The organism is Bacteroides sp. 2_2_4 (assembly GCF_000157055.1).
Classification (GTDB): Bacteria; Bacteroidota; Bacteroidia; order Bacteroidales; family Bacteroidaceae; genus Bacteroides; species Bacteroides ovatus.
Map to the genome: position 1 here is coordinate 406,554 of NZ_EQ973357.1, position 57,671 is coordinate 464,224.

Sequence of the window (57,671 nt, forward strand, 5' to 3'; positions counted from 1 at the left end):
GAATTCCGTGCAAATCAGTTTCTTTGTTACACCATATTTATCGCGGATAATACGGAAATCATCTTCCGCCTGGTTGATTTTCAATGCGTGAACGTGTAAGTCGAGCCCTACAACATTAGGATTGTTATTAACCACAGAGACTACCGCAGGTACCGTTTCGCTCTTCGGCAATTCGGATACACGGTTCAATGCTCCGGCATAAATATCAAATGTCCATCCATTAGCCTGTTTCCAGGCAGTCAGCCGATTGGCAAACTCATTCAGAAATGCCCGATAATCCTCACCGTCCGCATGACAAAGATCGGTATCCAATGCATTCTCCCATTCCGGTTCGTTACCCATGACAAGTATTTCAATATTCTTCGCCATATCATAGGTTTTCAGTAATACTTCAGTTGCCTGAAATATGTACTCCATCTCCTTAGTTCCTACTTTGGGAACCGTGTCGGTATATAATTCAAAAGGTATTTTCAGGCTCAATATAAATTTCACACGGTCGCCCAAGGCTTTCTTGGCCTGAATAAATTTCAGTGTAGGAATATGTGTCCTGATGGCATTTTCTTTCACACCAACAATCTTCCCGTTTTCATTCTGAAGAAACAGATTGGGGATATTGACAAATCCTCTCACCCAAGTCACTTTCGACTGTTTCAACATCTCTATTTCCGTAATCGGGTAATCTATATTTTCATTATAGTTCGCCCCCAAATCCTGCGCCTTTGTTCCCATCGAACATAAGAACAGCAATACAAACATTAAAAAAGCTTTCATTTTCATATACATACTTCAAGGTTAATTGTCCGACATCGAACAGAACAAAGGTAGAGAAATAAACTCCGGTAGAATAGAACGATTGTTTTATCAACGGGATTTATGTTCAGAATAAACATTTGACCTTATTTTAATGGTTCTTCTTCTACTTCACTGCGATAATAACCGTCCACTTCAGCAAAGAAATTCTGCTTCAGGGAGTCCAGAAGTTCGGGCTGTTGTGCCGCCATATTCTGGTATTGAGTTCGGTCGGCTTTTACATTGAATAAACCGTATTCACCCAAGTTACCCAATTCATTTCCGGTCAGGTTGCGTTCGGAACCTTTATAAGGAGGCATCATAATCCAGTCGCCCGAACGATAAGCCATACGTCCTTGCGCTTCCAACACTACATCCTTGCGGGCAGTCTGCTCTTTTCCGAAGAAAGCATCCAGATAGTTCCGACTATCCAAACCTTCCGGCAAATCGGCATGTATCATCGACCCCAGAGAAGCAAGAATATCTACCTGGCAAACCAGTGCATCGGACACAACCGGCTGAATCTTTCCTTTCCAATAAACAAACAAAGGAATATGCGTACCACCGTCGAACAAACTATATTTACCTCCGCGCAGACCTCCTGCAGGAAGGTGATCGCCTGCCAATTCGGGAGCTCCGTCTTTGTAACCGTCATTCAGAACCGGCCCGTTATCACTGGAGAAGATAATCAGTGTCTTTTCCAACAATCCTTCTTTCTTCAGATGGGCGAGCAATTCACCTACGCACCAGTCGGCCTCAACAATAGCATCTCCACGAGGTCCCATAGTCGTTTTCCCCACAAAACGTTGATGAGGAGCACGGGGAACATGGGGTTCGTGCAAGCCATAATAGAGGAAAAAAGGAACATCTTTATGTTCAGTTACAAAGTTCTTCACTTTATCGACAAAATAGTCCACCATATCTTCGTCTTTCCAACGGGCTTTCTGCCCGCCTTTCATATAACCTATACGGGGAATTCCGTTAACTATTGAATTATTGTGTCCGTGAGCCCATTGCATCTTCAACATTTCCGGGTTGGAAATGGCGGTCGGTTCGCCTTCAAAGTTCTTTTCGTAACTCACCTCGATAGGGTCGGACGGGTCAAGTCCCACAACATCACCGTTTTCTACATAAACAGTCGGGACACGGTCATTTGTCGCCGCAATCAGGCAAGAATAATCGAAGCCGATTTCTTTTGCACCCGGTTTCACGGTTTCATTCCAATTGACATTTCCGTCTCCCATTCCCAAATGCCACTTTCCGATAGCTCCCGTCGCATAACCGCATTGCTGCATCATCTTCGGCAAGGTGAACTGATTTTCATTGATAATGAGAGGAGCGTCTCCCGGCAGAATTTTTGCTTCTTTATTTTTCCACGGATACATACCGGTCATCAACGCATAACGACTGGGAGTGGACGTTGCCGAAGTAGCATATCCGTTCGTGAAGCAGACTCCTCCATGAGCCAAGCTATCGATATTCGGAGTATGAATCGTAGTCGAGCCATAAGCACTGACATCGCCAAAGCCCAAATCATCGGCAAGAATCACAATCACATTCGGCTTTTCTTCCACTTGCTGAGAGGTACAGCTGACTAAAGATAATGTTGGAACAAGATAGATTAAGTTTTTCATAATAGTATGCAGTTAATAACGATGCAAATTTAGCCACCACTTGTTTATTTATATAGAACAAATGTTTAATAATGGGGAGTCATGTACATCCTGCAACGATTCCTTGGAAGATTATTACAAATATTTGGGCAAATATAAAAAGCCGGTTTCTACAGAAACACCTACCTTTGGTTATCATTAAATATCCAATTAATAATTCCAAAAAGACACCATCTACAATGAAAAACCTATTAATTTTCACAGTTACTCTCCTGATCCCTTTATGCAGTTGCTCGCAAACAGAAAATACGGACACTGATGAACCGGTGATTCCTCCCCCAAGCAACAATTACGTTCTGCAGGGCAGTATGCAAGGCAGCGCCGAATTAGTAGAAGCCGGCTACACTCAAATACACCAATATATGCGAAAGATTGGTTGGGACTATTCCGAACATCCCAACAGCTCTTCCTTAGACCACAAGGACGGAGTGCACGGAGAAGTTATTTATGATTTGTTTATTCGACAATACATTTTCAAACTCTCCATTCATGCCAATGAAAAAGCACTGGATGGAGACCGTGGCAAATTAATAGACCGCCAACGCAATGAGATGAAAACACAGACCACGCCTTCCTGGTATAAGTTAAACGGCAACTGGGATGAATGGCAACAACTAAAATGGAAGTTCAAGATTCCTAAAGATTTCCGTCCGTCCGGCAGTTTTACTCATTTACATCAACTAAAGGCACAGGAAGGCAACAACGGTTCACCCGTAATTACTATCACTGCACGAAGCAACGGAAACGGGAGTAATCGCCGTATACAAATCATTCATAACGGAGATACCGAAGAAACAACGAAAGGTACTATAATAGACAATCTCCCATTGGAAGATTTCGAAGATGAATGGATTCAGGTAGAAACTGAAATGCACTATACCCACAATGGCTCGTTTAGTATCACTTTAAGCCGACTCAGTGACGGGAAAAGACTTGTTCAACGTTCCTTTGATGACATAGATTTATGGAGGAAGGGAGCAATAAGTATCCGCAATAAATTCGGCATATACCGTAGTTTCGGCAAAACCCTGACGGATGAAAATGACCGTCCAACCAACGGAATCAAAGATGAACATATTCTACTGGCGGATTTCAAGGTATACGAGAAAAACACGAATCCTGATCCGCAACCGCATGATTAAGAAAAAACTGCTAAAATGACTAGATGAAAATGGGGAAGCCCAAACTTCCCTCATCTTCTATTTTCTATTTACCAATTGCAGTCGCCCAGTTATCAGCAAAACGGAAATTACCGACTCTGCCCTTATATCCTCTGCGATATCTGAATGAAATCCCTTTCAACCCATTCTTCAAATCATTCTCTTCACCGTCGGCAACAAGCGTAGCTTTAGGTTCCTTCTTACTCAATTCCGGATTAACAAAAAGGGAAGCCTGATTCTTGTCGTAATCGACTTTCAATATCAAAAGGTGGGTTTTGTCATAATCATAAGTTTCTGTTCCCTCTGTACGCATATTGCGTACAGAGACTCCAAACTTAATCTTATCCTTACCTTCGCGTGCAACAAACACCTTCCCTCTATTGGCTCCTCCCGTATAATTAATATCCAAAGCCACAAAATCGGCAAAGTTGCTACCTCCCAACTTGGAGAAGTTGGCTAGAAAAGCCAGATAATAGGTTCCCTTTCTATATTCCTTATTTACATCCGTAAGAGAATAAACACTAAAACGACTACCTTTGATATCAGCCGGAAAGTTGCCTATATCTATGGATAATCCTCCTTCCGGATACCCTTTATAAGAAAGCGCCTTGCCTACTAACGGACTTCCTACTCCTTCCAGCGGATTAGTGGAAAACGCCCCATTCCAGGAATCGGTACGAATCGGCTCTTTCTTATCACCATAAACAGCTTTTTCCAGTTGGTCACCTGGTTTATAATCTTTCAGGAGATCCTTTTTCAGAACTTGCGCATTTGCCAACAGAGCAAAAGACATGATTGCCACTGATAATACTACTTTTTTCATCACATTATTATTTTAATAATTATATTCATAAAAACTTGAAACGATCATTTCTGATAATACAAATCAAAAGTTATAGTTGCATTCTCATTATTCCAGGCAGAGTCCTGAGTAAAATCCACACCGATTGAAAGAATGCGCATGATACCAATCTTATCCCCCTTATGCGGTGTTTTGAAGGCGATCACGCTTCCAACTTCGAAAATAGACTCGTCTTTTGTTGTCTCATCCTTTTTAAACGTGCGTATATCCCGTCTTTTTATATCCATTCCGGCAAATGCATCCGTAGATAATTCTACCATCTTGCCATCCTTCACTTTATCAATAATAGCTTTCTGTGCTTCATCCGTTTCCGACAATATCAGGAATGTGGTCTTATTGGAGTAATAGTTTGGGAAGAGTCTCTCAACATCTTCAGCTTCAGAAGAAGAAGTCAGTCCTTCCAGTCTTTTTCCCTCACACCAGCAGTTTCTCAAATTCTTTCCAAGCCGTTCGGGACTTTGCAGATTAAAATCCATAGGGCTATTGCAGATGGTAGCAAAGTCTACTTCTCTTTCTCGCTCGGTAGTCAGAATACAAGCAGCTACCACTTCGCCCTTGTCGGCAATCATCATACTTCCGAAAGTAGAATTACGATGTGCTCCCAGTTTAAGATTAGGATAAGACAGCCATGCCATTACCGTTACCTGGCAAGCAGGAGACAATTCTATCTCTTTTTCACCATTCGCATAAACCAGTTTCACAGCTACCGTAGCAGTAGTCTCAAAAACCGGAACTTTGAATATCAGTGTTTCTTTTTCCAGACTTATGACTTCCGCTTCCGTCTCGCCAAACAAAACTTTTTCGATAGATGTCAGTTGCGTACCGGTAATGGTAATCAGCTCTCCCTCCGTTACCGTGGCAGGAAAATCCTCTGAGGTGACCGTCGGATCTTCCGGTACTCCGGGCTCTTCAGGCTCTGCCGGTTCCACCCGGGTATATCTGTAAGTCGTTTGTCTCGAAGCGTTGTAGCCGTAGGTTATCACCAATTCGTCATTATCAAATTCAAACCGGTTGATGAATCCGCGTTCATAGACGAGCAACGAATCTCCCGCCACCCGGTATTTTCCTTGCGGGTAATCGGTCACAAGATTATCATCCACATCGAATGTCTGTATAGTTGATGTATAGTCGCTGCCAAAAATGGCAAGCACTTTCGGATAAGCCCCTACACGTTGCCACGTCCCTTCTACGGAGTTCACTCCCAAGTTACCGCTATCCCATTCGGAATCATCGTTATCACATGCGGCAAATGCCCAAAGTATCAGCGGTAATATAATAAATATACTCTTTTTCATATCTTCCTTTCATTTAGTCATTAATCTTTCTGGAAATAGAAGTTCAAGGTCATCGAACCTTTAGTGTCGGAAACACTTTCCATCTGGACTGCTACAAGTTCCACAAAACCTATTGCCACCAGGTTCTTGCCATCCACATCACTATACACCAAAAGCAAATTGATGCCTCCAATATCAAATCCTTCCAGATTGGTCTTGTTATAGTTGTCATCCAAAAGCTTATAACGGGCTACCTGTTTGGTGCTGCCTGTCAGATTCAATCCGTCAGCTTTCGCCTGCTCGATGCTGATTTTCTCCAAAGTTCCATTTTTAATCTTATCCATATATGCTTTCTCTGCCGGAGTCGTTTCGAGCAGCTTGCGGAATCTCAGATTGAGTCCGTCGGCTTCGAGCGCCTTGCCGTTACATTTGAATTTATGAATATTCAGCTTTTTGGAGAACCCTGCCAACTGCATACCGTCGCTGTTTTGTGTAGCGCACAAATGGATAATCTCTTTATTATCCGCAAACTCACAAGGATTATAATATTTACCGGTTGTTCCGCTAAATAGATTCGCATTCTCACTGCCATGCCCGTAAAGGGTTATGTTTTTCCAGATATATACTTCGGGGACAATGACCTGGCAGTCTTCGGCCGTTTCCAGTTTCGTCTCGTCATAATAATAAAGAGTAATCTTCTTTGTGCCTGTGACCTCGTATTCCGCACTCAGCTGACAGGTCAGTACATCGGTTGCCCGTTTGGTGATTTCCGCTTTATATTCACCCACGAACACACTGTCTACTTGTGTAAGATTCACGCCTTTGATTTCAATCGAAGAGCCGGCGGAAGTCATTCTCGGATAGTCGCTGACCGACGGATAAGCCAGCTCCAGTGAGAAAGGCGTGCCGGAAGTACTCACCTGGCGAATCTCCGTCCCATACTGATAATTCAAAACAATATCCACCGCCTCATCTTTAAAGTAAGGTACTTCCACTTCTATTTCTTCCCGCGTCTGGGTGACAACCGTCGCCTCTTTGGTTCCGAAAAGTACGCCCGTCACAATGTCCAGGTTCTCTCCCGTCAGGCCAACAACGGTATACGGCCGGGACTTATTCACATAACCGGTCAGCTCGGGAATCACATATTCCATCGTAAAGCTTTCTGAGGTCTTTATACTCCCATAAGGAGTAAACACCTCAATAATGCCCGATACAACCTCATTCGTCACTCCGGCAATAACCAGTGAGCGGTTAATCCGATACTTCACGTCCGTCTTCACTCCACCTATCTTGATGGAGTCTACCTCTTGCAGGTTAGCGCCCGTGATACTGATCTCTGTTCCTGCCACTCCGTTCTTCGGACTAAAGTCGGTCACTTCGGGCGGATTCTGGTTCGCCTCAAACATGCTCAATTTCTCATTACAGGCAGTAATGCCCAGCAGTAGGGCAACGGCAGCCATTAATGTATATATATATCGATTCATATTCATTATTTCAAGTTTTTAAATTTACGGCAAAATGGTCTGTCACACACCTGAATATCCCGAATTCTGCGTAGCGTTCGGAGCAGTAATAATCACGTTGTAGGGAATAGGCAACAGTAATTGCCAGTTTTCCAAAAGCGGGTCTTTCACATATACGGGCGTTTTCTCGTTCGCATAGTAATCGGTCAGAGCACCTGTACTCTTATTGCGCATCTGTTCGGTCGTATAGTGTTTCCTCATTACATTTATCAATTGTTCCGTCCGGAGCAAATCGAACAAGCGGTGGTTCTCCAAAGCAAACTCCAGCCGTCTTTCTTTAGCCATCGCTGTCCGGTATTCCGACTTGGTTGTAATGGGCTGCACCTCTTCGACCTTCTTCAGTCCCGCCCGCAGACGGGTTGCGTTGATATAGTCGAGTGCATTTTGCGTGGGTCCGTTAAATTCATTTTCTATCTCACCCAACATTAGCAACACATCGGCAAACCTGAGAATAGGCCAGTCGTTTTCAGCATCATAACGCACCGTTACCGGACTTAGATACTTCGTCACATAAGACACATATTGCGTTGCCCCCTTCTGGTCAATCCAGAACTCCTTCAATATAACATCTTTCCGAGTCTCACCTGCTTCCGAATTATAGGTGCTGATCAAATCCTCCGTCGGACAGTTGTAGCCGTTTCCGCTACCGGTCAAAATCATATTCTCACTATTCACCGGAGCGAAATAATTGGCGAAAGGCGACCCCAGTCCGTTTCCTCCAGACAGATAGCGGGACACAAAAATCATCTCCTTATTCATCTCATTCGAAATACTGAACACATCCGCATACGAGCTTGTCACCAGTCCGTATCCGCTGTTCTTCTCCACATCTTCCAACAAGAGTTTGGCCTGAGTAAGCATCTCCTTGTCCATTCCATTTTTGGAAAGTGTCAGATATACCTTTCCAAGAAGCGTCTTTGCTCCCCATTGGTCTACGCGTCCGATATTACTGCTGTCATATTTAACGGGCAGTTTTCTGGAAGCATAATCCAGATCGTCAATAATCAACCGATAGACGGCATCCACCGTACTCCGCTCATAATTTTTAGCTTCCTCGGCCGTGATTCTTTCAGTCACAAGAAACAACGGTCCATACAGGCGAACCAGATTGAAGTAATGATAGGCACGGATAAAGCGGGCTTCGGCATCATACTGTTCTCTCAACGTCACGTTCGTCACCACCTGCGAATGTCCAAGCACTGTATTGCAATTCGCAATGTTATGATAAGCCTTTTCCCAATACGCATTATTGATCGTATTGGAAGGCTCCACCTTGAAAAGGTCCAGATTGGCAATCTCCAGACTAGTCCCGGTAGTCGATCCCTGTCCTTCATGCCTGGTATTGTCCGAACGGACCTCGGTCAAAAAGAATTCATTGTTCAATGTTCCGTGAATGCCATTGTAACAAGCCATCACGGCGGCGTTGATTTCTTCTGCGTTCCGATAGAAGTTCTCACTGTCCATCTGGTCGTAGGCTGCCCTGTTCAGGAAATCCTCGCAGCCGAACAGCAAAAATAAAGCCGGTAGATAAATTAGTATATTCTTCATGGTTCTCTCTTTTTTAAAAGTTAATATTCAGACCAGCACTGAAGGTGCGTTGAATAGGGAATGCTCCTCTCTGCAAAGCATTTCTGGCCATAGCCGTCCGGTATACTCCGCTTGCATAGCGGGCTTCGGGATTGATACCGCGATAGCCGTCCGACCACAGGTACAGAAGGTTCTGTGCGGAAACATAAACCCGCAATTTGGAAAGTCCTACTTTGCGTGCCGCCTTCCTCGGCAAGTCGTAACCCAGAGTGACATCACGCAGCGCGATAAATCCGGCATCCTCAATCTGATAGTCGGTCAGTGAATGCTGTATTCCGTTGTCGCGGAAAGGCGTTTTTCCATCGCCCGGATATTCGACGCTCAACCATCGGTTGGCCACGTACTTCGTATTCCACATACGGAACTCATTATAATTATTGTCGGTGTTATACACCTTTCCTCCTACCTGACCCTGAAGGGTGAATGCCAAATCGAAGTCGCGATACTTCAACGTATTCGTCATACCCCAGATAAAGTCAGGATAAGGATTGCCGAGAGGCACACGGTCGTTGTCGTCAATCACATCATCACCGTTCGTATTGGCTACACGTAATCCTCCCGGTTTGTCATTGATATGATGCGGATTATTGTCTATTTCTTCCTGACTCTTCCATACGCCGATTGTTTTGAATCCATAGAACTGGATCAGCGGATCACCCACACGGGCAATGTAGTATTCTTTATTTGAGCCCGGCGTGACTTGTTCGGACGGTCCGCCCAAGTCGAGCAGCCTGTTGCGCGTCAGTGACAGGTTGAAAGAAGTGCTCCATTTAAATTGTCGGTTGTTGATATTGTAAGTAGTCAGTTCCATCTCGAAACCACGGTTTCTCAGTTTACCCTCATTTGTCCAGGCTTGTGTATATCCGGCGATGCTGTTAACCGTTTTCTGATAGAGCAGACTTTTCGTGATAGAGTAATAGTAGTCGAAAGTCAGCCCGATGCGATTGTTCAGCAGAGAGATATCCAGACCGAAATTCGCCTGATTGGTTTGTTCCCACTGCAAGGCCCGGTTGCCCAGAGAAGCGGAGTTGTTGGCCAGTCCGGAGACAACCGAACCGTTGCCCTCGCCAAGGATATAACCTGCCGAATCGAGCAGGTCCGTATTAGCATAGCTTTCGATAGCATCCGTACCCGTCACACCGTAGCTCAATCGCAGTTTCAACTGATTCAGCCACTTCGCCCGTTCTTTGATGAATGATTCTTCCGAGATTCTCCATCCTGCCGATACGGAGGGGAACCATCCCCATTTATTATCTTTACCGAATTTGGAGCTTCCATCCGTACGCAAACTCACTGACAACAGATAGCGGTCTTTCAATGCATAATTGACACGGCTGAAATAAGAAACCATCGCATTGTCATTCTTCCATGTGCCGGTACGCAGGGTGGTACCTTCGTACTGGTCTATTCTTCCTGCCGCACTCAAGTAATGAATGTAATCGGTAGGAAAATCGAATCCCAGAATCCCCGTCCTCTTATTCGTATATTTATAGACAGAGGCTCCCAGCAGCCCATCCAACTGATGAATACCTTTGAACTTCTTACTGTAATTCAATGTATTCTCCGACGCCAGGTTGATAGACTTGCTGGAGGTATAATATCCACGATTGGAATCACCTGCACTTTTCGCCCCTACATTCTGATAAGTATCCGTCTCAGTAAAGTTGAAATTGAAACTATTGGAAGAGCGGAAACGCAATTCTTTCAGTAACTTGATATCGATATATCCCTGCAATTGCATACGGTATTGCCCTTTCGGACTAAAAACATTATCGATAATTCCACGGGGATTGTTGTTCGTCGATCCCCACGGGGTAGCTGTCACGGTCTTTTCCAGCCCCGTCTGCGGATCAATAGTTGTATAGGTCTTACCATTAAAATGCGAACCTCTCGTATATTCTCCTACCGGAACACCTGTAATGGCGGATGTCTCTTCGGTATGCTTCACCGGCATCCAGGAAGGGGTTCTCACAAAGTCCGTAAAGTTGGTTGCCGGACGTTCGGATTCGGTATAGGAAGGAGCGATGTTTATACCTACCGTCACGCGCTTGGACAAATCGGCGTCTATTCTCGCTTTTACATTATACCTTTTATAATAGTTCTTCAGCATCATGCCCTCGTCGCTGTTATAAGCACCGGAAATATAATACCGGATACCACTGCTACCACCACTGACGGAGAAGTCTACATTATAATAGTAAGCATTGTCGTTGAAGGCTTCCTGCTGCCAGTCCGTATTATTATTGATAGCTGCATACGCCATCTCTTGTGAAGACAATGATGTACCCAACAAATTATGTTCCCTGATGCGTAAATCCAGATATTCTTTCGTGCTCAGCACGGAATGCAACTTATAGTTCGACTTTACGCCCCACTTGGCTTTCACCGAATATTTAGGTTTGCTGATAACGCCGCCTTTAGTTGTAATCATGATAACACCGTTGGCTGCACGCGAACCGTAGATAGCCGCCGATGCGGCATCTTTCAGTACCTCGATGCTTTCCACATCACTCGGATTGAGCGATTCAAGACCGTCGCTCACCGGGAAGCCGTCGACGATAATCAGCGGATTGCTGCTGGCACTGAATGAAGAAGTACCTCGAATGGATATATCCGGATCGGCTCCCACCTCGGAAGTGGTGTTCAGAATCTGCACACCGGCCACCTTACCCAACAGCGCCTGATCCAGACGAGGGGTAGGAACGTCTTCGATACCGTCCATATTGACTTTTGTCACCGAACCGGACAAATGAGATTTCTGCTGCACACCATAGCCCACCACAACTACTTCGTCCAGTTGCTGCAAATCTTCGTGCATCACTACGCGTACCTCTTTCTTGTTCTTTACCGAAACTGTCTGGGTGGCGAAACCTACATAGGAGAATTTCAATGATGTTTTGTTCTTCGGCAGGCTGATGGAGAACTTACCATCCATATTCGTGATCGTTCCGCCGGAAGACCCTTCCACCATAACCGATACCCCGATGAGAGGCTCGTTATTCTTATCGACTACAACTCCGCCGACAACTGTGTTCTGTTGCGCCTCGTCCAAACCGGGCGAAAAAGCCAAAGCGGGAGTTCCAACTATAAATACCATGAAGAGGGTACTTATCAAAAAGATAGGAATTCTTTTCATATTACAATGTTTTTCATATTTACGTTCGCGGAAAAACAAAAACGATTCTTTCCCGGCCGGAGAAAGTTTTTCGGTTCATTCTTCCAGTTACAAAAATAGTGATAACAAGATAGAAGGCATTTACAGAATCCGTCAAAGAGTTGTAGGGAAGATTCTCCATTTGCAATAATCCTTCCAAAGCTTGTAAAAATAGCCCATAGATGTGTTGATACTATAAAATGAGTTTGTTAAGCCCTGCTTTTGCCCTTTTTTTATTATTTTTGCTAGACGAAAAGCATACACCCCAAATATAGTTCATTTATGAAGAAGCTGATATGTATTTTGCTGGTTTTTATCCTTCCACAAATCATTTTCGCAAATCAACGATACCATTTTTCCAATTTATCAGTCCAAAACGGACTATCACAGCTTCATGTCACTTGTATCTACCAGGACCGGCTGGGATATATGTGGTTCGGCACCCGCAACGGACTGAACAAGTTCAACGGCAATAACTTCGAAACTTTCTGGAATCATGCCGACGACGAATGCAGTATCAGCAACAATACCATCGCCTGCATCACCGAAGATGCGGAAGGCAACCTCTGGTTCGGAACGGAAAACGGACTGAACAAACTCGATAAACGCAGAAACGGGTTCAAACGGTATTACTTCGACCCTGAAGCTAATGCCGCCAACAATAAAATCATATCCCTCTTCACCGATAAGGAAGGCACGTTGTGGGTGGGAACCATCTCCGGCTTATATGTTTTTGATGCAAAGGAGGACATCTTGAAGGAGATCCCTCTGAAAGAACTGGCGAACAACTCCATAAGTACTATCATCGAGAAAGACGACCTTCTCTATATCGCTTCGAGTATGAGCGGACTGGTGATATACGATCCACGGAAGAACCGGGTGGTCCGTTCGTACCGCAAAGATTCGAAGACGCTGCCTATCCCCTCCAATTATATTAAAGATGTATATATCGACAAGAAAGATAACATCTGGATAGGAACCTACAAAGACGGAGTTTGCGTCATCAGGCATGACTTATCGGAAGTGATATATTACAATACCGCCAACGGACTGTCCAACAACGATATCCGTTGCATCAAAGAATCTCCTGCAGGAGAAATGTGGATAGGTACTTTCGACGGACTGAATATCGTTAATCCTGTGACGAGCCGCATCGCTTCTTACAAACACGGAGCACAGGGCAGTCTGAGCCATCATTCGGTGTACAGCATACTCTTCGACCGGATGCAAACCATCTGGATCGGAACCTATGCCGGTGGAGTTGATTACTACAATCCTTACGGCCACCTGTTCGACTTTTACAATCCCGCCACCATCCTGAACGCCAATCTGGGCATTCTGGGCCCCGCCGTCGAATATGACGGAACACTCTATATCAGTTCGGAAGGCGGCGGACTGATTGCCTTCGACCTTGCTCAACAATCCTTCCGGCAATATACCCTACCTCACAAGGCTGACGGTTCGGTGAAAAATATCTTCAAGACTGTCTATCTGGACGGTGACCGCATCCTGTGCGGGACGAGCCAAGGTGAAGTATATGAATTCAACTTGAATACCCGTCAATTCTCCCTGTTCTACCAGACTACCGACCGGCGACCGATTTACCATATCAGCCGAAGCCGCGCCGGAGAAGTGATTATCGGTGCTATCAGTGTGACGGAAGGCTTGGTATTCATCTCCGACGACGGACAACGAAGCATACAAACTGAATTTCCCGTCAAAGGGAAAGGCGGTGTCCACTTCTCTCATGTGATTTGTGTATGTGAGGTCGACAACGATATTTTCCTAATCGGTACGAAGAACAACGGACTGTTCTGTTATGACAAGATCAACCACACGCTGCTCTCCTACAACGAGACAAACGGCCTCGCCGCCCAATATATCAGCAGCATACTGAAAGATCATTCCGGAAGGATATGGATCAGCAGCATCGACGGTGGTTTGAGTGAGCTTGTTCTTTCCACCGGACAGTTCACCACCTACAACGAGAAAAACGGATTAATGAACAACCAGATCTGCAAAATCGTAGAAGGGAACGATAACACCCTTTGGCTCAGCACACTGAACGGGATATCCAACCTCGACTTGCGTACCCGCGGCATTACCAATTATAATAAGGAAAGCGGCATACGTGTGCAGGAGTTTTCTCCATGCGCCGGCCTGCACCTATCGGGCAACCGCATCTTCTTTGCCGGAAACAACGGCTTCACACTGTTCAATCCCAACGACATCATCACCAATCCGAATGTCCCGCCCATCATCCTCGACAAACTGCATATCAACAACTGCCTCATACAAGCCGGCGATGAAGGCGACATCCTGAAAGAGAACATCTCCACCCAAAAGAAAATCGTACTGAAATACAATCAGACCAATATCACCATCGAATATTGCGCACTGAATTATATCTTCAACAACAAGAACCAATATGCCTACAAGCTGGAAGGCTTCGACCATGACTGGAATGAAGTAGGCAACCGCCGTACCGCCTATTATACCAATATCCCGTCGGGCACTTACAAATTCGTAGTGAAAGGCTCCAACAATGACGGCATCTGGAACGAAGAAGGCACGACATTGGAAATCGTGGTTCTTCCCCCGCTATGGAAGACCTGGTGGGCTTACCTCTTCTATGCAGTGGTGGCTATTGCTCTTATCGCTTTCATTATCCGCTATTTCACCGAAAAGAAACGTCTGCAAAACAACATCCGTCTCAAACAGATGGAAGCGGAAGTTCACGAAGAATATTATCAGGAACGCAATCGTCTCTTCACCAATTTCTCGCACGAACTGCGGACACCGCTTACGTTGATTATGGCTCCGTTGGAAGAGTTCGTAAAACGCACCGACCTGACGGATGATATTCATTATAAAGTGAAACTGATGCTACGCAACGCCCAGCGCCTGCTCCGCATTGTCAACAATCTGATGGACCTGCAAAAGAACGAAAGCGGAACCATGAAACTGCAAGTCTCCGAGAACGACATGATAAAATTCACGCACGAAGCTGTCTCTTCTTTCCAGGACTTAGCATTATATCGGAACATTCATCTGAAGTTCAAACATTCCATCGACTGCCAACCTGTATGGTTCGACTGGAATTTGTTGGAGAAAGTCTATTTCAACTTCCTCTCCAATGCCTTCAAGAATGTGCCGGACGGGGGAACCGTATCCGTAGAACTGGACGTCAAGCCCTATTCCGAACTTACTTTCTTCCTGCCTGCCAAACTGAATAAATATAAGAATACGGAGATACGATATCTCACCATTTCCATCCAGGACAATGGTGTCGGCATTGCTCCCGATGAATTGGAGAAGATCTTCCAACCATTCTACCAAGTGGCTCAGAACGAACATTCCAAATCGGGAACCGGCATCGGACTAAGCCTCAGCAAGGCAATTATAGAGATGCATCACGGAGTGGTGTGGGCAGAAAACGCAACCGGAGCGAATATGTCCGGTGTAGGCTTATCAAGCTCCGGTGCAGTATTCAAATTTGTACTGCCGGTCGACAAAAGTCTTTTCGCTCCCGAAATGATAATCGAATCGGCCGAAGATAAAGCCGTATCTTTCAGCGTTGAGCTTCCGGACGCCGCTTACGAACCGGACAATTCCTCCAGAAAGCAAGCTACGATTCTGGTAGTGGAGGACAATCGCGACCTGAACAATTATATCTGTTCCTGCCTGGCGGATAGATACAATGTAGTGGGCGTGACAAACGGCGAAGACGCTCTTGCCAAAGCGGTCTATCTGCTTCCCAACCTGATTATCACCGACCTGATGATGCCCAAGATGAATGGTATCGAACTGATCCGTCGGTTGAAGAAGGATATGAATACCAGCCATATCCCGATTATTATGGTGACGGCAAAGACTGGCACGGACGATATCAAAGAAGGCTATGCAGCAGGTGCTGACGAATATATCACAAAACCTTTCGACGCCTCCATCCTGAAAATCAGAGTAGACAACCTGATCCAAAGCCGCGAGAAACTGAAAGAGCTGTATAGCAAAAACTTCTCACTCGAATCACTCGGTGTCGACGTGACTTCCGTCGATGAGAAGTTTATGCAAAAGCTATATGCCACTCTGCAACAGAATATCGCCAATTCGGACTTAAACCTGGATGCCTTCTGCAAAGAACTCGGACTAAGCAAATCGAACCTTTACCGCAAGATTAAGCAAATCACCGGATACTCTCCCAATGAGTTTATCCGTAATTTCCGGTTGGAGACAGCCGCCAAGATGCTAAAAGAAACGGATATGTCGATAACGGAAGTATATTGTGCCGTAGGTTATAATAGCCTGGCTTACTTCTCTAACAGTTTCAAAACACTGTACGGAGTATCTCCGTCGGAGTTTAAGAACAGGTCGGAGGGCGAAAGAGAATAAAACCTTGTAGACACGGTGTTCACGGCAAACGATAGATTTGTAATATTCCGTCATTCATTTGTAAAATGAGGTATTTTCGATGGAAGGGGCGTTTTTATAAGTATTAGACTTACCTTTATAATCAATTTTCCTCAAGATGCGATAACTTTGAAATCGAAAAGCTGGAAATACTATGGACATCAAGAAAGTAACATTCATTATCGCTTCATCACTTGTGCTCTGCTTCATGGCGAGTGCACAAAGTAAGTTGATATCAATCAATGAGAAGGGAAAGCTCTCTTATCATTCGTATACAGACAAAGGAGATTTACTCCCCGATTTCTCTTTCTGCGGTTATAAGGGCGGTGGAGTGGCCATTCCCCATATAAAGGTAACCGCCTCTATCAGTCCTTCGCCCAACAAAGAGGACGATACCCCTTTTATACAGGCCGTAATAGACAAAGTAGCAAAATTGCAACCGGATGAAGATGGATTCAGGGGATGCATCCTGCTCAGAAAAGGCGTATATCATATAGCAAGCCCTATCCGGATTACAGCAAGCGGCATTGTGCTTCGCGGCGAAGGGAATAATAAGGAGAGCGGAACGGTACTCATTGCCACCTCTCCCAGGAAATACAATGTCATAGAGGTCGGCTTTAACGGAAAAGCCAAATACAACACCAACGATGTACAGGAAATTATCGACAAATATGTTCCTTCGGGCACACGTATCCTCCATGTGAAGAATGCGGATAAACATTTTCGTACTGGCGACGACGTAATTGTCCGACGCCCCAGTACGGCAGCGTGGATTCAGACCATCGGCATGGATTCCATCGCCCCCCGCCCCCGCAAAGGAGAAACTACATGGGAGGCTTTCGAACGTTTCCGCCGCGAAGGAAAAGATACGGACATGAACGGAACGATCCAATGGAAACCGGGGAGCAAGGATCTGACGTTCGAACGGAAAATTGTATCAGTGAAAAAAGACGAAATCACACTGGATATCCCGTTGACGAACGCTTTGCAGAAGGAGTTCGGTGGAGGAACCATCTATAAATACAGGTATGACAAACGCTTCACACAATGTGGCGTAGAGAATCTGTACGGCATGTGCATCTATGATGAGTCGGTTAAAAAGAGCTATCGGGGCATAGGCGAATACTGCTGCGACGAGAACCATGCCAATACATTCGTTGCTCTCCGGACGGTCGAGAATGCATGGGTACGCAATGTCAGCGTAGAGCATTTTGACTGTTGTGTGACTACCACTTCTGCCACCAAATATATCACGGGACAAGACCTTTCCGCCATCAACCCCATCTCGCAGATTACCGGAGGAAGACGGTATGCTTACCACATCAACGGCGGACAAATGTGTCTGTTCCAACGTTGCTACTCCAGCCATCACCGTCACGAATTTGTATTGGGGGCCACTACTCCCGGGCCAAACGCTTTTGTAGACGGTTATGGTGAAATGACCTTTGCTTCCAGCGAACCGCATCACCGCTGGTCGGCCGGATGCTTATGGGACAATATAGTATTGAAAGGTCCGAGCGCATCACTCATGGCAGCCAACCGGGGATCGATGGGTTCGGGACACGGATGGGCTGGCGCGCAAATGGTATTCTGGAATTGTGCCGCCCCGCTGATTTTGGTCATGCAGCCGCCTACGGCACAGAACTTTGCCATCGGACTGCAAGCCACAGAAGTAGACAATAGCAAAGAAGCCCGGTCCGGTGCGAAATCGACCTTCAACAGCATCGTCAACACTTCGATGATAGATATGAAATATAAAGACCAACCGATAAACGGAACCGGATGGACCGAGCAGACAGCCGGAACAGTGGTTCCTTCGAGCCTGTATTACTATCAGTTACGTGACCGCCTTGGAAAGTCGGCACTCAAGAAAGTAATGGACGAACCACAGTACAATAAATATTTCAACCGATAAAGATAACCATGAAGAAGATTCTATCAATCATACTCACCCTAACTCTCTCCGCAACCGTTTTTGCGCAACCTCTGCCCAAAAAGCTTGAACATAACGAGAAAATGGCCTGGTGGCGCAATGCCAAATTCGGCATGTTCGTGCACTGGGGACCTTACTGCCTGTACGGCGGCGTATACAACGGATTCAACCAAAGACGAGGCGGTGCGGAATGGATTATGAACCGTTGCAAAATACCTGTACGTGAATATCGTGCGAAAGCCTGCACCTTCAATCCCGTGGACTTCAATGCCGAGGAACTGGTGCTGACTGCCAAAAATGCAGGTATGAAGTATATCATATTCACCACCAAACACCATGACGGATTCGCGATGTTCAAAAGCAATGCCAGCGAATTCAATATCGTAGACTACACCCCGTTCAAACGTGATATCGTAGACGAACTGGCAAAAGCCTGCCGTAAGCACCATATAAAACTGGGATTTTATTATTCCCAGACACAGGACTGGTGCAACCCCGGCGGCGGCACTATCCGCAAAGAAATGAAAGAAGGATGGGCAAACCCTGATTCGGTAGCCATCGACAATTTTACCCAAGAGAATCTGGGAGGTTGGGATTGCCTGCAACGTTCCGCCTCTCTGGATGATTATTTCAGAAAGGTAGCCATCCCGCAAATCAAAGAACTACTGACGAATTATGGTGACGTAGCCGTCATGTGGTGGGATACCCCGCACCGTATCAGCAAAGAGACAGCGGCGGAAATCACTGCCGAACTCGCAAAGTATCCGCAGGTAATTACCAACGACCGGTTGCGCCGTCCCGATTTTCCCGGCGACTATAAGACTCCCGAAGGACGTATCCCCCACGCAAAGGACATCGAACGCGTAGACTGGGAGACGTGTATGAATATCGGCAGCTCCTGGGGATACAAAAGCTGGGAGAAGAACTGGAAAAGTGCGGAAACAATTATCCGTAATCTCAATACCATTGCCGCCCGTGGCGGCAACTACCTGCTCAACGTCGGCCCCGACCCGACAGGTGTTGTGCCTGCTCCCGCACTGGACTGCCTGAGAAAAGTAGGCGAATGGATGCGGGTGAACGGTGAAGCGATTTACGCAACACAGCGCAGCGAAATATTTCCTCCCTGGGGCGAATGTATCCGGAAAGACGAAAAGAAGAACTCCGTATATTATCTCTCCGTCTTTCAATGGCCGGAAGACGGCAAACTGGCATTCGACACGAAATATACAGTGAAGGAAGCAATGCTGCTGGCCGACGGTACGAAACTGAAATTTACTAAAACGCCCGGCGGCATTACGATACAAGTTCCCACGCAGGCTCCTGACAAGATAGCTACGGTTGTCAGACTGGAATTGAAAGAGAAACTGCCCGCAATCCAATTAATATCCAACACCGCGAAAGCATTCGAAATAGCTGACGAATGAGAATCTACGGACGAATAAAAAATAGCAGACGATGAATATGAAGGTACGAAGTATATGGTTTTCAGGATGTATATTCCTTTCCACGACATTAACGTTTGGAAAAGAATACAAGCTTTGGTATAACGCTCCGGCTACCGTATGGGAAGAAGCTCTTCCTATCGGTAACGGACGTATCGGAGCGATGGTATATGGCAACCCGCTACAGGAAGTATATCAACTGAACGAAGAATCGATCTGGTCGGGCTATCCGCAGGACTGGAACAACCCCAAAGCCGCGAACGCGTTGCCACAGGTACGGGAAGCTGTCGACCGCGGAGACTATGCCAAGGCAAGCGAACTCTGGAAAGCCAATGCACAAGGTCCGTATACAGCCCGTTACCTGCCTATGGCAAACCTGATGCTCGACCAACTGACGCGGGGGGAAGCCCGGAATCTGTATCGTGAACTCAACATATCGAACGCACTGTCTACCGTCACCTACGAAGCGGACGGAGTGAAATACCGCCGCACTTCCTTTATCTCCTATCCGGACCAGGTGATGGTCATAAAAATAGCCGCAGACCGTCCCCAGGCGGTATCGCTCCATATTCGCTTGAACAGCCTGCTGCGCTATACCGTGCAGACAAAAGGGGAAAAGACACTGATCCTGAACGGCAAAGCCCCCGCCTATGTTGCCAATCGTGACTACGACCCACATCAGGTGGTATACGATGACAAACGGGGGACACAATTCAAAGTGCAAGTGGAACTGCTGCCGGATGGCGGTCACTGTGAGGCAAACGACTCTGCACTGACCGTTCGCAATGCAAATGAAGTAGTGCTGCTACTCTCTGCCGTCACCGATTTCGGGAATAAGAAAATGACACTCAAAAAATGCAAGCGTCCCTATCAGGAATTACTGCAACGACACACGGATGACCATCAGCAACTCTTCAACCGCCTGCAACTATCACTGGGCACAGAGAATCTGCAAAAAGAAGCACTCCCCACCAACGAACGTTTAAAAAGCTTCGAACAAGACCCCACTGACAACGGATTGACGGAACTCTACTATCAATACGGTCGTTACCTGCTGATTGCCTCTTCCCGCCCGGGCGGGCTGCCCGCCAATCTGCAAGGCATCTGGAACCGGCACGTTCAACCGCCTTGGGGATCGAATTATACGACCAACATTAATACTGAGATGAATTACTGGCCGGCGGAAATAACCAATCTTCCGGAATGCTTCCTGCCATTGTCCGATTTCATCGGCCGCCTGGCTGTCAATGGCGCACAAACGGCCAAAGTTAACTATGGCATCAATCGCGGATGGCTGGCCCACCATAACTCGGACGTCTGGGCACAAACCGCTCCGACCGGAGGCTATGATTCCGATCCGAAAGGCGCACCTCGATGGTCGTGCTGGCCAATGGCAGGCGTATGGCTCTGTCAGCATCTATGGGAACACTATGCCTTCGGCGGCGATAAAAAATACTTGTCCAAAACGGCTTATCCCCTGATGAAAGGCGCAGCCGAATTCCTGCTGCAATGGCTGCAAAAAGATCCGGAAACAGGCTACTGGATTACCAACCCATCCACTTCACCCGAGAATCGCTTCCGCTATATCGACAAGGAAGGAAAGAAACAGAACGGAGAGATCAGCCGTTCATCCGGTATGGATCTCGGTCTGGCATGGGACTTACTGACCAACTGCATCGAAGCAAGTACGGTGCTGGATACGGACAAAGCATTTCGCCAGCAGTGCATGGATGTACGCGCCAACCTGCAACCGTTCCGCATCGGTTCAAAAGGACAACTACTCGAATGGGATAAAGAGTTTGAAGAGACAGACCCTAACCATCGCCATGTATCCCATCTGTTCGCCCTGCACCCCGGACGACAGATTATCCCCGAACAGCAGCCGGAACTGGCAGCCGCCTGCCAACGGACACTCGAAATCCGCGGAGACGGCGGCACAGGCTGGGCTATGGCATGGAAAATTAACTTCTGGGCACGTCTGCGCGACGGTAATCATGCTTTCGGGATGCTGAAAAACGGATTGAGATACGTAGATGCCACCCAAGTCAGCGTCCGTGGAGGGGGTACATACGCCAATCTCTTCGATGCCCATCCCCCTTTCCAGATTGACGGAAACTTCGGAGGAACGGCAGGCATTACGGAAATGCTGCTGCAAAGCCATGCGGGATACATACACCTGCTACCTGCCCTGCCGGACAACTGGCAAAGCGGAAGTATCAAAGGCGTCCGCGCCAGAGGCGGATTCACCATCGACATGGAATGGAAAGAAAGCAGGATTACCCGGCTGTCCGTTACTTCCCATTCGGGAGGAACCTGCCGGATACGCGAAGCGACCTCACCCCACGAAGAAGTGATTGAAACGGAAAAGGGAAAGACGTATCAAGTGAAATAAAAAAAGACTGCTTATCAAGTTTAATAAAAGAGAGAACAATCATGAGAAACTATTATCAAACCATAACGATTGCCTGCTGCATGGCAATGAGTGCTTCTCCCCTCGCTATATGGGCGCAGAGTGGCGACGAACAAGGGCTCGAAATCCCCCGCAACCTGCAATTGCAACAAGACAAAGACGAGCTTCGCAAAGCCTACGACGGTTGGTGGACAGCCTCTCAAAAGAATAAGGAGCAACGAATGTCGTGGTATAACGAAGCCAAATTCGGTTGCTTCATCCATTGGGGCCCTTACTCCGTACCCGCGGGTCTTTGGAAAAACAAGATGCAGAGCGGCTATACCGAACACCTGATGCGAAAAGCCCGCATCCCCCTGGAAGAGTACAAAAAAGAACTGATACTTCCTTTCAATCCTACTGAATTTGATGCCGAGGAGTGGATGCGCCATGCATCGGAAGCAGGCATGAGATATTTCGTCATTACTGCCAAGCATCACGACGGATTCGCCATGTATCCATCCGATGCTTATCCCTACGATATTCGCCTTTCCAAATTTCAGAAAGATCCGATGGAAGCATTGAGCAGAGCCGCTAAGAAATATGGCATCAAGTTCGGTTTCTATTATTCGCACGCTTTTGACTGGGAACACCCGGACGCTCCGGGAAACGATTGGGATTATCCCACGAATCCCGGTGGAGATAAACTTGTGGGCGGCAAGAACTGGTGGCTGGAACGTAAAGACTTTCTCGCTAATGCCGAGAAATATGTAAACGAGAAATCCATTCCGCAAATACAGGAACTTATCAGAAAGTACGACCCCGACATCTTATGGTTCGATACTCCGCAGAAGCTTCCGCTCTATCTCAATATCCGCATACTGGAAGCTATCCGCCAAGCGGACCCACAAAACAAAATCGTCGTAAACGGACGACTAGCACGTTTTGGCTCTAATAATATAGGTGATTACCGCAATACGGGCGACCGTTCCGCCTTCTTTTTCCCCACCGAAGGGGCATGGGAATCTATTCCCACTACCAACGAGTCTTATGGATACAGCGTAGTGGATACAGTGCGCAAACCTGTTTCATTCTTTGTACAATTATTACCCAGCGCCACTTCGAAAGGGGGTAATATACTGATGAACGTAGGTCCGATGGGCAATGGCCGATGGGACAAGAGAGACATCGAAGTGTTTCAGGGCATAGGACAGTGGTTGAAGGTGAACGGAGAAAGTATCTATGGAGCACAACGCACCAATCTGCCTATACAGCCGTGGGGCGTAACGACACTGAAAGGAGATACGCTGTATGCACACGTATTTCATTGGCCAGCCGATGGAAAACTGATTATCGGCGGACTCCGTTCCGACATCGGAAAAGGATGGCTCGTTGCCGACAAGAAGGCGGCGATAAGATTCAAGCGCTTAAACGCGGATGATTACGAACTGACCTTGCCCGCCAATGCGCCGGACAGCATGAATTCCGTCATCGCACTGGTACTGAACAACCGGAAAGTGCCGAATCCCATCCGTCTTATCGACCACAAACAGAGCAATACGCTCTATACATTCGATTCCGAACTGCAAGGGCGTGGATTGGGATACGGTGACGGCAAACCGAACCGCAACTACGTTACCAAATGGAAAAATACGAATCAGTGGATGAAATGGAACTTACGGTCAAGCGCACCTGTCGAATATACTGTTTATCTGGACTACAACACGCAGGGAAAGAATGATACGGGAACAGTCGTGGTAGAGATAGCCGGACAGAAACTGGAAGCGAACTACTCCACTTATCCCGAACAGAAAGGGACCAACAGTCTACGTCTGGGAAAAGTGAAGCTGCCGAAAGGTAGTTTTGAATGCAGCCTGAAAGGAAAACAATACCAGGGAAGCCAATACATGACTCCTATTGCCGTACGGCTTGAAAAAGAGTAAGCATGGCAGTAATCTCTGTATCGCAATAACTTCGAAATAGCAAATACATTGAATAACGCTAACAAATAGTATACATATATGAAATTGAAATTATCCACCGTAACCATAAAGTTGAAGCTCCCCATAGCAGCTTTATTGCTCGGAGCCGGCCTCACGGCCTGTACTCCGCAACCGGATTCAAACATAGTGGAAGACAACATGGAGTTTGCACAGCAACAACTCCGATGCGCTTTTGATGAAATAGACTACGCCGTAGCCAACGAATCACCCGAAAGCCGTGCGCAACGCGAAAAGAACGGATGGGGGCCACTCACCAATCCCCGGAATACGGAACCGGACGGGACGCTTCACCTCGTCCCGTCCAAAGACTGGACCAGCGGATTCTTCCCCGGCGAGCTCTGGTTTCTCTATGAGTATACCCAGAATAATTTCTGGAAAAAGAAGGCGCAGCAACATACCGATATCCTGGAACAGGAAAAGATGAACGGCGGCACTCACGACATGGGCTTCAAGATGTATTGCAGCTTTGGAAACGGTTATCGCCTGACGCAAGACGAACGCTACAAAGAAATTCTGTTGCAATCGGCACGCACACTTTCCACCCGGTTCAAACCCAAAGCCGGCATTATCCGCTCTTGGGACCATAACAAGGATAAATGGCAATGCCCGGTCATCATTGATAATATGATGAACCTTGAGTTGCTGTTTTGGGCTACCAAAGAAAGTAAGGATTCCACCTATTATAATATAGCGGTAAGCCACGCACGGACTACGATGAAAAATCATTTCCGTGCAGACTATAGTTGCTATCATGTGATAGACTACGACACCATCACCGGACAAGTACTGAAAAAGAACACACATCAGGGACTTGCGCACGAATCGGCTTGGGCACGCGGTCAGGCATGGGCACTGTATGGCTATACGATGTGTTACAGGGAAACCAAGTTACCGGAATTCCTCGAACAGGCTAAAAAGGTGGAACAATACCTCTTCACCCACAAAAATATGCCCGAAGACCTGATCCCTTACTGGGACTTCGACGCTCCCGGCATTCCCAACGAGCCGCGTGACGCCTCAGCAGCCACAGTGATCGCTTCCGCACTCTACGAACTGTCGCAATATGACCGCAAAAACAGCGAACGCTACAAGAAAAACGCCGACAGGATAGTAGAGAACCTGACGAACAGTTATCGCACTACGCTGAACAAAGACAACGGTTTCCTGCTACTCCACAGCACAGGAACCAAACCTACCAACGTAGAAGTGGACGTACCCATCGTATATGCCGACTATTACTTTATAGAAGCATTACTACGCAAGGATAAACTGGAGAAAACCGGCAAACTTTTCTAAAAACGAGAAAGAAATGAAACGACTGATTTATACGTTATGCCTTATTATAGGCTGCGCCACCCTATCCGAAGCTAAAGTCCTCACCGGGCATAAAACCCGGCTAACCGACAACTGGCTGTATCTGCGGGGAGACATCGGCAATATCTGGGAAGCAGTGCGTCCCGCCGCTCCCGGCAGTTCGGAATGCGTTCCCCTATGGACGCCTGTCACCCTGCCCCATTGCTTCAATGCCACAGATGCCGTAGACCCGGACATGAATTACTACCAGGGCCCCGGGTGGTATAAAACACTGCTCGACATACAAAATCCCTATCCCAACGGACGAATCCTGCTCGACTTTGAAGGAGCGGGACAAAAGACCGAAGTATACATCTACACGACACGGGTCGCTTCCCATATCGGCGGATACGATGAATGGACGGCAGATATCACCGAAGCGGTGCAAGCATTCGTCTCCACTCCCGAATGTGTTCAACGTTTTGGCGGTAAAGTTCCCCTATCCATCCGTTGCGACAACAGCCGGGATGCGGAAATGATTCCTTCCGACTTATCGGATTTCAACGTTTATGGCGGACTATACCGCTACCTCAACCTGGCGTATGTCCCCGAAGTTTCCATAGATCGTGTACAAATAGATGCCGTATTAGACAAAAACCTGAAAAAGGCAACACTTGCCGTTCAAGCTTTTTTCTATAATCCGTCGGATATCAGGAAAACAACTGCGCATATCATCGTCAAATCTCCTTCAGGCAAGATAATACTGAATGAAGAAAAAGAAGTGATGCCGCTTGGAAAAGCTTCCCTGCTGACGGCAAATATTCAGAAGCCGGAATTATGGTCGGACGAGGATCCTGCTCTTTACACCTGCGAAATTACCCTGCACCACAACGGACAGGAGCAGAAAGCCATCGAGCGATTCGGATTCCGCCATTTTGAATTTGTGGAAAAAGGACCATTCCGCCTCAACGGTTCCCGCCTTTTGCTGCGCGGTACACACCGCCACGAAGACCATGCGGGCGTAGGCGCAGCTATGACAGAAGAACAAATGCGGGCGGAAATGACGCTCATGAAAGAAATGGGAGTGAATTTTATCCGGCTGGGACATTACCAACAGTCGGACATTATTCTTTCTCTTTGCGATGAACTGGGCATTCTTGTATGGGAAGAGATTCCCTGGTGCCGCGGCGGTCTGGGTGGCGAGCAGTATCAGGCACAAGCCAAACGAATGTTGACGAACATGATTCATACGCATTATAATCATCCCGCCGTCATCATCTGGGGATTAGGTAATGAAAACGACTGGCCGAACGACTTCCCGGAATTCGACAAGGGAAAGATACGTAGTTTTATGAAGGAACTCCATGAATTGGCGCATCAATCGGACGATAGCCGGGTGACCGCTATCCGCCGTTGCGACTTCTGTAAAGATATCGTAGATGTTTATTCTCCTTCTATCTGGGCGGGGTGGTACAGAGGCATCTTCACCGATTATAAAAATGCTTCATTCCATGAGATGCAGCAGGTGAAACATTTCTTCCATGCCGAATGGGGAGGCGACTGCCATGCCCGCCGCCATGCGGAGGACCCGTTCATCAATTTGGATAAGATTGAAGCGGGCAAGGGAGCAGACGAACGCGCGGGAGATGCTTCGCTTTACGGTGGAAACGCACGCGCTTCCAAAGACGGCGACTGGTCGGAAAGTTACATGGTGCGCCTCATCGACTGGCATCTGAAAGAACAGGAAACGATGGATTGGCTGACAGGGGCGGCATATTGGCCGTTCAAGGACTTCTCTACTCCGGTACGTCCGGAGAATCCTGTGCCTTATGTCAATCAAAAAGGAGTAGTGGAAAGAGATCTCACACCGAAGGAGACTTACTATGTATTCCAATCATACTGGGCGAAAAAGCCTATGATACATATCTATGGGCATACATGGCCGATTCGATGGGGCAAACCGGAAGAAATGAAAGAGATATTAGTCTACTCTAACTGTCCGCAAGTGGAGTTGATTGTCAACGGAGTGCCGCAAGGAATAAAGAAGCGTAACAGTCAGGACTATCCGGCGGCAGGTCTACACTGGAACTGCAAGTTACAGGCAGGAGAGAATACAGTCATCGCCCTTTCCAAAGGGAAAGCAGTCGTGGCAGACACGCTCCGGTTTGTATACGAAACCCGCACATGGGGTAAGCCTGCGCAACTGCAAGCGAAAGTCACTCATTGCGGCGGAGAAAGTTCAGGCGATATATCAATGGTGGAAGTCCAGCTGACAGACGCTAAAGGCGTACCCTGTCTGGATGCCGTAAACTATATAGAATTCGGACTGGCAGGAGACGGGCAATTAATCGAGAACCAGGGGACTTCTACCGGTTCACGAAAGGTACAGGCCTACAATGGTCGCGCAGCCATCCGTGTAGATAAAAGGAAAGGAGAATCGGTAGTATCCGTGCGGTGTGATATCCCGGAAGTTAAAACGGTGTTTGTCAGGCTATAAAGTTTAACAAGTATATCTGTTATTTTTAAAAATACACTATCTTTGCGTATACCGTATAGCTAAAAAATATTCCGTTAAATTTCTCTTTTATGAAAACATTGAAAGCTGTCTACCTAGTAACTGTCATTACCGGCTTGTTGACCGGTTTATCCTTGTCATCTTCCGCATCCGCCCAAGATATCTCAGGAACCTGGCACGGAAAACTGACTGTTCCCACCGGTTCGCTGACCCTTGTATTCCATATCAATCAGACAGGAGAAGGCACTTACATAACGACACTCGACAGCCCCGACCAGGGGGCTAACGGAATAAAGACGCAAACCACTTCGTTCAAAGATTCCATATTGACTGTGCAGACACCTGTTATCCACGCTTCTTACAAAGGAAAGCTGAGCAACGACCGTAGTATTAGCGGAACATTCACACAAGGCATTCCTTTGCCGTTGAATCTGGAAAAAGGAGAAGCAAGCCGCTCCAAACGCCCGCAGGAACCTCAGCCGCCTTTCTCTTACAAAAGCGAAGAAGTCACGGTAAGAAACGAACAGGACGGAATCAATCTCGCGGGAACATTCACTCTTCCCGAAAAAGGAACAAAATTTCCGGCGGTAGTCATGGTGACAGGAAGCGGTGCGCAGAACCGGGATGAGGAGATTATGGGACACAAGCCTTTCCTTGTCATCGCCGACTATCTGACGCGAAACGGCATCGCCGTATTGCGCTGCGACGACCGTGGCACAGCCGCCTCACAAGGCAACCATGCAACAGCTACCAACGAAGACTTTGCCAGAGATACGGAAGCTGCCATCCACTATCTGCGCGGCAGAAAAGAAATAAACACGAAAAAGATTGGAATCATCGGACATAGCGCAGGAGGAACCATCGCATTCATTGTGGCAGCCAATGATCCGTCAGTGGCATTTATCGTTTCATTGGCGGGAGCCGCCATCAAAGGAGACAGCCTGATGCTAAGGCAAGTGGAACTGATTTCTAAATCTCAGGGAATGCCGGATGCGCTTTGGCAAGGAACGAAACCGTCGCTGCGAAACAGGTATGCCATACTGCAACAAGCGGACAAGACAACGGATGAGCTCCAAAAGGAACTGTATGCAGACGTTACCAAAACCATGTCGTCCGAACAACTGAAAGACTTGAATACCGTACAGCAGATTTCCGCCCAGATACGTTCGATGACCTCGCCCTGGTATCTTCATTTTATGAGGTACGACCCGGCTAATGCCCTGAAGAATGTGAAATGTCCGGTACTCGCCCTAAACGGAGAAAAGGACATTCAAGTGGACGCGACTATGAACCTTACAGCCATCCAACAAAGAATCAGCGAAAACGGAAACAAAAATGTAACTGTAAAAGCCTATCCGAACCTGAACCATCTGTTGCAGACCTGCGAAAAAGGCACATTGGCCGAATACGGGCAACTGGAAGAAACCATCAGTCCGGAAGTATTGAAAGATATGACCGAGTGGATTCAGAAACAGTAAGGTGATCAGCAATACACTTTTTCGGACAACATTGCCTGGTAGTACATCCATCCCCTTGATTACATACATTGCATAAATTGACTTAAATCAAAATCTTTCCTACCGAACTCACCTTGGCCGATTTTGTTTTACCTTTGCACCCGCAAAAAAGAAGAAGGTAAAAAAGTAACAGGTATCAGGTATAGTTTGGTATGAAGAAAAGTCTGATTGCATTGGCGTTCGGCACCCTGGGATTGGGTATTGCCGAGTTTGTGATGATGGGAATTTTGCCCGACGTGGCAAAAGATTTAGGAATCAGTATCCCCGTTGCGGGACATTTCATTTCCGCCTATGCGTTGGGCGTCTGTGTGGGTGCACCCGTACTGACATTAGCCCGCAAATATCCTTTGAAACATATTCTGCTGGTACTGGTCACCCTGATTATGATAGGTAATATCTGTGCCGCTTTGTCACCCAACTACTGGGTATTGCTTGCCGCACGTTTCATCTCCGGACTTCCTCATGGAGCCTACTTCGGTGTCGGCTCTATTGTTGCCGAGCGACTGGCTGATAAAGGAAAAGGTTCGGAAGCTGTTTCGATTATGATTGCCGGAATGACCATCGCCAACCTCTTCGGCGTCCCATTGGGAACTTCCCTCAGCACTATGCTTTCCTGGCGTGCCACTTTCCTGTTGGTAGGCATTTGGGGAATCGTAATCATGTATTACATCTGGCGCTGGGTTCCCCACGTAGAAGGGTTGAAAGACACCGGCTTCAAGGGGCAATTCCGCTTCCTCAAAACTCCGGCCCCGTGGCTGATTCTGGGTGCCACAGCATTAAGCAACGGTGGTGTATTCTGCTGGTATAGCTATATCAATCCGATGCTGACAAACGTTTCCGGTTTCTCTGCCGAAAGCATTACTCCTCTGATGATTCTTGCCGGATTCGGTATGGTCATGGGGAATCTTATCAGCGGACGTCTCTCCGACCGTTACACACCGGGAAAGGTAGGAACTGTCGCACAAGCGCTCATCTGTATTATGCTACTCCTCCTATTCTTCCTTTCACCTTATAAATGGGCAGCCGCTCTACTGATGTGCCTTTGTACGGCAGGATTATTTGCCGTATCCAGTCCGGAACAAGTATTAATTATCCGTGTGGCAAAAGGCGGAGAGATGCTGGGAGCTGCCAGCGTGCAGGTTGCATTCAACCTGGGAAATGCCATCGGCGCATATGCAGGAGGACTGGCTATCAGCGAAGGCTATCGTTATCCTGCGCTTACAGGGGTTCCTTTCGCACTGATCGGATTTATTTTATTCCTGATTTTCTATAAGAAATATCAGTTCAATCCCAATTATCTTTAAGAGTTTTTGAGGGAGAGATATAAAGTTTCATCCTATAATAAATAGCAATATCTTTTAAAATTATTATCCTTGTGAAGTATATTAGCTGGGTTGAGTATAAAAAGTACTTCGATGACTTTGAGTTTTCACTGCACTCTATTAGAAATTCCACTGCACTGAACTAGAATTTTCTATGCACTCGGGTAGTTGTCCCCTTGCAAGGGGACCATTGTCATCTTACAAGAGGACTAATGTCACCTTACAACAGGACATTTGTCACTTTACAAGATGACAACTACAGAATTACGGACGGAAAATCTTTAAAGATACAAAAATAATTAGAGAAAAGCAAGTAGGCGGAACTTTATTGATTATAGAAAGAAAATAATCTCCAAATTACAGTTATCGTATATATAATGTTTATATTTGTCCGAAATAGCTATTGCATCTTTGTCCGCTATGAAAACAAAAAGCATTTTATACGCCATCATGAGCCTTCTCCTGTCAACCTTTTGGGCAGAGAGTGCCGCCAAAAACCCTTATTACTATTTCCGTACGCTGGACATCAAGGACGGACTTTCACATAATACGGTGAACACCATCCTGCAAGACCGGCAAGGATTCATGTGGTTTGGCACGAAAGACGGGCTGAACCAATATGACGGTCTCGTATTCCGTACTTTTCAGAAAGAGAACTCTTCTTTGGGCAACAACTTTATCACTGCCCTACACGAGGATGCCGAAGGAAATATATGGGTAGGGACTGATACGGGCGTCTACATCTATAACCCCCGATTAGAGAAATTCACCCCGTTCGACATTCCCATCGAAGGTACCGGTGAGACCATCAGCCGTACCATAACGTGGATAGATTCCGACCCGCAAAAAGACGTATGGATTTCGTCCGATTCCCAAGGGCTTTTCCACTACGACATAAAGAAGAACAGCTTGAAGGAGTATTCCGCAAAAATAGGAAAAGGAGCGCTTAACATCACCCGCTTCTGGTTCGGAGACAACGAATTGTGGGTGAACCGCTACGAGGACAACCTGTATCATTCGGAAGACGCCGCCCGCTTCACCGTTTTCCGGGATGTCGAAGGCGAAGAGCCTTTCAAAGGAGCTATCATCACCACCTGTGTCAAAGGACTGCACAATTGCATCTATATAGGTTCGTCCAACGGCCTGGCAGAAATCAACCTGACCACCCGCAAGGTGCGCCGCCTGTTAAACGACTACGTACGCAACATCTGCCTGCGTTCGGATACGGAGCTATGGGTAGGTACGGAACAAGGCATCTACATCTACAACTTGGAAACCGACAAATATATCCACCTCACCACCTCGGAGTCCGACGACCGCTACGCATTATCCGACAACGCCATCTACACCATCTTCAAAGACCGTGAAGGCGGAATGTGGATAGGCTCATACTTCGGTGGCGTCAACTATTATCCTCACCAATATACTTACTTCGAAAAGTATTATCCCCGGGACGACATGCGATACTTGGGACACCGCATCCGTGAATTCTGCGGAAGCAATGACGGGACGATATGGTTCGGCACAGAAGACAAGGGACTTTTCCATTTCAATCCCGCCGACGGTACAGTCACGCCTTTCCACCACCCTGCCCTGTACCACAACATTCACGGATTATGTATCGACGGTGATTACCTGTGGGCAGGTACTTTTGCCGGCGGACTGAACCGTATCCATCTTCGCACCCGGGAAGTACGGCACTACGAAAAGGGCGAAGCATCCAATACCCTCAATGCCGACAACATATTCTCAATCTATAAAAGTAGCACCGGCGAATTATGGATAGGCACGACCTCGGGGCTGATGCGTTACAACCGAAAGACGGATGACTTCACACGCATCCCCGAAATGAACAAAATCTTTGTGTACAATATACTGGAAGACTGCCACGGCAAACTGTGGCTGGCTACCTATTCCGACGGCGTGTTCTGCTACGACCTGCCACAAGACAAATGGAAACAGTACACCCGAAACCCCGATAATCCGAACTCTCTACCCTATAACAAGTGTATATAATAATCGAAAAGTATACCAGATAATAATTGAAAAGTAGTCCACTAGTTTCGTTATGCAAAGGATATAATTCTTTTATTTTTGTGATACATATCTCCTCATGTTTTGTGTTTCTTTAACTCTATATGATTGTCCGCTCATGTTCACCAGATGTGCTTTATGGGTTAGTCTGTCTACCATTGCAGCGACTAGAACTTTATCTTTTACAATTTCTCCCCATCTGTCAAAAGATAGATTTGTGGTAATGATTGTCGCTTTTTTCCCGGCTCTGAGTGATAGGTGGTTAAACAATAGTTCTCCTCCTTCCTTATCACAACTTACATATCCAAATTCATCACAAATGACCATATCATACTTTTCAAACCTGAGTTCGAGTTGTCTTAGACTCTTCTGTGACCTACATTCCCTTATTTGTGTTAGCAGATGCGGTACAGATGTAAAAAAGACCGTATATCCTTCCATGCACGCCTTGATCCCCAATGCGGTGGCTATATGTGTCTTTCCTGTTCCCGGATTTCCATATAACACCACGTTTCTTCCTTCTTTAACAAATTCAAGTGTTTCCAGTTCAGGTATGACCATCTGTGCGTCTTTAGGCAAATCCTCTCTTATGAGCTCCTGCAAATACTTCATCTGCGGGAATCCGGCTATCCTTACCCGTTGTTTTCTTCGTTTCTCTACCCTTATTTCCATTTCCTTTTCCAGTATGCGTGCAATCAATGTCCTGCATCCCCAGTTCTCCTGCGTTGCCAATGTGATAAAGTCCTCCAGTTCGTTCTGTAGAACATTTATTTTAAGTTCTCTGGCATAGTCTGTAATCATTTCTTTTTCTGACAAGTAGTCCATAACAATATTTTTTTAGTTTAAAGAATCTATTTGAGTTAAAGCCTGTGTGCTGTCCATCATCCTGGTCAGGTCCACAAGGATCCCCATTGCCGCATCCTCTATCTGCCGTGATTGCTGTCGGTGCTCCGGAGCAGGCACATTTTCCCCATTTCCATCCTGCGGCTCATTATTAGCGTGCATAAAGGCTTTAATCTGGTCTGCCGATACCTTGTGTACTCCACGCAGTCTCAAAGCCTCATAGGAACGTATGATATCCTTGTCTGTAAATCCATTCTCTGCGGCATACTGTATTAACAGAACAAAGTCCCTTCCATTATCCTGGAAATGTATCTGGAAGAGTTCCTGTATCTTAGCGGGCATCTGCATGAGTGCCAACGATCCTTGTACCGCCCCCGGCTTGCGCAGCAGGGTGCGAGCGTAATGCTCCAACTGTATTTTCCAGTCTGCCACGCCATACACACGTTCATGCGCTGCCACCTTCACCTGCCCATGGAAGATAACAACCTTCTCGCTGTATATCTTGACAGAAACCGTTTTCCCCACTAATGTGTCGGGAACGGAGTAATGGATGTTCTTCATACAGATAGTAGACCACTTATCAACTTTATAATCCTCCATTTAAAAGCATCCCATCTCGTTTATATGTGGCTGCAAGGCTGCCAGATCAGCCGCGAGCGACTCTACCTTGTCCAAGGTGGAGATACTTCCGGCTTGTGTGTTAAGTCCTTCACATACCTCTTGCAGGTGTTTGCCGGCTTCTTCTACCGAGTCGAAATCCATCTTCATACAGAACGCCTTGCGCCTGACATACTCCACGCTACGTTCCACATGTCCTTTTTCCCATCCGGCACGTGCGTTGCAAAAGCGGAAATCAAACCGGTAAAAGGCGCACATACGGCTCAAAGCCTCCGTGGGAGTCTTATCTGTCCCTACGAAGTCCTTGACCGCCACACGCATATTGTCATATACCATGACATAGGGAACTCCCTTGACCTGGCGGAAGAAATTACGGTGTGATTCCATAAAGGCCAGCGTATTCTGATGACGGAACAGATAGGCATAACGCCCATTGCTGTGACTAAAAGTAAACACAGCCAGAAAGAAACGCTGAAGCTTACCATGTATGCGGAGTTTTACCTCTCCCCAGTCGAACTCGCAGTTCTCTCCCGGGATATAGTACTGCCGGATAAAAGCCTCTTCCCGTTTACGGGACTTTTGAGTATCAATCCCCGTGATATACTTGCATACGCTCGGATAGCTGACTGAGAATCCTCGTGAAAGAAGAAGATTGTGAATATCCTTCTTTAACATACATTGCTTCTTTAGACCACTGGCACGTTTGCTGGCATTTTTAGCTAAGCAATCATCTATAATGGATTGTACCTGTCCTGTGATTACTCTACGGCTACGTTTAGAGCTATCATACCGGGGCGCAGTAGTCAAAATTGTCTCTAAACTTACTGAAGGAGTATCAGAAGACAATGTACTCTCATACTCCTGGATTACCTTATGTACCGTTTTACGGCTGATGTCCAGTTCGCGGGCAATGGCACGTTTGCTGAGCCCACGACTTCTATACAAATGAATTATGGTTTGTTTATCCACCATGGTTATCATGTTTATACTTCCTTATTGGTTGAACCACAAAGGAAGTGGTTATATTAATAAATCTTAATATAGAGCATGTAATTACGATAGGGAAATAGTAAAAAACAGACTCCATTTACTAACCTAGTGGTATACTTTTCAATTATTATGGTGGACTACTTTTGGGTTATTATTTACATTAGTATATTCTCAAAACAGCGAAAATAGAGAATCACGTAATTACAAATGCATGGCATTTTCCGGCTTTTCTTTACCAAACTGCGATTTATGTCCTTCTCCGATGATTAAATATTCCTTTTTTAAGAATCATCGTTTTTTAAGGGAGGCTATATAGTTTGGAATAGAGGTTGTGCTTAACAATAAAAACTGTAATAGTATACAGGAACAGCCAAATAAGATATTACCGGATTCTGACAAGATTAGGTAATGTCTTATTTTTATAATGGGGAAAATTGTTACCTTTGTATATATCTTATATTTACAATTAAGATTAAACCTAATTTTTCGCTTATGAAAATAGTTAAGGCTAGCTGCATCGTTATATTCATTACCGGACTATTAGCCGGAGTGTTCTTCTCATCCTCTGTTTCCGCCCAAGATATTTCGGGAACCTGGCACGGAAAACTTTCCATTCCCACCGGTTCATTGACTATTGTATTCCACATCAGTCAAACGGAACAAGGCGCTTATGTGACCACACTGGACAGTCCCGACCAGGGAGCCAACGGTATCAAGACACAGACTACTTCTTTCAATGATTCTACTTTAATTATCCAGATACCTGTGATTCATGCTTCGTACAAAGGAAAACTGAACAGTGATAACACAATCAACGGAACATTTACGCAAGGGATGCCCCTTCCGTTGAATTTGAAAAAGGGAGAAGCCAGCCGCCCCAAACGTCCACAGGAGCCTCAACCGCCTTTCCCTTACAGAAGTGAAGAAGTCACCGTGAGGAATGAACGGGATGGAATTAACCTTGCCGGAACATTGACTCTTCCCGAAAAAGGAACTAAATTTCCGGCAGTGGTAATGGTGACGGGAAGCGGTGCGCAGAACAGGGATGAGGAAATCATGGGACACAAACCTTTCTTTGTCATCGCCGATTATCTGACCCGAAACGGAATTGCTGTGCTTAGATGTGATGACAGGGGTACTGCCGCTTCACAAGGTACTCACGCAACAGCTACCAATGAGGATTTTGCCACAGATACGGAAGCAATGGTGAATTATCTGCGCAGCAGAAAAGAAATAAATGCAAAGAAAATCGGAATTATCGGACATAGTGCAGGCGGAATCATTGCATTCATCGTTGCCAAAAAGGACCCATCCATTGCATTTGTCGTTTCATTGGCAGGAGCCGGCGTGAGAGGCGACAGTCTGATGCTGAAGCAGGTAGAGTTAATCTCTAAATCCCAGGGAATGCCGGATGCCGTCTGGCAAGGGATGAAGCCTTCGATACGGAACAGATATGCCATACTGCAACAAACAGACAAAACTCCCGAAGAGTTGCAGAAAGAACTGTATGCAGACGTTACAAAAACAATGTCTCCCGAACAATTGAAAGACCTGAATACCATCCAGCAACTATCCGCACAAATCAGTTCGATGACTTCTCCATGGTATCTTCATTTTATGAGATATGACCCAGGCCAGGATTTGAAGAAACTAAAATGTCCGGTTCTGGCTCTGAACGGGAAAAAGGATATTCAAGTGGATGCCGTTATGAATTTGACCGCTATCCAGAAAAGAATCACCGGAAATGGAAACAAAAATGTAACAGTCAAAGCCTATCCGAACTTAAATCATCTGTTTCAGACTTGTGAAAAAGGGACATTGACCGAATACGGGCAACTGGAAGAAACAATCAATCCGGAAGTCCTGAAAGATATCATTGAATGGATAAGAAAACAATAAGCCTATTAATTATATACTTTGCAAGTGCACATTTCTCTATATCACATTCTTTTCTTTCCAATTCTTGCAAATATTTGAAGAATTTGCAAGAATTAGCAAGAAAAGAATTATATTTGTAGACCCAATATAATATAAACAGATGGTATTATGATTGAATTCCCTCCTCAAATAAGTCAGGAAGAATATTTAAAAGTTCTTCTCACTGATCCGCTTGAAAAACTCAAGGCAATCATAGAAAAAAACAATGATAAATATAGTTATTGGTCTGATGTAAAATACCAAAAGGCTCCTGAAGGCATATCGAGTAAAGAATTATGGTGCTACATAAAAGCATCACGGAGAGCAAAACGAATCATTGTATGGAAAAAATATGGCATATCCATCAGTATAACCAACGCCATGCAGCGGATGTGTCACGAGTTTGATATGAACTTTGGCGGCTCTTGGGGAAGTAATTCAATCATTCCGGCAGAAAACAAAGAACAGTATCTAATTAGCTCATTAATGGAAGAAGCAATATCCTCCAGCCAAATGGAGGGAGCGGCAACTACTAGAAAAGTAGCTAAGGAGATGTTAAGAAAAAGCCTTTCTCCACAGGACAAATCGCAACAAATGATTTTCAATAATTATCAAACAATACGTTTTATAACCCAAAATATACATACCCCACTATCATCCGAACTATTACAGCAGATTCATGTCTTAATGACTGAAAAAACATTAGAAAATCCAGCAGATGCAGGAGCATACAGAACGAATGACGAAGTAGTAGTGGAAGATGCTATTACGCATGAAGTAGTACACACTCCCCCCTCATACAAAGATATCCCTTCATTTATTGAAGATTTATGCATATTCTTCAATGAAAGTGATTCTAAAGTATTTATTCACCCAATAATCAGAGGCATTATCATCCATTTTATGATTGCTTATATGCACCCGTTTGTAGATGGAAACGGACGTACAGCAAGAGCTCTATTCTATTGGTATATGCTAAAAAGTGGTTATTGGTTAACTGAATATTTATCTATCTCAAGGGTAATCGCCAAATCAAAAAAGTCCTATGAAAATGCTTATTTATACACAGAAGCTGATGAAAAAGACATGGGATACTTTATAGCTTACAACCTAAGAGTGCTAGAGCTTGCTTTTAAAGAACTACAAACTTATATCAAACGTAAATTAGATCAAAAACATCAGGCTTCTGTATTCTATAAATTAGATAATATTAACGAACGGCAAGCAGATATTCTTAGGCTTATTAATGATAATCCTAAAATATTATTCACCGTGAAAGAGCTACAAAACAGGTTCTCTATTACTCATACTACCGCCAAAAATGATATTGACGGTCTTGTGGAAAGAAAACTGGTTGATGAAATATCACTTAATAAAGTAAAGAAAGGATATGTAAAAGGAGAACTTTTTGATAAAACAGTTAAGTCTATCACATAATCTTTCCAATTCTTGCAAATATTTGAAGAATTTGCAAGAATTGGAAAGAAAGTAAATGGCTACAATTTGCATATACTACATAAACCCTTCATCACAAGTTTATACCGGCATTGTCTAAATTGATTTAAATCAAAATCTATCTCATCGAACTCACCCTGGAAGATTTTGTTTTACCTTTGCAGCCGAAAAAATAAGCGGCAAATAAAAGTAAGGTAAAAAGGTTACAGGTATTAAGGTTAAGTTTGGTATGAAGAAAAGTCTTATCGCTTTGGCGTTCGGCACCTTGGGATTAGGTATTGCCGAATTTGTGATGATGGGAATTTTGCCCGATGTGGCAAAAGATTTGGGTATTAGCATTCCTACGGCAGGACATTTCATTTCTGCCTATGCATTAGGCGTCTGTGTGGGTGCACCTGTATTGACATTGGCTCGCAAATATCCACTAAAACATATTCTGCTAGTATTAGTTACCTTAATTATGATAGGTAATATCTGTGCAGCTATGGCTCCCAATTACTGGGTGTTGCTCGCTGCCCGCTTTATTTCCGGTTTACCTCATGGTGCCTACTTCGGAGTAGGCTCTATTGTTGCCGAGAAACTAGCCGACAAAGGTAAAGGTTCGGAAGCTGTCTCCATCATGATTGCAGGAATGACCATTGCCAATCTGTTTGGTGTACCTTTGGGTACTTCCTTAAGTACCATGCTTTCCTGGCGTGCCACTTTCCTGCTGGTTGGTATCTGGGGAATTGTTATCCTATATTATATCTGGCGATGGGTTCCGCATGTAGAGGGTCTGAAGGATACCGGCTTTAAAGGACAATTCCGCTTTCCTAAAACTCCGGCTCCGTGGCTGATTCTCGGTGCTACGGCACTAGGTAATGGCGGTGTATTCTGCTGGTATAGCTACATCAATCCGATGCTTACCAATGTGTCCGGCTTCTCCGCAGAAAGCATTACGCCTTTAATGATCCTTGCCGGCTTCGGTATGGTAGTGGGAAACCTGATTAGCGGACGTCTCTCCGACCGCTACACCCCCGGAAAAGTAGGAACTGCCGCACAAGCACTTATCTGTATTATGTTATTGCTCATCTTCTTCCTTTCTCCCTATAAATGGGCAGCAGCCCTGTTGATGTGCCTTTGTACAGCAGGACTGTTCGCTGTATCCAGTCCGGAGCAGATATTAATTATCCGCGTATCAAAGGGAGGAGAAATGCTGGGAGCAGCCTGCGTGCAGGTTGCATTCAATCTCGGAAATGCCATCGGTGCTTATGCAGGCGGACTGGCTGTTAGCGGTGGCTACCGTTATCCGGCTCTGGCGGGTGTACCATTCGCCCTGATCGGATTTACTTTATTCCTGATTTTTTATAAGAAATACCAAGCCAGAATTACAGAGGATGATATAATTGAAAACGATTGAAACTTTTCACTAAGCCCAAAAATCGAAAGCGGGCATTCGATTCTTTATCACATAAAAGAATCACCCTAATATAAATTTATTTTCAGCCGGCTTATAACAAAGCAAAACAGTTGACGCAATAGATATCGGAAGAAATGAACCAGCCCTATTTCTTTTTCTTTCGATACCGCAAAGGTATTATATCACAAGGGATTGAAATGACGTACTTTGTCCCAGATTAGCTTACTTTGTCTTACTTTCATCTAGAATGATTTTACTTATGCACCGGACGATTTATCGTATATTTGGGATACGATAAGTATCTCAATGAGCCATGAGTCTCTTGATGACAAGTTCTGATTAGCTATAATGAAAATAAAATTAGCTATAATGAAATCGGGATTAGCTATAATGAAATCGGGATTAGCTATAATGAAATTGAGATTAGCTATAATGAAATTGAGATTAGCTATAATGAAAATAAAAGCAGCTATAGTGGGATTCTGTGCTATACATAGCATAGGAAGATAAACTGGCTGTGAGTTTTCTTTTTAATAGTGTACACGTGCGCAGACGCAAAAGAATATTCTTTTTATATGAAAAAAGCGTGTAATTGAGGTGGAGGGGGTCCACCTCAATTACACGCTTTTTCTAATATAATTAATTATATAAAGAGAATAAATATCATAAGTAAATGATAAAGACAAAACAAATGAGCCTTTGCATCTTTTTAAAACAACATTTAGCTGGCTCATTACCAAAAAAACAGATGAAGTCTACATTGAAAGAGACATTGATATCGTTTTTATCTGTTTTTTAAAGACAGAAAGCATACCACGTTTTCTTCGTTAGCTTAAAAATTGATTTTTAATGGACAAACTTATTTTGTTCTACGAAATTGGGGTAATTTCGATTAGTAAGTATTATCTTTGCAAACTACAATGAGCAGCCCGGCAACAAATACTCTTTATTTATCCGGACATTGTTGCCAAATCGTTGTTCATTTGTATAAATCATTGATAATAAAAGAAATAATAGATTAATATGGCATTGCAATGTGGTATTGTAGGACTACCGAACGTGGGTAAGTCGACACTTTTCAACTGTTTGTCGAATGCGAAAGCACAGGCGGCAAATTTCCCTTTCTGTACAATTGAACCCAATGTAGGTGTAATCACTGTTCCTGACGAACGTCTGAACGCACTCGCTGAATTGGTGCACCCCCAACGAATTGTTCCTACAACTGTAGAAATCGTAGATATCGCCGGACTGGTGAAAGGCGCAAGCAAAGGTGAAGGACTGGGAAACAAGTTCCTTGCCAATATCCGTGAGACAGATGCAATTATCCACGTACTCCGTTGCTTCGATGACGACAATGTGACACACGTAGACGGAAGCGTAAATCCCGTCCGCGACAAAGAAATCATTGACTACGAACTTCAATTGAAAGACCTGGAAACCATCGAAAGCCGTATCCAGAAAGTACAGAAACAAGCACAGACGGGCGGAGACAAAGCTGCAAAGTTAGCTTACGATGTACTCGTTCAATATAAAGACGCATTGGAACAGGGAAAATCTGCACGTACAGTGACTTTTGAAACAAAAGACGAACAAAAGATTGCTCACGAACTGTTTCTACTGACCAGTAAACCGGTAATGTATGTTTGCAATGTTGATGAAGCAAGCGCAGTAAACGGAAATAAATACGTAAATATGGTACGCGAAGCCGTAAAAGACGAGAATGCTCAAATCCTGATTGTCGCAGCCAAAACAGAAGCGGACATCGCCGAACTGGAAACGTACGAAGACCGTCAAATGTTCCTTGCCGAAGTAGGCTTGGAAGAATCGGGCGTAGCACGTCTTATCAAATCTGCTTACAAACTCCTGAATCTCGAAACATATTTCACTGCCGGTGTACAAGAAGTACGTGCCTGGACATACGAAAAAGGATGGAAAGCTCCTCAATGTGCCGGAGTGATCCACACCGATTTTGAAAAAGGCTTTATCCGTGCCGAAGTTATCAAATACGATGATTATATCAAATACGGCTCGGAAGCAGCAGTGAAAGAAGCCGGAAAACTGGGTGTGGAAGGAAAAGAATATGTGGTGCAGGATGGCGACATCATGCATTTCCGTTTCAACGTGTGATTATCGGTTACCACCGACGACTTATTAATTACTAATTCGCTAACAATATGAAATATCTCATTGCAGGAACGGGAGGTGTAGGCGGCAGTATCGCAGGATTCTTGTCGCTGGCAGGCAAAGATGTAACCTGTATTGCCCGTGGAGCTCATTTGCAGTCGATTCAAACGAACGGTTTGAAACTGAAATCGGATTTGAAGGGCGAACATACGCTCCGGATTCCGGCAACTACCGCTGAAGAATTCAATGGAAAAGCAGATGTGATATTTGTATGCGTAAAAGGTTATTCGGTCGATTCTATCGTAGAACTGATTAAAAGAGCAGCGCACAAAGACACGGTTGTCATCCCTATCCTGAATGTGTACGGCACAGGGCCACGCATACAAAAGTTGGTACCGGAAGTCACTGTCCTCGACGGCTGCATCTATATCGTAGGCTTCGTATCCGGCACCGGAGAAATCACCCAAATGGGAAAGATATTCCGGTTGGTATACGGCGCTCATCGCGGCACGGTTGTGAAGCCCGGATTGCTGGAAGCTATCCAACAAGACTTGCAGGAAGCAGGCATAAAGGTAGACCTGTCACCAGACATCAACCGGGATACGTTTATCAAATGGTCGTTTATCTCTGCAATGGCCGTAACGGGTGCTTACTACGACGTTCCGATGGGAAAAGTACAGAAACCGGGAAAGATACGGGATACATTTATCGGACTTTCTACGGAAAGCGCTGCCTTAGGAAAGAAACTAGGCGTCGAATTTCCCGAAGACCCAGTCAGCTACAACCTGAAAGTGATTGACAAGCTCGACCCCGAAAGTACCGCTTCTATGCAAAAAGACCTGGCACGCGGACACGACTCGGAAATACAAGGATTGCTCTTCGACATGATTGCAGCAGCCGAAGAACAGGGAATAGATATACCGACCTACCGGATGGTTGCAGAGAAATTCAAAAAATCTAATCATTAACATTAATCCAATATAGAATGAATACCATGCTATTATCCATCAACTGGAACCCGAATCCCGAACTATTCAACCTGTTCGGCATTTCTATCCGTTATTACGGATTACTGTGGGCAGTAGGAATATTCTTTGCTTATGTGGTTGTTCACTACCAGTACCGGGATAAAAAGATAGAGGAAAAGAAGTTTGACCCGCTTTTCTTTTACTGTTTCTTTGGTATTCTAATCGGTGCCCGCCTAGGACACTGCCTGTTCTATGACCCGGGATACTACCTGTCTCATTTTTGGGAAATGATTCTTCCTATCAAGTTCATGCCGGACGGAAACTGGAAATTTACCGGATATGAAGGACTTGCCAGCCACGGCGGTACATTAGGACTGATAATCGCCCTTTGGCTGTATTGCCGCAAGACGAAGCTCCATTATATGGACGTGCTGGATATGATTGCCGTAGCTACTCCAATCACCGCCTGCTTCATCCGCCTTGCCAACCTGATGAACTCCGAAATCATCGGCAAACCGTCTGATGTGCCCTGGGCATTCGTTTTCGAACGTGTAGATATGCTCCCCCGTCATCCGGGACAGCTCTACGAAGCCATCGCTTATCTTATCCTGTTCTTCATCATGATTTACCTGTATAAGAATTACAGCAAGAAACTGCACCGTGGCTTCTTCTTCGGGCTCTGCCTGACTTACATCTTCACCTTCCGCTTTTTCATCGAATTCCTAAAAGAAAATCAGGAAGATTTTGAAAACAGCATGATGTTCAATATGGGGCAATGGCTAAGCGTTCCGTTTATCATAATAGGCGTCTATTTCATGTTCTTCTATGACAAGAAGAAAAAGAAAATAGCCTAAATCAAAAAAAGGGATTAGCGGTTCAAACATCACTAATCCCTCTTTCTTATCAATAAAACAAATGCCATTTCCCTAATGTCAGGACAACAATCGAAAACATATCCTAAGACATTATATACATTTTCAGCTTATTTCCCCCTGACTATCTTCTTAATATCATTCAGTTTATTCAGCGCTTCAATAGGAGTAAGATTATTCACATCAAGATTCAATATCTCATCGCGAATCTGACAGAGAATCGGATCGTCCAACTGGAAGAAGCTTAACTGCATACCTCCACGATTCTCGCTCACTTCTGCCAACGGTTTACCTGCTATGCCCTGTTGGCGATTATCAGATTCAAGCTGTTTCAATATCTCATTTGCACGTTTCACAATGCTTTTCGGCATACCGGCCATCTTTGCCACATGAATACCGAAAGAGTGTTCACTACCGCCACGTTCCAGTTTACGAAGGAAGATTACTTTATTATCAACTTCTTTCACCGATACATTATAATTCTTGATGCGCTTGAAAGATTTCTCCATCTCATTCAATTCATGATAATGCGTAGCAAATAATGTACGTGCTTTTGCTTTCGGATGTTCATGGATATACTCTACAATTGCCCAGGCAATGGAAATACCATCATAAGTAGAAGTACCACGACCCAATTCGTCAAATAATACCAGACTCCGGGAAGAAACATTATTCAGGATATCAGCCGCTTCATTCATCTCTACCATAAATGTAGATTCACCGACTGATATATTATCGCTCGCTCCTACACGGGTAAATATCTTATCAACTAAACCGATATGCGCACTTTCCGCAGGAACAAACGAGCCGATTTGAGCCAATAGCGTAATCAACGCCGTCTGACGCAAGAGTGCCGACTTACCGGCCATGTTCGGACCTGTAATAATAATAATCTGCTGTGTATCGCTGTCCAGCATTACATCATTGGCAATATACTTCTCACCTATCGGAAGTTGTTTTTCTATTACCGGGTGACGTCCCTGACGAATATCCAGTACGTCATTATCCTCAATAATCGGACGGATATAACGATTCTCACGGGCCACATTGGCAAATGACAACAAGCAGTCCAAACGTGCAATCTGATTCGCATTAATCTGTATCTGTGGAATAAATTCCATCAATGCCTGTACTAAGTCCGTATATAGCTGCGTTTCCAGAACCAGAATCTTATCTTCCGCTCCCAAAATCTTTTCTTCGTATTCTTTCAGTTCCTGCGTGATATAACGCTCTGCGTTGACCAACGTCTGTTTGCGAATCCATTCGGGTGGAACCTTATCCTTATGCACATTACGGACTTCGATATAATAACCGAATACGTTATTATAAGCTACTTTCAAACTCGGAATACCCGTCTCTTCGCTCTCCCGCTGCTGTATCTTTAGCAGATAGTCTTTTCCTGAATAGGAGATTTGCCGCAATTCATCCAAATCTGCGTTCACACCGTCCTGAATCACTCCACCTTTATTTATCAGTAAAGGAGGATCATTTTTAATCTCTTTGGCAATCCGGTCACGAATAGAAATACAAAGATTCAACTGTTCGCCAATGCGATTCAAGCTCGCATTATCAGCTTCCATACATGCCTGTTTTATCGGCTCAATTGCTTGCAAGGCAACCTTCAACTGAACGACTTCACGAGGCGACACACGCCCTACAGCCACTTTGGAAATAATACGCTCCAGGTCACCTATCAGATGCAACTGTTCTTCAATCAATTCCTTAAAATCTGGTTGGCGGAAGAAATATTCCACTACGTTCAAGCGTTCATTAATCGGCTTCTCATCCTTCAACGGAAAAACCATCCAACGTTTCAACAGACGCGCTCCCATCGGGCTGATCGTTCTGTCGATCACATTGATTAGACTACTGCCTCCATCATTCATATTGCCAATCAGCTCAAGGCTACGCACCGTGAACTTATCCAGACGGACGTATTTATCTTCTTCAATACGTGCCAATGAAGTGATGTGACCAATCTGCGTATGCTGCGTCATTGTCAGATACTGCAGGATAGCACCGGAAGCAATGATACCGTTTTTCAAGTGCTCCACTCCGAAACCTTTCAGATTCTTCGTTTCAAAGTGTTTCAGCAGTTTCTCACGGGCAGTCGTTTCTGTAAATACCCAGTCGTCCAGCTCGAATGTAAAGAACTTGTTACCGAAATTACCTTCAAACATCAGGCGTTTGCCACGTTCAAAAAGAATTTCCTTAGGGGCAAAGTTATTCAACAGTTTGTCTATATAATCAAAAGGTCCTTCTGCAGTAAGGAATTCACCGGTAGAAATATCGAGAAAAGCAACTCCACAGGAAGCCTTTCCGAAATGAACGGCAGCCAGGAAGTTATTCTCTTTATAGTTCAGAACATTATCATTGATAGAAACACCAGGAGTAACCAATTCGGTAATACCACGCTTCACCAGCTTCTTCGTCATTTTGGGGTCTTCGAGCTGGTCGCAGATAGCGACACGTTTTCCAGCGCGAACCAGTTTCGGAAGGTAGGTATCAAGGGCATGATGAGGAAAACCTGCCATCTCGATAGTTTTTCCTTTCCCATTGGCACGTTTTGTCAGTGTGATCCCTAAAATTTCGGCTGCAACGATGGCATCCGTAGAATATGTTTCATAAAAGTCACCGCAACGAAACAGCATCACTGCATCCGGATGTTTTGCCTTCAAATCCAGAAACTGTTTCATCATCGGGGTGAGGACGATCTCTTCTTCGTTCACGGGTGTCTCCTTTTCTTTTTTATTGAGTGCATAATGTGATTATCCTTGCAAAGATAACGGTTTTTCGGCAGAGAATCAACGGTATGCTCCGATTCAATTTTCAAAATTAATGTTACATACCTTGAAATAAGGAGGACTGATTTCTTAACAAGTAGGGGAAAACTATTAAAACGTGTTATAAAACATGCTATTTTTCTTGGATAATTTGCTAATTTCCCAAGAGTCCGTATCTTTGCAATGTGTTTTTCATAGTATTAGATTTAAGGTTAACAAAGGTTGGAGCAAGGCGTTGCTCCTTTTTTTATGCCTATACGCTTCGTCCCTATTTGATATAAACCAGCAGAACTCTCTCTTTTTCAATCATCAGATTCTTTTGGCCAACCTGAAATCCTAGAGATTCGGTTCAGAGCAGCCCCACCTTTAAAAATAGATTCATTCCGGTGCTCTAATGAACTAAACTAAACAGTAGCTTCCAATAGCCAGTAAGAGATAACCTGTTTTAATACTGTATTTAGTTTTTCATAATACTTATTATTCCCTTCTTTGCAGTGTGATATTTAAAGACTGTTTAAGTCATTGGTCTAATTTTTAATTTATCTGTTTAATATGAAAGTTCGTGAAAAATACAACATAAAAAAAGCTTTTGAAGCTAAATGTGATTGGGACTTTACTATCTTTATGGTTATGCGTTATGAAACTATAGATGGTTGTACTTATCGTCTTAAAACTCCTCGTTTGATTCCTGTTCATCGGTTTACTCTTTTTGCTGTTACAGTTATTGAAGCTTCTAAGATTAAAAAGTCTATTAATGTTTTACCCCAATACGTTTGTACTTTAACTAAAATTGATGAAAATGAAACTGACTTCTGATCAATGGAATCGCATTATCCAAGCGATTGTTACCGCTGTTGTTACTATTTGTAATATTATTCTTGTGTCCTCGTGTGCTGTTACTATGTCTATGAGTGTTCAAAAAAACAACTCTAGTTCTACCCAACAGATAGAACAAAAATCTGAATCTCGTAATGATTCTACTACTTTGGATTTATCTCCTAATTTTTAATGTTATGGCTCCTCGTTATTCTAAGATTTATCGTCAGTGTTATTACTGTTGGAATTCTCAAGGTCGTGAAACTGGCTCTTTTAAGGTTATTCGTTCTCGTCGTCCCTGTCTTGATGTATTTATTTTTTTGTAATTATGGTACAAAACCCCTTTTGTAAGTGTCTCCATCCTAAACGCATAATGAATCCTTATACTAAGGAATCTATGGTTGTCCCCTGTGGACATTGTCAAGCTTGTACACTTGCCAAAAACTCCCGTTATGCTTTTCAATGTGATTTGGAATCTTATACCGCTAAACATACTTTGTTTATAACTCTTACCTATGCGAATCGTTTTATCCCTCGCGCAATGTTCGTTGATTCTATCGAGCGTCCTTATGGTTGTGACCTTATAGATAAAGAAACTGGTGAAATTCTAGGACCTGCTGACCTTACAGAGGATGAAAGAACTAATTTGCTTAATAAGTTCTATTTATTTGGTGATGTCCCCTATTTAAGAAAAACGGATTTACAATTATTTCTAAAACGTCTAAGATATTATGTCACTAAACAAAAACCCTCGGAAAAAGTGCGTTACTTTGCTGTCGGCGAATACGGACCTGTACACTTTCGCCCGCATTATCATCTCTTATTATTCCTCCAATCAGATGAAGCGTTACAGATATGTTCAGAGAATATATCTAAAGCATGGACCTTTGGTCGTGTCGATTGTCAAGTCTCCAAAGGACAATGTTCTAACTACGTTGCGTCGTACGTTAATAGTTCTTGCACTATACCCAAAGTTTTTAAAGCTAGTTCCGTCTGTCCGTTCAGCGTTCATTCTCAAAAATTGGGTCAAGGCTTTCTTGACTGTCAACGTGAAAAAATATACTCGCTTACCCCTGAAAACTTTATTAGAAGCAGCATCGTACTCAATGGAAAATATAAAGAGTTTGACGTATGGCGGTCGTGTTACTCTTTTTTCTACCCACGATGTAAAGGATTTGTTACTAAATCTTCACGTGAACGTGCTTACTCTTACTCAATCTATGATACAGCGCGGTTATTATTCCCCGATGCCAAAACGACGTTCTCGCTTGCGAAAGAAATAGCTATCTATATCTATTATTTTCATAATCCTAAGGAAACTTATTTACTTGACCTCTATGGTTATTGTTCTGACCAATCTAAATTGTATGAATTATCTCAATATTTCTATGATTCAGATGTATTGTTACATTCATTTAATTCTGGTGAGTTCTCTCGCTATGTACATCGTATCTATACCGAATTGCTGATTTCTAAACACTTCCTTTATTTTGTTTGTACTCATAACACTTTAGCGGAGCGTAAATCTAAACAACGTTTAATTGAGGAATTTTATTCCCGCCTTGACTATATGCATCTGACTAAATTTTTTGAAGCTCAACAATTATTTTATGAAAGTGATTTAATTGGTGATGATGATCTTTGTACTGATAACTGGGATAATTCCTATTATCCTTACTTTTATAATAACGTCTATACTGATACTAATTTGTTTGAAAAAACTCCCGTCTATCGTTTATATAGCTCGGATGTTAAAAAGCTCTTTAATGATCGTATAAAACATAAAAAACTCAATGATGCTAATAAGGTATTCTTTGAATAATGTCTAATTTTAACAATTTTAACTATGGCTAACATTATGTCTTTGAAGTCTCTCCGTAATAAGACTTCTCGAAATGGTTTCGACCTATCGTCTAAACGTAATTTTACCGCTAAACCTGGTGAATTATTACCTGTGAAATGTTGGGAAGTTCTTCCCGGTGATAAATGGTCTATTGACCTTAAATCTTTTACTCGTACTCAACCTCTTAACACTGCTGCGTTTGCTCGTATGCGTGAGTATTACGATTTCTACTTTGTTCCTTACAATTTGCTTTGGAATAAGGCTAATACTGTGCTTACACAAATGTATGACAATCCTCAACATGCTACTTCTTATATTCCGTCTGCTAATCAGGCGTTAGCTGGTGTTATGCCTAATGTTACATGTAAAGGTATTGCTGATTATCTGAATTTGGTTGCTCCCGATGTAACTACAACCAATAGCTATGAAAAAAACTATTTTGGTTATTCTCGGTCTCTTGGTACTGCTAAGCTTTTGGAGTATCTTGGTTATGGTAACTTTTATACTTATGCTACCTCTAAAAATAATACTTGGACTAAATCTCCTTTGTCTTCTAATTTGCAATTGAATATCTACGGTGTGCTTGCTTATCAGAAAATTTATGCTGACCATATCCGTGATTCTCAATGGGAAAAGGTTTCTCCGTCTTGTTTCAATGTTGATTATTTGTCTGGTACTGTTGATTCTGCTATGACTATCGATTCTATGATTACAGGACAGGGCTTTGCTCCTTTTTACAATATGTTTGATTTGCGTTACTGTAATTGGCAGAAAGATTTATTTCACGGTGTTCTTCCTCGTCAACAATACGGTGATACTGCTGCTGTTAATGTTAATCTTTCGAATGTGCTTTCCGCTCAATATATGGTTCAAACACCGGATGGTGACCCTGTTGGAGGTTCTCCTTTTTCTTCTACAGGTGTTAACTTACAGACTGTTAACGGTTCCGGTACTTTTACCGTTCTTGCTCTTCGTCAAGCTGAATTCCTTCAAAAATGGAAAGAGATTACCCAATCAGGTAACAAGGATTATAAAGACCAGATTGAAAAACATTGGAATGTGTCTGTAGGTGAAGCTTATTCTGAAATGTCTTTGTATCTTGGTGGTACTACTGCTAGTCTTGATATTAATGAAGTGGTTAATAATAACATTACTGGTTCTAATGCTGCCGATATTGCCGGAAAAGGCGTTGTTGTTGGTAATGGTCGTATCTCGTTCGATGCTGGCGAGCGTTATGGCTTGATTATGTGTATTTATCATAGTCTCCCGTTGTTGGATTATACTACTGATTTGGTAAATCCTGCGTTTACAAAGATTAATTCTACGGATTTTGCTATTCCTGAATTTGACCGTGTTGGTATGGAGTCCGTTCCTTTGGTATCTTTAATGAATCCTTTGCAGAGTTCTTATAATGTCGGTTCTTCGATATTAGGATATGCTCCTAGGTATATATCATATAAGACCGATGTTGATTCCTCTGTCGGTGCATTTAAAACAACTCTTAAATCTTGGGTTATGTCTTATGATAATCAATCTGTTATTAATCAGTTGAATTATCAGGATGATCCTAATAACTCGCCCGGCACTCTTGTCAATTATACGAATTTCAAGGTTAATCCGAATTGTGTTGATCCTTTGTTTGCTGTTGCTGCTAGCAATAGTATTGATACAGATCAGTTCCTTTGTAGTTCGTTCTTTGATGTGAAGGTAGTCCGTAATCTTGATACGGATGGCTTGCCTTACTAGTCCTTTATTGTTTAATTTTTAAATTATATTGTTATGTGGCAAAAAAGAAGAATTGAACCTTATGTAACTCCGGTTCGTGAAAATATAGTTGGTTCTAAGGAAATGCAATGTAGTGAATTTCGTGAAGAGTCTCCTGTAGATCAATTTTTGTTTCAAGAAGTTTCTGTTGATGGTGATACTAGTATTCGTCTGTCTTCTGATATTTATATGTTGTTTAACCAACAACGTTTGGATAAACTTAGTCAAACTTCTTTGCTTGAATACTTTAATAATATTTCTGTGACTGAACCTCGATTTAATGAACTCCGTTCTAAGCTTGGAGATGAACAACTTATTTCCTTTGTTAAGTCACGGTTTATTCAAAGTAAATCCGAATTGATGGCTTGGAGTAATTATCTTATGAATTCTACTGACGAGCAAATAGCTGCTTTGGCTTCTGCTCAATCTCAACAAACCCAACAGAGTGTTCAACCTGTTGAACCTGTTTCAATGGAGTAATAATAATAAAACGCGTGTGTGCGTGAAATTTAAACACGTACGCGCGCGATAAATCTAATTTCGCACAGAGTGCGGAATTATCAAATAAGGTTTGACTCACGCAAATGGGTTTAAGGGAGATGTTCTCCCTTGGGGGGTTCCCTTCTAGGGGGTGCTCCGGTTAGTTTAACCTAAACCCTTAAAGTCGGTAGACGCCTATGAAAAAAATCAATGCAAATTTTCTCGCCGAAGGCAACTTGGATGCAACGTCACGTTGCCGCCCGTCCGGCGTTAGGACAAAAAAAGTTTAACTAAATATGTATATTTATGGCTAGTGCTGCTTTTATTGGTATTGGTTCTGCTATTGCAAGTGCTGCCATTTCTAGTGCTGCTAGTGCTGGAACTGGTGTTGCTACTACGAATGCTGCTAATGCTGCTAATAAGGATATTGCTCAAATGAATAATGAGTTTAATGAGCGAATGTTACAGAAACAAATGGATTATAATACATTGGCTTATGATCAGCAGGTTTCTGATCAATGGAGTTTTTATAACGATGCCAAGCAAAATGCTTGGGATATGTTTAATGCTACTAATGAGTATAATTCTGCCTCTGCTCAACGTGAGCGTTATGAAGCTGCAGGACTGAATCCGTATGTGATGATGAATACTGGAAGTGCTGGTACTGCTGCTGCTACGTCTGCTACTTCTGCTACGGCTCCGACTAAGCAAGGTATTACGCCTCCTACTGCTTCGCCTTACTCTGCTGACTATTCTGGAATTATGCAAGGACTTGGACAAGCTATTGACCAATTGTCATCTATTCCGGATAAAGCTAAGACTATTGCCGAAACTGGCAATTTGAAGATTGAAGGCAAATATAAAGCTGCTGAAGCTATTGCTAGGATAGCTAATATTAAGGCTGATACTCATTCTAAAAAAGAACAGGTTGCACTTAATAAACTTATGTATTCTATACAGAAAGACCTTGCGTCCTCTACTATGGCAGTCAATTCGCAGAATATTGCTAATATGCGTGCTGAAGAAAAGTTCAAGAACATTCAGACGTTAATTGCTGATAAGCAGCTTTCATTTATGGATGCTACTCAAAAGATGGAACTTGCTGAAAAGGCTGCTAATATCCAGTTGAAATTGGCTCAAGGTGCATTAACCCGTAATCAGGCTGCGCATGAGATTAAGAAGATTTCTGAAACTGAAGCTCGTACTACTCTTATTAATGAACAAACTTCGTTAACTATTGAGCAAAATACAGGTCAGCAGTTGCAAAATCAGGCTCAACGTCAACAAAATCGTTTTGATGCTGATACGTATAATGTTCGTGTTAAGACTTTGGAAGAATCTCTTTTTAATATAGTGTTTGAAACTGATAAATTGGGTGCTGTTAAAACAGTTGGTAAAGGTATCCGTGCTGTTGGTTCTGTTGCTAAAGATATTTATGATTATTTTAAATAATTGCGTATATTTGTGGTTGTTTAATTAAATGTATCTTTATGGATTATTGTATGCTTATTGCTTTTCCTATTGTGTTCTATATTTACTATAGAATATTTAAATTTATTCGTTCTTTGTTTAAGTAAAACCCTTGTCATTTTCCCGAAGGGTAGCCGATTAATCTTCTCGGCTATCCTTTTTCTTGTCCTATTATACGAAAAATGACAGTGTAAAAATATTTACATTATGAATGTATATATATCTGGTTGTCCTATCCCCTTTCATGATCTTATTGAAGTGTTCGAATATCTTCGTTCTCTTTCACCTTGGTTATTGTATCAATATCAGTTCCTCGATATTGTTGTAAATGGTGTACCTCGTATGTATATCATGATTTTATATGTTAATAATGTTTATAATATAACTTATGTTTGCTATCATTAACTTTCATTAGCTCTTCATAATACTTAATTATTAAATTAAAAAATACAGTATTGATTAATGCATTAAAGATGAACCAAAGATATTTTATGGTGATTAATATTCTCTTAATGGCGAAACTTTACAAAAAAAAATATTTGTAGAAGATAGATTTTAAGGTTACATTAAGTTTTCATTAATCAAATCATCCTATATTTACAGCAAATCTAATTAAAACCATCGAAAAATAAAAAAATCTGTTTATGTACAAGAGAAAATTCATTCCGTTAGTACTGTTAATGATTTTAATCGTCAATGGATGCAGCAACAAGCAAGAGGTAGTGTTAACTCCGGTTGACTATGTAAATCCCTATATGGGGAATATCAGTCATTTGTTAGTTCCTACTTACCCAACTGTCCATCTTCCCAATAGTATGCTCCGCATCTATCCGGAAAGAGCAGATTACACCTCTGATAAAATAAAAGGCTTACCGGTCATTGTCACCTCGCATCGGGGAAAGTCTGCATTCAGCCTGTCTTTCTATCAGGGAGCAGAGATCGGATTACAACCGGTATATTACTATTGTTATGATAATGAAGTGATAAAACCCTATTCCTATTCTTCCTATTTTGAAGAAGAAGAGGTTTCCACTAAATTCGCTCCCTCCCACCAGGCAGGAATCTATGAACTAAGTTTCCGGAAAAACGATGCTCCATATTTAATACTTAGTACCACCAATGGTGAGCTTAAAACTACGGAGAATACCATTTCCGGTTATCAGAACATAGATCATCAAACCAAAGTATATGTTTATATGGAGACTTCCGCACTGCCGGAAAAAACGATGACTGTCAGCAAAGAAGAAATAAATCACAGCCACACTGCCATAAAAGGCAAGAACGTGGGTATCGCTCTCTTATATTCAACAGATATAAAAACAATCAAAGTTCGCTACGGTATTTCCTTCATTGATGAAAAGCAAGCAAAAGCCAACCTACAGCGGGAAATAAAAGATTATGATGTGGAAAACCAGATGAACATTGCCAAAAACATCTGGAATCAAACATTAAATAAAATCAAAGTGGAAGGAATAGACGAAAATGCAAAAGCAATATTCTATACTTCCCTCTACCGGACTTACGAACGGATGATTTGCCTTTCGGAAGACAACCGCTATTACAGTGCTTTCGACAATAGTATCCACAAAGATTCTGTCCCATTTTATACCGACGATTGGATTTGGGACACGTATAGAGCAGTCCACCCCTTACGTGTTATCATCGAACCACAAATGGAAGCTGACATGATTCAGTCTTTTATCAGAATGGCACAGCAAATGGAACATAACTGGATGCCTACATTTCCTGAAGTTACGGGAGACAGCCGTAGAATGAATTCCAATCACGGTGTAGCCACTGTTATTGATTCATATATAAAAGGAATCCGTAACTTTGATTTATCAGCTGCTTACGAAGCCTGCAAACTTGGTATTACAGAAAAAACGTTAGCCCCGTGGTCAGGCATAAAGGGAGGTGAAATCACAAAATTCTATTGGGAAAACGGATATTTACCGGCATTGGCACCGGGAGAACAAGAAACAGCTGACGAAGTACACCCATTTGAAAAACGCCAACCGGTAGCCGTCACTCTAGGTACGTCTTACGATGAATGGTGTCTGGCACAAATAGCCAAACAACTTGGGTATGAGAAAGACTATAACTACTTTCTACAAGGGAGTAAAAACTATCGGAATATTTTCAATCCTGAAACAAAATTCTTCCATCCCAAAAATGCAAAAGGCGAATTCATAGAACCCTTTGATTATGCCACTGCCGGTGGATTAGGTGCTCGTGAAGCATACGGCGAGAATAACGGTTGGATATACCGATGGGATGTTCCCCATAATATTGCTGATTTAATTGAACTGATGGGAGGGAAAGAAGCATTCAGAAATAATCTTGAAACGATGTATAACACCCCATTGGGCGAAGCCAAATATGTATTTTATGCACAATTACCGGATCATACGGGTAATGTAGGTCAATTTTCAATGGCTAATGAACCCAGTATGCACATTCCTTATCTGTACAACTATATAGGAGAGCCCTGGAGAACTCAAAAAAGAGTAAGGACATTGCTCGATGAATGGTTTAGAAATGACCTGATGGGACTCCCGGGCGACGAAGATGGCGGAGGAATGTCAGCATTTGTAGTCTTCTCCATGCTAGGTTTCTATCCTATTACTCCTGGTTTGCCTATTTATGTCATCGGAACTCCTATGTTCGAAAGAGCAGTTATTGAAACAGGAGCCGGCAAATCATTCGAAGTCATTGCGCACAACTATTCGCCGACAAATAAATATATCCAATCAGCCAAACTAAATGGCAAAGATTGGAACCAATCCTGGTTCGAACATAAAGAACTGATGAATGGCGGCAAACTGGAATTTACAATGGGAAACACTCCCAATAAGAATTGGGCGGCAGACAGTGTACCCCCTTCTTTTGAAATGAATAAATAACAGAATATGAATAAAATATTATTTGTCCTTTTATCGCTTTTGACTTCTCTGCAATCATACTCCCAAGAGCAAAATGAAAAAGAAGTTTCATTTCTCTTGTTGGGAGATATACACTATGATTTATTGGAAGATCACGATATGGAATGGTTATCCACCAAACCGGATGATCTGCGCCAAGTTACCAAAGAATATTCAGTATTCACGAAAAATACATGGCCGGAATTCTCCCGGATAATCAGCGGGCAAGTTCAAAAACACCAGCCGTCAATAAAAGCCGTTCTGCAAATGGGGGACTTGTCAGAAGGATTGGCCGGTTCCCCACAAAAAGCAATACAGATGGCTAACAGTGCCTTTAAAGCTGTCAACAAAATGAATCTGAAAGTACCTTTCATTATGACTAAAGGTAATCATGATATCACAGGGCCAGGGGCTAAAGAAGCTTTTGAAAAAGTATACTTACCCAATATGGCAAGGTTGGCAGGACATCCATCCTTACAGTCAGCCAATTACACTACTACTCTTGATGATGTATTATTTGTGTGTTATGATCCATGGGATCGGAATCCGGAAGGGCTACAACAATTAGAAAAGTCACTAGCCGGTTCGAAGGCAACTTACAAGTTTGTCATGTTACACGAGCCTGTGATTCCGGTAAATGAAAGATGCTGGCATGTATTCCGACAAGATAATGCCAAGAGGATGCAATTAGAATATTATGCCGCATTTGGAGAAAAGCCATACGATACAGTCAACATATCCGAATTACTTACTTCTAATTAAAAACATATTAGCCATGAATGTAAAATTTAAAGCTCATTTATTTATTTTCTCCTTATTCTTTTGCTATAATCTATCAGCACAAGAAATCGTCAAAGGAGATTTTAAGAACGAAAATCCACAAAGTTCGTATGTTCCTTCATTTGACATGGATGCTACCGACAAACCGGTGAAGAATGTCATCTTAATGATAGGAGACGGCATGGGACTGGCACATATTTGTTCAGGAATGTATGCCAATCAAGGACAGCTTACTACCACTAATTTAAAAACATGCGGTTTCGTCAGAACGCAATCCGCCAACAAGTTTACAACAGATTCAGCTGCTTCCGGAACTGCTTACTCAACCGGAAAAAAAACTAAAAACGGAGCACTCGGAATGGATGAAAATAACCAAGTTATTCCCAACTTACCGGAGAAGTTATCCGGCTATGGCTACATTTCAGGAATCGTTACCACTGACAATCTCGACGGAGCTACTCCTGCTGCTTTCTTTGCTCACCAACCGGAACGTGGAATGTCTAAAGAAATATGGGCAGATCTTCCTAACAGTAAGCTGACATTCTTTTCTGCCGGTAGTTATGAACTATTTGAAAAACAAGCACCAAACGTTCAAAAGGAAATCAAAAAAGAGTTTACCATCATAGAAGAACCGAATGACAAAGCCATCAAGAAATCTAAAAAACTGGGATATTTACCCACAAAGAGCAAAACGGCTTCTGTAAACGAAAACCGGGGAGATTTCCTTCCGTCTACCACCCAAATGGCTATT

General features: G+C 43.8%; 37 protein-coding genes and 1 pseudogene (1 of these 38 only partly in view). 27 read left to right on the forward strand and 11 right to left on the reverse strand.

Annotated features, from left to right (window positions below):
* Both BSCG_RS0127365 and BSCG_RS19945 read right to left on the reverse strand, forming a co-directional pair.
* Positions 1-783: pseudogene (locus BSCG_RS0127365) on the reverse strand (hypothetical protein); the annotation flags it as partial.
* A 113-nt stretch (positions 784-896) separates the two neighbouring features.
* Entirely contained in the window at positions 897-2,423 is a 1,527-nt protein-coding gene (locus BSCG_RS19945) for a sulfatase-like hydrolase/transferase (RefSeq protein WP_008775324.1), read from the reverse strand.
* A 218-nt stretch (positions 2,424-2,641) separates the two neighbouring features.
* Between BSCG_RS19945 and BSCG_RS19940 the strand changes: the two genes are divergently transcribed.
* On the forward strand, positions 2,642-3,604 hold the full coding sequence (locus BSCG_RS19940; protein ID WP_225450084.1) for a polysaccharide lyase: 963 nt from the start codon (positions 2,642-2,644) through the stop codon (positions 3,602-3,604).
* 64 nt (positions 3,605-3,668) lie between these two features.
* On the opposite strand, the gene BSCG_RS19935 is transcribed toward BSCG_RS19940, so the two are convergent.
* The 5 genes from BSCG_RS19935 to BSCG_RS19915 are packed head-to-tail and all read right to left on the reverse strand — an operon-like array spanning position 3,669 to position 12,004.
* Positions 3,669-4,445 carry a hypothetical protein gene (locus BSCG_RS19935; RefSeq protein WP_004322903.1) on the reverse strand — a complete coding sequence of 259 codons (777 nt, stop codon included), beginning with the start codon at positions 4,443-4,445 and terminating at the stop codon, positions 3,669-3,671.
* 44 nt (positions 4,446-4,489) lie between these two features.
* Positions 4,490-5,779 carry an IPT/TIG domain-containing protein gene (locus BSCG_RS19930; RefSeq protein WP_004322902.1) on the reverse strand — a complete coding sequence of 430 codons (1,290 nt, stop codon included), beginning with the start codon at positions 5,777-5,779 and terminating at the stop codon, positions 4,490-4,492.
* A gap of 20 nt (positions 5,780-5,799) precedes the next feature.
* Positions 5,800-7,248 (reverse strand): IPT/TIG domain-containing protein, encoded by a 1,449-nt coding sequence (locus tag BSCG_RS19925; protein ID WP_004322901.1) that lies wholly within the window; start codon positions 7,246-7,248, stop codon positions 5,800-5,802.
* A 36-nt stretch (positions 7,249-7,284) separates the two neighbouring features.
* Positions 7,285-8,829 (reverse strand): RagB/SusD family nutrient uptake outer membrane protein, encoded by a 1,545-nt coding sequence (locus BSCG_RS19920; RefSeq protein WP_004322900.1) that lies wholly within the window; start codon positions 8,827-8,829, stop codon positions 7,285-7,287.
* A 13-nt stretch (positions 8,830-8,842) separates the two neighbouring features.
* Positions 8,843-12,004: a SusC/RagA family TonB-linked outer membrane protein gene (locus BSCG_RS19915; RefSeq protein WP_270293264.1), complete on the reverse strand. Its 3,162-nt coding sequence runs from the start codon at positions 12,002-12,004 to the stop codon at positions 8,843-8,845.
* Between the two features lie 300 nt (positions 12,005-12,304).
* Between BSCG_RS19915 and BSCG_RS19910 the strand changes: the two genes are divergently transcribed.
* From BSCG_RS19910 to BSCG_RS19865, 10 genes are all read left to right on the forward strand, one after another.
* On the forward strand, positions 12,305-16,414 hold the full coding sequence (locus BSCG_RS19910) for a two-component regulator propeller domain-containing protein (RefSeq protein WP_004322898.1): 4,110 nt from the start codon (positions 12,305-12,307) through the stop codon (positions 16,412-16,414).
* A 172-nt stretch (positions 16,415-16,586) separates the two neighbouring features.
* On the forward strand, positions 16,587-18,347 hold the full coding sequence (locus BSCG_RS19905) for a hypothetical protein (RefSeq protein WP_004322897.1): 1,761 nt from the start codon (positions 16,587-16,589) through the stop codon (positions 18,345-18,347).
* Positions 18,348-18,355: 8 nt separating this feature from the next.
* Positions 18,356-19,789: an alpha-L-fucosidase gene (locus tag BSCG_RS19900; protein ID WP_004322896.1), complete on the forward strand. Its 1,434-nt coding sequence runs from the start codon at positions 18,356-18,358 to the stop codon at positions 19,787-19,789.
* Positions 19,790-19,820: 31 nt separating this feature from the next.
* Positions 19,821-22,199: a glycosyl hydrolase family 95 catalytic domain-containing protein gene (locus BSCG_RS19895; protein ID WP_004322895.1), complete on the forward strand. Its 2,379-nt coding sequence runs from the start codon at positions 19,821-19,823 to the stop codon at positions 22,197-22,199.
* A 41-nt stretch (positions 22,200-22,240) separates the two neighbouring features.
* A complete protein-coding gene (locus tag BSCG_RS19890; protein WP_004322894.1) occupies positions 22,241-24,136 on the forward strand; it encodes an alpha-L-fucosidase in 1,896 nt (631 codons plus the stop codon).
* A 78-nt stretch (positions 24,137-24,214) separates the two neighbouring features.
* Positions 24,215-25,492: a glycoside hydrolase family 88 protein gene (locus BSCG_RS19885; RefSeq protein WP_004322893.1), complete on the forward strand. Its 1,278-nt coding sequence runs from the start codon at positions 24,215-24,217 to the stop codon at positions 25,490-25,492.
* Between the two features lie 13 nt (positions 25,493-25,505).
* On the forward strand, positions 25,506-27,986 hold the full coding sequence (locus BSCG_RS19880; protein ID WP_004322892.1) for a glycoside hydrolase family 2 TIM barrel-domain containing protein: 2,481 nt from the start codon (positions 25,506-25,508) through the stop codon (positions 27,984-27,986).
* An 89-nt stretch (positions 27,987-28,075) separates the two neighbouring features.
* Entirely contained in the window at positions 28,076-29,482 is a 1,407-nt protein-coding gene (locus tag BSCG_RS19875; RefSeq protein WP_004322891.1) for an alpha/beta hydrolase family protein, read from the forward strand.
* A 191-nt stretch (positions 29,483-29,673) separates the two neighbouring features.
* On the forward strand, positions 29,674-30,825 hold the full coding sequence (gene araJ / locus BSCG_RS19870) for an MFS transporter AraJ (RefSeq protein ID WP_004322889.1): 1,152 nt from the start codon (positions 29,674-29,676) through the stop codon (positions 30,823-30,825).
* Positions 30,826-31,263: 438 nt separating this feature from the next.
* Complete coding sequence (locus BSCG_RS19865) at positions 31,264-32,859, forward strand: two-component regulator propeller domain-containing protein (RefSeq protein ID WP_139016491.1); 1,596 nt, start codon at positions 31,264-31,266, stop codon at positions 32,857-32,859.
* A 72-nt stretch (positions 32,860-32,931) separates the two neighbouring features.
* On the opposite strand, the gene istB is transcribed toward BSCG_RS19865, so the two are convergent.
* Genes istB through istA form a run of 3 tightly spaced genes read right to left on the reverse strand, consistent with a single transcriptional unit; the run spans position 32,932 to position 35,310 of the window.
* Complete coding sequence (gene istB / locus BSCG_RS19860) at positions 32,932-33,702, reverse strand: IS21-like element helper ATPase IstB (RefSeq protein WP_004322674.1); 771 nt, start codon at positions 33,700-33,702, stop codon at positions 32,932-32,934.
* Between the two features lie 12 nt (positions 33,703-33,714).
* Positions 33,715-34,320 (reverse strand): Mu transposase domain-containing protein, encoded by a 606-nt coding sequence (locus BSCG_RS30420; RefSeq protein WP_004322673.1) that lies wholly within the window; start codon positions 34,318-34,320, stop codon positions 33,715-33,717.
* Positions 34,321-35,310, reverse strand: coding sequence for an IS21 family transposase (gene istA / locus BSCG_RS30425; RefSeq protein WP_052662350.1), 990 nt, complete (start codon positions 35,308-35,310; stop codon positions 34,321-34,323).
* A gap of 510 nt (positions 35,311-35,820) precedes the next feature.
* Between istA and BSCG_RS19850 the strand changes: the two genes are divergently transcribed.
* From BSCG_RS19850 to lgt, 6 genes are all read left to right on the forward strand, one after another.
* Positions 35,821-37,227: an alpha/beta hydrolase family protein gene (locus BSCG_RS19850; RefSeq protein WP_004322671.1), complete on the forward strand. Its 1,407-nt coding sequence runs from the start codon at positions 35,821-35,823 to the stop codon at positions 37,225-37,227.
* 147 nt (positions 37,228-37,374) lie between these two features.
* Positions 37,375-38,682 carry a Fic family protein gene (locus BSCG_RS19845; RefSeq protein ID WP_008775329.1) on the forward strand — a complete coding sequence of 436 codons (1,308 nt, stop codon included), beginning with the start codon at positions 37,375-37,377 and terminating at the stop codon, positions 38,680-38,682.
* 247 nt (positions 38,683-38,929) lie between these two features.
* Positions 38,930-40,099 (forward strand): MFS transporter AraJ, encoded by a 1,170-nt coding sequence (araJ, locus tag BSCG_RS19840; RefSeq protein ID WP_008775330.1) that lies wholly within the window; start codon positions 38,930-38,932, stop codon positions 40,097-40,099.
* Between the two features lie 1,023 nt (positions 40,100-41,122).
* Positions 41,123-42,226 carry a redox-regulated ATPase YchF gene (ychF, locus tag BSCG_RS19835; RefSeq protein WP_004322666.1) on the forward strand — a complete coding sequence of 368 codons (1,104 nt, stop codon included), beginning with the start codon at positions 41,123-41,125 and terminating at the stop codon, positions 42,224-42,226.
* A gap of 47 nt (positions 42,227-42,273) precedes the next feature.
* Positions 42,274-43,191, forward strand: coding sequence for a ketopantoate reductase family protein (locus tag BSCG_RS19830; RefSeq protein WP_004322665.1), 918 nt, complete (start codon positions 42,274-42,276; stop codon positions 43,189-43,191).
* Between the two features lie 17 nt (positions 43,192-43,208).
* Positions 43,209-44,045 carry a prolipoprotein diacylglyceryl transferase gene (gene lgt, locus BSCG_RS19825; RefSeq protein WP_008641392.1) on the forward strand — a complete coding sequence of 279 codons (837 nt, stop codon included), beginning with the start codon at positions 43,209-43,211 and terminating at the stop codon, positions 44,043-44,045.
* A gap of 128 nt (positions 44,046-44,173) precedes the next feature.
* On the opposite strand, the gene mutS is transcribed toward lgt, so the two are convergent.
* Entirely contained in the window at positions 44,174-46,762 is a 2,589-nt protein-coding gene (mutS, locus tag BSCG_RS19820; protein ID WP_032849410.1) for a DNA mismatch repair protein MutS, read from the reverse strand.
* 636 nt (positions 46,763-47,398) lie between these two features.
* On the opposite strand from mutS, the gene BSCG_RS19815 reads away from it, so the two are divergent.
* The 10 genes from BSCG_RS19815 to BSCG_RS19775 form a co-directional block, all read left to right on the forward strand.
* Positions 47,399-47,662, forward strand: a complete 264-nt coding sequence (locus BSCG_RS19815) for a hypothetical protein (protein ID WP_008775332.1) — start codon at positions 47,399-47,401, stop codon at positions 47,660-47,662.
* Positions 47,646-47,855, forward strand: a complete 210-nt coding sequence (locus BSCG_RS29610; protein ID WP_008775333.1) for a hypothetical protein — start codon at positions 47,646-47,648, stop codon at positions 47,853-47,855. The genes BSCG_RS19815 and BSCG_RS29610 overlap by 17 nt, the downstream gene beginning before the upstream one ends.
* 180 nt (positions 47,856-48,035) lie before the next feature.
* On the forward strand, positions 48,036-49,484 hold the full coding sequence (locus tag BSCG_RS19810) for a hypothetical protein (RefSeq protein WP_234116543.1): 1,449 nt from the start codon (positions 48,036-48,038) through the stop codon (positions 49,482-49,484).
* A 24-nt stretch (positions 49,485-49,508) separates the two neighbouring features.
* Positions 49,509-51,251 carry a major capsid protein gene (locus tag BSCG_RS19805; protein WP_008775336.1) on the forward strand — a complete coding sequence of 581 codons (1,743 nt, stop codon included), beginning with the start codon at positions 49,509-49,511 and terminating at the stop codon, positions 51,249-51,251.
* A 33-nt stretch (positions 51,252-51,284) separates the two neighbouring features.
* A complete protein-coding gene (locus BSCG_RS19800) occupies positions 51,285-51,749 on the forward strand; it encodes a hypothetical protein (RefSeq protein WP_008775337.1) in 465 nt (154 codons plus the stop codon).
* 306 nt (positions 51,750-52,055) lie between these two features.
* Positions 52,056-53,201: a hypothetical protein gene (locus BSCG_RS19795; RefSeq protein WP_008775338.1), complete on the forward strand. Its 1,146-nt coding sequence runs from the start codon at positions 52,056-52,058 to the stop codon at positions 53,199-53,201.
* Positions 53,202-53,426: 225 nt separating this feature from the next.
* Complete coding sequence (locus tag BSCG_RS19790) at positions 53,427-53,624, forward strand: hypothetical protein (protein ID WP_008775339.1); 198 nt, start codon at positions 53,427-53,429, stop codon at positions 53,622-53,624.
* Positions 53,625-53,863: 239 nt separating this feature from the next.
* Entirely contained in the window at positions 53,864-56,122 is a 2,259-nt protein-coding gene (locus tag BSCG_RS19785) for a GH92 family glycosyl hydrolase (RefSeq protein ID WP_032849388.1), read from the forward strand.
* Positions 56,123-56,128: 6 nt separating this feature from the next.
* Positions 56,129-56,902: a metallophosphoesterase family protein gene (locus tag BSCG_RS19780; protein ID WP_008775341.1), complete on the forward strand. Its 774-nt coding sequence runs from the start codon at positions 56,129-56,131 to the stop codon at positions 56,900-56,902.
* A gap of 13 nt (positions 56,903-56,915) precedes the next feature.
* Positions 56,916-57,671, forward strand: partial view of an alkaline phosphatase gene (locus BSCG_RS19775; protein ID WP_032849389.1) — the 5' portion only. It continues 381 nt past the right edge of the window; the window shows 756 of its 1,137 coding nt (coding positions 1-756); the start codon lies at positions 56,916-56,918; its stop codon lies off the right edge, out of view.

Excerpts from the sequence above, each read along its gene's own strand:
- BSCG_RS19945 (WP_008775324.1), bottom strand. The coding sequence starts at position 2,423 with ATGAAAAACTTAATCTATCTTGTTCCAACATTATCTTTAGTCAGCTGT.
- BSCG_RS19940 (WP_225450084.1), top strand. The coding sequence starts at position 2,642 with ATGAAAAACCTATTAATTTTCACAGTTACTCTCCTGATCCCTTTATGC.
- BSCG_RS19935 (WP_004322903.1), bottom strand. The coding sequence starts at position 4,445 with ATGAAAAAAGTAGTATTATCAGTGGCAATCATGTCTTTTGCTCTGTTG.
- BSCG_RS19930 (WP_004322902.1), bottom strand. The coding sequence starts at position 5,779 with ATGAAAAAGAGTATATTTATTATATTACCGCTGATACTTTGGGCATTT.
- BSCG_RS19925 (WP_004322901.1), bottom strand. The coding sequence starts at position 7,248 with ATGAATATGAATCGATATATATATACATTAATGGCTGCCGTTGCCCTA.
- BSCG_RS19920 (WP_004322900.1), bottom strand. The coding sequence starts at position 8,829 with ATGAAGAATATACTAATTTATCTACCGGCTTTATTTTTGCTGTTCGGC.
- BSCG_RS19915 (WP_270293264.1), bottom strand. The coding sequence starts at position 12,004 with ATGAAAAGAATTCCTATCTTTTTGATAAGTACCCTCTTCATGGTATTT.
- BSCG_RS19910 (WP_004322898.1), top strand. The coding sequence starts at position 12,305 with ATGAAGAAGCTGATATGTATTTTGCTGGTTTTTATCCTTCCACAAATC.
- BSCG_RS19905 (WP_004322897.1), top strand. The coding sequence starts at position 16,587 with ATGGACATCAAGAAAGTAACATTCATTATCGCTTCATCACTTGTGCTC.
- BSCG_RS19900 (WP_004322896.1), top strand. The coding sequence starts at position 18,356 with ATGAAGAAGATTCTATCAATCATACTCACCCTAACTCTCTCCGCAACC.
- BSCG_RS19895 (WP_004322895.1), top strand. The coding sequence starts at position 19,821 with ATGAATATGAAGGTACGAAGTATATGGTTTTCAGGATGTATATTCCTT.
- BSCG_RS19890 (WP_004322894.1), top strand. The coding sequence starts at position 22,241 with ATGAGAAACTATTATCAAACCATAACGATTGCCTGCTGCATGGCAATG.
- BSCG_RS19885 (WP_004322893.1), top strand. The coding sequence starts at position 24,215 with ATGAAATTGAAATTATCCACCGTAACCATAAAGTTGAAGCTCCCCATA.
- BSCG_RS19880 (WP_004322892.1), top strand. The coding sequence starts at position 25,506 with ATGAAACGACTGATTTATACGTTATGCCTTATTATAGGCTGCGCCACC.
- BSCG_RS19875 (WP_004322891.1), top strand. The coding sequence starts at position 28,076 with ATGAAAACATTGAAAGCTGTCTACCTAGTAACTGTCATTACCGGCTTG.
- araJ (WP_004322889.1), top strand. The coding sequence starts at position 29,674 with ATGAAGAAAAGTCTGATTGCATTGGCGTTCGGCACCCTGGGATTGGGT.
- BSCG_RS19865 (WP_139016491.1), top strand. The coding sequence starts at position 31,264 with ATGAAAACAAAAAGCATTTTATACGCCATCATGAGCCTTCTCCTGTCA.
- istB (WP_004322674.1), bottom strand. The coding sequence starts at position 33,702 with ATGGACTACTTGTCAGAAAAAGAAATGATTACAGACTATGCCAGAGAA.
- BSCG_RS30420 (WP_004322673.1), bottom strand. The coding sequence starts at position 34,320 with ATGGAGGATTATAAAGTTGATAAGTGGTCTACTATCTGTATGAAGAAC.
- istA (WP_052662350.1), bottom strand. The coding sequence starts at position 35,310 with ATGGTGGATAAACAAACCATAATTCATTTGTATAGAAGTCGTGGGCTC.
- BSCG_RS19850 (WP_004322671.1), top strand. The coding sequence starts at position 35,821 with ATGAAAATAGTTAAGGCTAGCTGCATCGTTATATTCATTACCGGACTA.
- BSCG_RS19845 (WP_008775329.1), top strand. The coding sequence starts at position 37,375 with ATGATTGAATTCCCTCCTCAAATAAGTCAGGAAGAATATTTAAAAGTT.
- araJ (WP_008775330.1), top strand. The coding sequence starts at position 38,930 with ATGAAGAAAAGTCTTATCGCTTTGGCGTTCGGCACCTTGGGATTAGGT.
- ychF (WP_004322666.1), top strand. The coding sequence starts at position 41,123 with ATGGCATTGCAATGTGGTATTGTAGGACTACCGAACGTGGGTAAGTCG.
- BSCG_RS19830 (WP_004322665.1), top strand. The coding sequence starts at position 42,274 with ATGAAATATCTCATTGCAGGAACGGGAGGTGTAGGCGGCAGTATCGCA.
- lgt (WP_008641392.1), top strand. The coding sequence starts at position 43,209 with ATGAATACCATGCTATTATCCATCAACTGGAACCCGAATCCCGAACTA.
- mutS (WP_032849410.1), bottom strand. The coding sequence starts at position 46,762 with ATGATGAAACAGTTTCTGGATTTGAAGGCAAAACATCCGGATGCAGTG.
- BSCG_RS19815 (WP_008775332.1), top strand. The coding sequence starts at position 47,399 with ATGAAAGTTCGTGAAAAATACAACATAAAAAAAGCTTTTGAAGCTAAA.
- BSCG_RS29610 (WP_008775333.1), top strand. The coding sequence starts at position 47,646 with ATGAAACTGACTTCTGATCAATGGAATCGCATTATCCAAGCGATTGTT.
- BSCG_RS19810 (WP_234116543.1), top strand. The coding sequence starts at position 48,036 with ATGAATCCTTATACTAAGGAATCTATGGTTGTCCCCTGTGGACATTGT.
- BSCG_RS19805 (WP_008775336.1), top strand. The coding sequence starts at position 49,509 with ATGGCTAACATTATGTCTTTGAAGTCTCTCCGTAATAAGACTTCTCGA.
- BSCG_RS19800 (WP_008775337.1), top strand. The coding sequence starts at position 51,285 with ATGTGGCAAAAAAGAAGAATTGAACCTTATGTAACTCCGGTTCGTGAA.
- BSCG_RS19795 (WP_008775338.1), top strand. The coding sequence starts at position 52,056 with ATGGCTAGTGCTGCTTTTATTGGTATTGGTTCTGCTATTGCAAGTGCT.
- BSCG_RS19790 (WP_008775339.1), top strand. The coding sequence starts at position 53,427 with ATGAATGTATATATATCTGGTTGTCCTATCCCCTTTCATGATCTTATT.
- BSCG_RS19785 (WP_032849388.1), top strand. The coding sequence starts at position 53,864 with ATGTACAAGAGAAAATTCATTCCGTTAGTACTGTTAATGATTTTAATC.
- BSCG_RS19780 (WP_008775341.1), top strand. The coding sequence starts at position 56,129 with ATGAATAAAATATTATTTGTCCTTTTATCGCTTTTGACTTCTCTGCAA.